Source organism: Rhizocola hellebori (assembly GCF_016862955.1).
Classification (GTDB): domain Bacteria; phylum Actinomycetota; class Actinomycetes; order Mycobacteriales; family Micromonosporaceae; genus Rhizocola; species Rhizocola hellebori.
This window is the reverse complement of record NZ_BONY01000040.1, coordinates 1-57,671: the sequence shown is the minus strand read 5'-3', so window position 1 is coordinate 57,671 and position 57,671 is coordinate 1. Positions and strand designations below refer to the sequence as shown.

The 57,671-nt window shown below is 68.1% G+C and carries 45 protein-coding genes (1 of these 45 running past the window's edge); 26 read left to right on the top strand and 19 right to left on the bottom strand.

Annotation, left to right across the window (positions count from 1 at the left end):
• On the bottom strand, nucleotides 1–707 hold the 5' portion of the coding sequence (locus tag Rhe02_RS28950) for a LysR family transcriptional regulator (RefSeq protein ID WP_203911555.1). The gene continues 247 nt to the left of window position 1, outside the view; the window shows 707 of its 954 coding nt (coding positions 1–707); it begins with the start codon at nucleotides 705–707; its stop codon lies off the left edge, out of view.
• Between the two features lie 262 nt (nucleotides 708–969).
• Between Rhe02_RS28950 and Rhe02_RS28945 the strand changes: the two genes are divergently transcribed.
• The 6 genes from Rhe02_RS28945 (at nucleotide 970) to Rhe02_RS28920 (ending at nucleotide 7,097) form a co-directional block, all read left to right on the top strand.
• Nucleotides 970–1,914: an XdhC family protein gene (locus Rhe02_RS28945; protein WP_203911554.1), complete on the top strand. Its 945-nt coding sequence runs from the start codon at nucleotides 970–972 to the stop codon at nucleotides 1,912–1,914.
• 98 nt (nucleotides 1,915–2,012) lie between these two features.
• The gene (locus tag Rhe02_RS28940) at nucleotides 2,013–3,071 is read left to right on the top strand and encodes a LacI family DNA-binding transcriptional regulator (RefSeq protein ID WP_239124111.1); all 1,059 of its coding nucleotides are present in this window, start codon (nucleotides 2,013–2,015) and stop codon (nucleotides 3,069–3,071) included.
• A 431-nt stretch (nucleotides 3,072–3,502) separates the two neighbouring features.
• Nucleotides 3,503–4,663: a carbohydrate binding domain-containing protein gene (locus tag Rhe02_RS28935; RefSeq protein WP_373320718.1), complete on the top strand. Its 1,161-nt coding sequence runs from the start codon at nucleotides 3,503–3,505 to the stop codon at nucleotides 4,661–4,663.
• A gap of 32 nt (nucleotides 4,664–4,695) precedes the next feature.
• Complete coding sequence (locus tag Rhe02_RS28930; protein WP_203911552.1) at nucleotides 4,696–6,162, top strand: non-reducing end alpha-L-arabinofuranosidase family hydrolase; 1,467 nt, start codon at nucleotides 4,696–4,698, stop codon at nucleotides 6,160–6,162.
• A gap of 41 nt (nucleotides 6,163–6,203) precedes the next feature.
• Entirely contained in the window at nucleotides 6,204–6,653 is a 450-nt protein-coding gene (locus Rhe02_RS28925; RefSeq protein WP_444544531.1) for an Rv0361 family membrane protein, read from the top strand.
• A gap of 75 nt (nucleotides 6,654–6,728) precedes the next feature.
• Nucleotides 6,729–7,097 carry a hypothetical protein gene (locus tag Rhe02_RS28920; RefSeq protein ID WP_203911550.1) on the top strand — a complete coding sequence of 123 codons (369 nt, stop codon included), beginning with the start codon at nucleotides 6,729–6,731 and terminating at the stop codon, nucleotides 7,095–7,097.
• Here Rhe02_RS28920 and Rhe02_RS28915 read toward each other — a convergent pair.
• Nucleotides 7,094–8,059, bottom strand: coding sequence for a YheT family hydrolase (locus Rhe02_RS28915; protein WP_203911549.1), 966 nt, complete (start codon nucleotides 8,057–8,059; stop codon nucleotides 7,094–7,096). The genes Rhe02_RS28920 and Rhe02_RS28915 overlap by 4 nt on opposite strands.
• A 161-nt stretch (nucleotides 8,060–8,220) precedes the next feature.
• On the opposite strand from Rhe02_RS28915, the gene Rhe02_RS28910 reads away from it, so the two are divergent.
• Complete coding sequence (locus Rhe02_RS28910; protein ID WP_203911548.1) at nucleotides 8,221–8,625, top strand: hypothetical protein; 405 nt, start codon at nucleotides 8,221–8,223, stop codon at nucleotides 8,623–8,625.
• 15 nt (nucleotides 8,626–8,640) lie between these two features.
• Here Rhe02_RS28910 and Rhe02_RS28905 read toward each other — a convergent pair whose 3' ends face one another.
• Nucleotides 8,641–9,654 carry an aldo/keto reductase gene (locus Rhe02_RS28905; protein WP_203911547.1) on the bottom strand — a complete coding sequence of 338 codons (1,014 nt, stop codon included), beginning with the start codon at nucleotides 9,652–9,654 and terminating at the stop codon, nucleotides 8,641–8,643.
• Nucleotides 9,655–9,734: 80 nt separating this feature from the next.
• Here Rhe02_RS28905 and Rhe02_RS28900 point away from each other — a divergent pair, with 80 nt between their 5' ends.
• Nucleotides 9,735–10,292 (top strand): TetR/AcrR family transcriptional regulator, encoded by a 558-nt coding sequence (locus Rhe02_RS28900; RefSeq protein ID WP_203911546.1) that lies wholly within the window; start codon nucleotides 9,735–9,737, stop codon nucleotides 10,290–10,292.
• Here Rhe02_RS28900 and Rhe02_RS28895 read toward each other — a convergent pair.
• Together Rhe02_RS28895 and Rhe02_RS28890 are read right to left on the bottom strand one after the other, a co-directional pair.
• Nucleotides 10,262–11,746, bottom strand: a complete 1,485-nt coding sequence (locus Rhe02_RS28895; protein ID WP_239124114.1) for a S10 family peptidase — start codon at nucleotides 11,744–11,746, stop codon at nucleotides 10,262–10,264. The two genes, Rhe02_RS28900 and Rhe02_RS28895, sit on opposite strands and share 31 nt — an antisense overlap.
• Before the next feature lie 170 nt (nucleotides 11,747–11,916).
• A complete protein-coding gene (locus Rhe02_RS28890) occupies nucleotides 11,917–13,200 on the bottom strand; it encodes an RICIN domain-containing protein (protein WP_203911544.1) in 1,284 nt (427 codons plus the stop codon).
• Nucleotides 13,201–13,414: 214 nt separating this feature from the next.
• Between Rhe02_RS28890 and Rhe02_RS28885 the strand changes: the two genes are divergently transcribed.
• A complete protein-coding gene (locus Rhe02_RS28885; RefSeq protein WP_203911543.1) occupies nucleotides 13,415–14,245 on the top strand; it encodes a hypothetical protein in 831 nt (276 codons plus the stop codon).
• On the opposite strand, the gene Rhe02_RS28880 is transcribed toward Rhe02_RS28885, so the two are convergent.
• Nucleotides 14,242–14,424, bottom strand: coding sequence for a hypothetical protein (locus tag Rhe02_RS28880; protein WP_203911542.1), 183 nt, complete (start codon nucleotides 14,422–14,424; stop codon nucleotides 14,242–14,244). The genes Rhe02_RS28885 and Rhe02_RS28880 overlap by 4 nt on opposite strands.
• Before the next feature lie 164 nt (nucleotides 14,425–14,588).
• On the opposite strand from Rhe02_RS28880, the gene Rhe02_RS28875 reads away from it, so the two are divergent.
• The 7 genes from Rhe02_RS28875 (at nucleotide 14,589) to Rhe02_RS28845 (ending at nucleotide 36,800) form a co-directional block, all read left to right on the top strand.
• A complete protein-coding gene (locus Rhe02_RS28875) occupies nucleotides 14,589–18,575 on the top strand; it encodes a choice-of-anchor D domain-containing protein (protein WP_203911541.1) in 3,987 nt (1,328 codons plus the stop codon).
• Nucleotides 18,576–18,765: 190 nt separating this feature from the next.
• Nucleotides 18,766–21,291, top strand: coding sequence for a M64 family metallopeptidase (locus Rhe02_RS28870; protein WP_203911540.1), 2,526 nt, complete (start codon nucleotides 18,766–18,768; stop codon nucleotides 21,289–21,291).
• The gene (locus Rhe02_RS28865) at nucleotides 21,288–24,686 is read left to right on the top strand and encodes a DUF6603 domain-containing protein (RefSeq protein WP_203911539.1); all 3,399 of its coding nucleotides are present in this window, start codon (nucleotides 21,288–21,290) and stop codon (nucleotides 24,684–24,686) included. The genes Rhe02_RS28870 and Rhe02_RS28865 overlap by 4 nt, the downstream gene beginning before the upstream one ends.
• Nucleotides 24,683–27,892 (top strand): thioesterase domain-containing protein, encoded by a 3,210-nt coding sequence (locus tag Rhe02_RS28860; protein ID WP_203911538.1) that lies wholly within the window; start codon nucleotides 24,683–24,685, stop codon nucleotides 27,890–27,892. Before Rhe02_RS28865 ends, Rhe02_RS28860 begins: the two co-directional genes overlap by 4 nt.
• Nucleotides 27,889–32,292 carry a hypothetical protein gene (locus tag Rhe02_RS28855; protein WP_203911537.1) on the top strand — a complete coding sequence of 1,468 codons (4,404 nt, stop codon included), beginning with the start codon at nucleotides 27,889–27,891 and terminating at the stop codon, nucleotides 32,290–32,292. The genes Rhe02_RS28860 and Rhe02_RS28855 overlap by 4 nt, the downstream gene beginning before the upstream one ends.
• The gene (locus tag Rhe02_RS28850; protein ID WP_203911536.1) at nucleotides 32,289–33,968 is read left to right on the top strand and encodes a hypothetical protein; all 1,680 of its coding nucleotides are present in this window, start codon (nucleotides 32,289–32,291) and stop codon (nucleotides 33,966–33,968) included. The genes Rhe02_RS28855 and Rhe02_RS28850 overlap by 4 nt, the downstream gene beginning before the upstream one ends.
• Before the next feature lie 99 nt (nucleotides 33,969–34,067).
• Nucleotides 34,068–36,800 (top strand): cation-translocating P-type ATPase, encoded by a 2,733-nt coding sequence (locus tag Rhe02_RS28845; RefSeq protein WP_203911535.1) that lies wholly within the window; start codon nucleotides 34,068–34,070, stop codon nucleotides 36,798–36,800.
• 40 nt (nucleotides 36,801–36,840) lie between these two features.
• Here Rhe02_RS28845 and Rhe02_RS28840 read toward each other — a convergent pair whose 3' ends face one another.
• Nucleotides 36,841–38,712, bottom strand: a complete 1,872-nt coding sequence (locus tag Rhe02_RS28840) for a hypothetical protein (protein ID WP_203911534.1) — start codon at nucleotides 38,710–38,712, stop codon at nucleotides 36,841–36,843.
• A gap of 131 nt (nucleotides 38,713–38,843) precedes the next feature.
• Here Rhe02_RS28840 and Rhe02_RS28835 point away from each other — a divergent pair, with 131 nt between their 5' ends.
• Nucleotides 38,844–39,461, top strand: coding sequence for a mycothiol-dependent nitroreductase Rv2466c family protein (locus tag Rhe02_RS28835; RefSeq protein WP_203911533.1), 618 nt, complete (start codon nucleotides 38,844–38,846; stop codon nucleotides 39,459–39,461).
• A gap of 7 nt (nucleotides 39,462–39,468) precedes the next feature.
• Here Rhe02_RS28835 and Rhe02_RS28830 read toward each other — a convergent pair whose 3' ends face one another.
• From Rhe02_RS28830 to Rhe02_RS28810, 5 genes are read right to left on the bottom strand one after another with little or no spacing between them, the layout of a single operon-like run.
• On the bottom strand, nucleotides 39,469–40,131 hold the full coding sequence (locus Rhe02_RS28830) for a response regulator (protein WP_203911532.1): 663 nt from the start codon (nucleotides 40,129–40,131) through the stop codon (nucleotides 39,469–39,471).
• A complete protein-coding gene (locus Rhe02_RS28825) occupies nucleotides 40,131–41,393 on the bottom strand; it encodes a sensor histidine kinase (RefSeq protein ID WP_203911531.1) in 1,263 nt (420 codons plus the stop codon). The genes Rhe02_RS28830 and Rhe02_RS28825 overlap by 1 nt, the downstream gene beginning before the upstream one ends.
• Nucleotides 41,394–41,452: 59 nt before the next feature.
• On the bottom strand, nucleotides 41,453–42,403 hold the full coding sequence (locus tag Rhe02_RS28820) for a D-alanine--D-alanine ligase family protein (protein WP_203911530.1): 951 nt from the start codon (nucleotides 42,401–42,403) through the stop codon (nucleotides 41,453–41,455).
• Complete coding sequence (alr, locus tag Rhe02_RS28815; RefSeq protein WP_203911529.1) at nucleotides 42,400–43,509, bottom strand: alanine racemase; 1,110 nt, start codon at nucleotides 43,507–43,509, stop codon at nucleotides 42,400–42,402. The genes Rhe02_RS28820 and alr overlap by 4 nt, the downstream gene beginning before the upstream one ends.
• Entirely contained in the window at nucleotides 43,506–44,117 is a 612-nt protein-coding gene (locus Rhe02_RS28810; protein WP_203911528.1) for a M15 family metallopeptidase, read from the bottom strand. The genes alr and Rhe02_RS28810 overlap by 4 nt, the downstream gene beginning before the upstream one ends.
• Nucleotides 44,118–44,314: 197 nt before the next feature.
• Between Rhe02_RS28810 and Rhe02_RS28805 the strand changes: the two genes are divergently transcribed.
• The 3 genes from Rhe02_RS28805 to Rhe02_RS28795 all read left to right on the top strand — a co-directional run bounded on the left by Rhe02_RS28805 (nucleotide 44,315) and on the right by Rhe02_RS28795 (nucleotide 46,794).
• The gene (locus Rhe02_RS28805) at nucleotides 44,315–44,650 is read left to right on the top strand and encodes a hypothetical protein (RefSeq protein WP_203911527.1); all 336 of its coding nucleotides are present in this window, start codon (nucleotides 44,315–44,317) and stop codon (nucleotides 44,648–44,650) included.
• The gene (locus tag Rhe02_RS28800) at nucleotides 44,647–45,954 is read left to right on the top strand and encodes a DUF6973 domain-containing protein (protein ID WP_203911526.1); all 1,308 of its coding nucleotides are present in this window, start codon (nucleotides 44,647–44,649) and stop codon (nucleotides 45,952–45,954) included. The genes Rhe02_RS28805 and Rhe02_RS28800 overlap by 4 nt, the downstream gene beginning before the upstream one ends.
• A gap of 141 nt (nucleotides 45,955–46,095) precedes the next feature.
• A complete protein-coding gene (locus Rhe02_RS28795; RefSeq protein WP_203911525.1) occupies nucleotides 46,096–46,794 on the top strand; it encodes a M48 family metallopeptidase in 699 nt (232 codons plus the stop codon).
• A gap of 17 nt (nucleotides 46,795–46,811) precedes the next feature.
• On the opposite strand, the gene Rhe02_RS28790 is transcribed toward Rhe02_RS28795, so the two are convergent.
• A complete protein-coding gene (locus Rhe02_RS28790; protein WP_203911524.1) occupies nucleotides 46,812–47,813 on the bottom strand; it encodes a LacI family DNA-binding transcriptional regulator in 1,002 nt (333 codons plus the stop codon).
• A 149-nt stretch (nucleotides 47,814–47,962) separates the two neighbouring features.
• On the bottom strand, nucleotides 47,963–48,421 hold the full coding sequence (locus Rhe02_RS28785) for a hypothetical protein (protein WP_203911523.1): 459 nt from the start codon (nucleotides 48,419–48,421) through the stop codon (nucleotides 47,963–47,965).
• Nucleotides 48,422–48,624: 203 nt separating this feature from the next.
• Between Rhe02_RS28785 and Rhe02_RS28780 the strand changes: the two genes are divergently transcribed.
• Together Rhe02_RS28780 and Rhe02_RS28775 are read left to right on the top strand one after the other, a co-directional pair.
• A complete protein-coding gene (locus Rhe02_RS28780) occupies nucleotides 48,625–49,494 on the top strand; it encodes a M15 family metallopeptidase (protein ID WP_239124110.1) in 870 nt (289 codons plus the stop codon).
• A gap of 43 nt (nucleotides 49,495–49,537) precedes the next feature.
• Nucleotides 49,538–50,098, top strand: a complete 561-nt coding sequence (locus Rhe02_RS28775; protein ID WP_203911522.1) for a hypothetical protein — start codon at nucleotides 49,538–49,540, stop codon at nucleotides 50,096–50,098.
• Between the two features lie 16 nt (nucleotides 50,099–50,114).
• Here Rhe02_RS28775 and Rhe02_RS28770 read toward each other — a convergent pair whose 3' ends face one another.
• Complete coding sequence (locus tag Rhe02_RS28770) at nucleotides 50,115–50,999, bottom strand: fructosamine kinase family protein (RefSeq protein ID WP_239124109.1); 885 nt, start codon at nucleotides 50,997–50,999, stop codon at nucleotides 50,115–50,117.
• A gap of 79 nt (nucleotides 51,000–51,078) precedes the next feature.
• Here Rhe02_RS28770 and Rhe02_RS28765 point away from each other — a divergent pair, with 79 nt between their 5' ends.
• Nucleotides 51,079–51,567 (top strand): GNAT family N-acetyltransferase, encoded by a 489-nt coding sequence (locus tag Rhe02_RS28765; RefSeq protein ID WP_239124108.1) that lies wholly within the window; start codon nucleotides 51,079–51,081, stop codon nucleotides 51,565–51,567.
• Nucleotides 51,568–51,590: 23 nt separating this feature from the next.
• Here Rhe02_RS28765 and Rhe02_RS28760 read toward each other — a convergent pair whose 3' ends face one another.
• The gene (locus tag Rhe02_RS28760) at nucleotides 51,591–52,205 is read right to left on the bottom strand and encodes a hypothetical protein (RefSeq protein ID WP_203911521.1); all 615 of its coding nucleotides are present in this window, start codon (nucleotides 52,203–52,205) and stop codon (nucleotides 51,591–51,593) included.
• A 228-nt stretch (nucleotides 52,206–52,433) separates the two neighbouring features.
• Here Rhe02_RS28760 and Rhe02_RS28755 point away from each other — a divergent pair, with 228 nt between their 5' ends.
• Both Rhe02_RS28755 and Rhe02_RS28750 read left to right on the top strand, forming a co-directional pair.
• Complete coding sequence (locus Rhe02_RS28755) at nucleotides 52,434–53,051, top strand: DUF4232 domain-containing protein (protein ID WP_203911520.1); 618 nt, start codon at nucleotides 52,434–52,436, stop codon at nucleotides 53,049–53,051.
• A 3-nt stretch (nucleotides 53,052–53,054) separates the two neighbouring features.
• A complete protein-coding gene (locus Rhe02_RS28750; protein ID WP_203911519.1) occupies nucleotides 53,055–53,903 on the top strand; it encodes a hypothetical protein in 849 nt (282 codons plus the stop codon).
• 7 nt (nucleotides 53,904–53,910) lie between these two features.
• Here Rhe02_RS28750 and Rhe02_RS28745 read toward each other — a convergent pair whose 3' ends face one another.
• Genes Rhe02_RS28745 through Rhe02_RS28735 form a run of 3 tightly spaced genes read right to left on the bottom strand, consistent with a single transcriptional unit; the run spans nucleotide 53,911 to nucleotide 56,617 of the window.
• A complete protein-coding gene (locus tag Rhe02_RS28745; RefSeq protein ID WP_203911518.1) occupies nucleotides 53,911–55,062 on the bottom strand; it encodes an outer membrane protein assembly factor BamB family protein in 1,152 nt (383 codons plus the stop codon).
• 23 nt (nucleotides 55,063–55,085) lie between these two features.
• The gene (gene pth2 / locus Rhe02_RS28740; protein WP_239124107.1) at nucleotides 55,086–55,433 is read right to left on the bottom strand and encodes a peptidyl-tRNA hydrolase Pth2; all 348 of its coding nucleotides are present in this window, start codon (nucleotides 55,431–55,433) and stop codon (nucleotides 55,086–55,088) included.
• 11 nt (nucleotides 55,434–55,444) lie between these two features.
• Nucleotides 55,445–56,617, bottom strand: coding sequence for an MFS transporter (locus Rhe02_RS28735; protein WP_203911517.1), 1,173 nt, complete (start codon nucleotides 56,615–56,617; stop codon nucleotides 55,445–55,447).
• A gap of 681 nt (nucleotides 56,618–57,298) precedes the next feature.
• Between Rhe02_RS28735 and Rhe02_RS28730 the strand changes: the two genes are divergently transcribed.
• On the top strand, nucleotides 57,299–57,610 hold the full coding sequence (locus Rhe02_RS28730) for a lactococcin 972 family bacteriocin (protein WP_203911516.1): 312 nt from the start codon (nucleotides 57,299–57,301) through the stop codon (nucleotides 57,608–57,610).
• Nucleotides 57,611–57,671: the final 61 nt, after the last annotated feature.

Genomic DNA, 57,671 nt, shown 5'->3' with positions numbered 1-57,671 from the left:
AAACCCTTGCCGTGTTTGGCTTCATCGATCGCCGCGGCATGGCTCTGGAAGATGCGCTGCTTTGACTCCGGTACGTTGACCCGGCGCAGCATCTCCGGAATCACTTCGGTGTCATAAGCGGCCGACGGGCCGAGCAGCCACGTCTGCTCCCGCAGGGTGCCCGGGCCGGCCTGGATACGGGTGATCGGGTTGTCCGGCCTGGCCACCACGAACGCCTGGTAGTTCAGGAAATGCGTGCTGGTGATCGAGGCGTCGAGGTTTGGCGGCCGAGGCCCGATCGCCGCGTCGACCGTGCGGGTCAGCAGCAGCGACTCAAACTCGCGCGGGTCGTGGCTGCTGAGCTCGATGTCCAGATCGTTGGCCCGGTCGGCGAACAGGCCGATCAGGCCGGGTGCGGCATATTCGGCGAACAGGGTCGAGGTGGCCACCCGCAGCAACCGCCGGCCGCTGCCCGCCTCGCGGACCTCAACTATCGTGCGATCCTGCAGGCTGAGCATCTCGACCGCGCGACTGGCCAGGCGCAGCCCGCCCGGGGTGAAGGCCAGCCCCGAGGAGGTGGGGATATAGAGCTTGTCCCCCAGCTCCTTACGCAGCTGCCCTACATGCAAGGACACGGCGGCCTCGCTGACCTCGAGATCGGCCGCCGCTTTTTTGACCGATCCCAGCCGCACCACCGCGACGAAGGCGCGCAACTGAGTCGGCGTCACAGCCTTCCTTTCTACCCGGCGCTTCCAGGACCGATCTTTGGCACGCCAGAGGCACAGATTGTGCGCCCGCTACGCAGCCTCGCCAGCCATGCTAACGGTGTCCGCGTGGCTGTCGCGATCCGGTTGCCAGTGTCCAACTAGGACATTCGACCTTGTCCGGTTGTGCGGGCAATGGGAGCAGCGTCCCGTTACCGGTTTTGACATCGACTATGCCGAGCTGGTCTACCTTTGCGCCCGACGGCTGTCGACCTAGGCTGATCGGGTGTACGAAATCGCGTTGAGCGTGTCGGCGTGCCTGCGGGCGGGCACCCAGGTGGACGTGGCATGGGTGGTTGAGGCCCAAGGATTTAGCTCTCGAGACAAGAGCGAGGCGCTGGCGATCACCCCGGGCGGCGGCCGGGTCGGCGCGCTCCTGTCGGGCTCGCTCAATGGCCAGATTGCGGACCTGTCCAGCGGGGGCATGGCAGGGCGGCTCATCAATCTTGAGGTCGGGGCGCTGGAAGCCCAGTTGGCGGGCTTGGCCTGTGGCGGTACGGCGCGTTGCCTGGTGATCCCGGCCGCCGACCTGCCGGCCGAGTTGTGGCAGCGACTGCGCGACCGCGATCCGGTGTGTCTCGTGAGTCAGCTTGATGGCGATCGGGTACTGGGGACCGAAATGTACAGCCCCGACACCATCGCCGACGCGGGTGAGGAAGCCACCCGCCTGTTTCGCCGGGCCGTAAGCGACGCGGTCATCACGGAAAACACGGTGACGACCGTCCTGTGGCCGGTGCCGAAATTGGTCATCGTCGGCGCGGGCGCCGTGGTGGACGCCCTGGTCGACGCTGCGGGCCTGCTCGGCTGGCACTTCCAGGTGACCACCGACGTCCGCGGCGCCACCGGCCTCATCGCCGGGCTCGCGGTGCTCGACAAGGTGGTCGTCACTAGCCACGACGATGAGCTCGCTGGTCCCGCTCTGGAGGCGGCACTGGCCGGCGACGTGGGTTACATCGGGGCTCTGGGCTCCCGCCGGACCCAGCAGTCCCGGGCCGAGTGGCTGGCGCTTCGCGGTGTCACCGATCTCGAGCGCATCCACGGGCCTGCCGGCCTGGACATCGGGGCCAACACCCCGGCGGAGATAGCCGTGTCCATTGTCGCCGAGGCGCTGGCGGCGCGGTCCGCGGCGAACGCCGGCTCTTTGCGCAGCAAATCCGGAGCGATTCACTAATCCAGCCCGTCTGTCCACACACGACGGTCGATTCCGGATCGTTTCGTACTATGATGCGAATCGATCCGGCTCACCGATCGGGCGGAAGGATGGACACCGTGCAGGGTGGGGATTCGGCCAAGGTCCGTGGGGCTGACCCGGCACGCCGGGGGCGGCTGCGGGGCGAATTGACGGTAGCGACGATCGCCCGGCTGGCCGGGGTGTCGGCCCCCACCGTGTCGAGGGTGCTCAACGGCCGTTCCGACGTCGCGGAGGACACCCGCCGCAGGGTCGAGCAATTGCTGCGTGAACACGGATACCGCCGCCCGGGGGCGATCCTGCCCTCCCCCGGGATCGAGGTGATCTTCTACGGCCTGGAGAGCAACCTGGCCATCGAAATGATGCGCGGCGTACAGGGGGTGGTCACCGACCACGACCTCGGGGTGGGCTTCACCGAAGTCATGGTCGACGCGCCGGTGCAGCGGTCGTGGTGCGAAAGGATGCTGGCCCGGCGGCCCACCGGCGTGATCATCGTCCATTCGCTGTTCACCGCCGAGCAGCATGCGCAGCTGGCGGCAAGCTCGATCCCGCTGGTCGCCGCGGACCCCAACGGGCAGCCGCACCAGCCGGTCCCCTCGGTGGGCGCGGCGAATTGGGGCGGCGCGGTCGCGGCCACCCGCCATCTGCTTGAGCTCGGCCACCGGCGAATAGGGGTGATCGGTGGGCCCGGAGTGTCCCTGTATGCCAGGGAACGTCTGGAGGCTTGCCGTGCGGCGCTTGAGATTGCGAGGGTGCCCCTGGACCCCGGGCTGGTCAGGACCGGAGAGTTCTCCTTCGAGGCCGGCCTGGGGCTGGGCAGCGAGCTGCTCAGCCAGCCGGACCCGCCGACGGCCGTGCTGTGCGGCAACGACTTACAGGCGCTGGGGGTCTACAAGGCGGCCCGCCGGCTGGGCTTGCACATCCCGCGGGATCTGAGTGTGGTCGGATTCGACGGCATCGACGCGGGGACCTGGTGCGACCCGCTTTTGACCACGGTGCGGCAGCCGTTTCGCGACATCGGCGCCGCCGCCGCCAACCTCCTGCTCGCGCTGATCGCCGGCCCGGTGCCGGCCCAGACCCGCATCGAGCTGCCCGCCTCGCTGCTGGTCCGCGAAAGCACAGCGCCACCTCCTGCCTGAAACGTTTCGTGGATATTGCCGGAACGTTTTGACAGAATGTCTGATTCACATGTATAACTGAGCCAGGGTCCGGGCCCCACGCGGTTATGTCCTTCAGGAGTAATCATGAAGATCATTTTCCGCCGGCCTTGGCCTGCCGGCATGCCCGTCGCCCCCGTCGCGGCGGCGCTCGCGCTGTCCCCGCCATCGCAGCGCCATGCCCCACCTCATCCGGTTGACCACCGGCCAGCTCCAGGTGCTCGCCGACAACGCCCTCTCCCGATCCACACGCCACCGGCACCACCGTGCACCCGCTCGCCATCCCACCGGCACGGCCGTCACCCGGTCGCCGTGCCCACCGGCCAGCCCGTCGCACGGACCGCTGTGACCGCTTGCCTTGGCAACTCGCACCGCTGAGCCAAACCATCCCCTCTCCTGAACGGAGGCCGGACATGCGAACACGCCGCACCTGGTGGGCAGCAACCGCAGCCACCATGATCGCCGTAGCCGCGACCCTCGCCCTGAACATCAGTGCTGCCAGCGCCGAGTCCAACGGCGGCGTGCGCGTCATGCCCCTGGGCGACTCCATCACCGAAGGCACCCAGGTTCCCGGCGGGTCCCGGATCGGCCTGTGGCAACGCTTCACCACCAACAGGTACACCGTGGACCTCGTCGGGTCACAGTTCAACGGACCCTCCACTTTGGGCGATCACGACCACGAGGGACACCCGGGGTGGCGCATCGACCAGATCGACGCCAACATCGTCGGCTGGCTGAACACCTTCAACCCGCACACCGTGCTGCTGCACATCGGCACCAATGACGTGCTGCAGAACTTCAACCTGGGCAGCGCGCCCTCCCGTCTGGCCACATTGATCGATCGCATCACCAACACCAAACCCACCGCCGAGGTGTTCGTCGCGCAGATCATCCCGCTGTCCAACGCGGGCCAGGATGCCGCCGCCCGCACCTTCAACGCCGCCATACCGGGCATCGTGCAAAGCAAGGTGAATGCCGGCAAACGGGTTTACCTGGTGGACATGCATTCCGCACTGACCACGGCCGACCTTATCGACGGCGTCCACCCCACCTCTACCGGGTACAACAAAATGGCCAATGTTTGGTATAACGCCTTGCTTTCGGTCCCCGGCAGCATCGGCAACCCAAGCGGTGGCTCAAACCTGGTGACGAACGGGAACATCGAGTCCGGCACCACCGGGTGGTCGGCATTTGGCGGCGGCTCAATCGCGGTCAACACCGCAGTGGTCCACGGCGGCGTCAATTCGTTGCTGCGCACCGGCCGAACGGCGTCGTGGAATGGTCCCAGCCAGGACATGACTTCCAAGCTGACCAACGGAAGAAGCTACGCCACGAGTGTGTGGATGCGGACCCAAACCGGAACCCCCACCGGCAAAGCCACCCTCGCGCTGACCGCCAACGGCACCACCAGCTATCTGACGCTCGCCCAGGGCGCCGTCAACCCGAACGGCTGGACCCAGCTGACCGGGACAGCCACCGTCTCGTGGACCGGCACCTTGACCTCCGCGCGGCTCTATGTGGAAACGACCGCCGGCACCGACGGTTTCTCCATCGACGACGTCTCAATGCAATAAGCCTCCACGACCCTTAGGAATGGGAGTATCGAATGCATAAGAAGATTCGCTCGTTAGGTCTTGCCCTCGTCCTGACGCTGGCTTCGCTGGGGACTGGGTCGGTCTATACCGCTCCGGCCGTGGCCGCGAGCGGGAATCTGCTGACGAACCCCGACATGGAGGGTGGCACCACCGGCTGGGGTGTGTTTGGCGCTGGAACACTCGCCTCCAACACCAGTGTGTTCCACGGCGGCGCGCGTTCGCTGTTGTACACCGGCCGCACCGCCGCGTGGAACGGCCCCACCCAGAATGCGATTTCCTTGGTGGCAAATGGCGCCAGCTTCACCACGAGCGTGTGGATGCGATCGCAGACCGGGACCCCGACCGGCAAGGTCACGTTGCAGATAACTGCCAACGGGACAACGAACTATATCGCCCTGGCACAGGGCGCGGTGAACGCCTCCGGCTGGACGCAGCTCACCGGAACCGTAACCGTGTCCTGGAGCGGGACGCTGACAGACGCACGGTTCCGCGCAGAGACTACGGCCGGCACCGACGGTTTCTACATCGACGACGCTTCGTTCGTCAACAATTCGACGGGCGGCGGCGGGGGCTGCACCCTTCCTTCGACGTATCGCTGGACGTCGACGGGCTCGCTCGCGAACCCGAAGTCGGGTTGGGTGTCGCTCAAGGACTTCACCTCCGTCGTCTTCAACGGCAGGCATCTGGTCTACGGAACCACGCACGATCAGGGATCGACGTGGGGCTCGATGAACTTCAGCCTCTTCACGAATTGGTCCGACATGGCCGGCGCCGCGCAGAACACCATGTCCAGCTCCACTGTTGCGCCGACGCTGTTCTACTTCGCTCCGAGGAACATCTGGGTCCTCGCCTATCAGTGGGGCGCGACCCCCTTCGTCTACCGGACGTCGTCCGACCCCACCAATGCCAACGGGTGGTCGGCTCCCAGCGCGCTCTTCTCCGGCAGCATTTCCGGCTCCGGCACCGGGCCTATCGACCAGACGCTGATCGGCGACAGCACCACCATGTATCTGTTCTTCGCCGGGGACAACGGCAAGATCTACCGGTCCACCATGCCGATCGGCAACTTCCCGGGCAACTTCGGAAGCGCATCGACAATCATCATGAGCGACTCGACGAACAACCTCTTTGAGGGGGTTCAGGTCTACAAAATCCAGGGCCAGAACCAGTACCTCATGTTGGTCGAGGCGATCGGCGCGAACGGGAGATACTTCCGCTCGTTCACCTCAAGCAGCCTTGGCGGATCGTGGACGCCGCAGGCGGCATCCGAGAGCAATCCCTTCGCGGGCAAGGCCAACAGCGGTGCCACCTGGACCAACGACATCAGCCATGGCGACCTGGTTCGCACCAACCCCGATCAGACCATGACCGTCGACGCGTGCAGTCTGCAGCTGCTCTATCAGGGCCGCAGTCCCAGCTCCGGCGGCGACTATGGCCTGCTGCCGTACCGGCCGGGTGTGCTGACGCTTCAGCGTTAGCGTGACCCGAGGAGGTGGCGGCGACCGTCTACATTGGCCGCATGACGTTCGAGCCACCTCCTCCACCCGTGCGGCCACGCAACAACGTTCGTACCATCCTGATAGTGGTTGGCATTGTCCTCGTGCTTTGCTGCGGCGGCGCCATCGTCGGCGGAATCTTCCTGTTCCGCACCGTCGCCGAAGCCACCGGCCCGGCACAGCAGGCGGCGACGAAGTATGTCGACGAAGTGATGGCCGGGGACTATTCCACGGCATACGCCAGCCTCTGCAGCAAGCTGCGCGCCCAGCGGACAGAGGCCGAGTTCACCAGGGTGCAGGCCGCCCAGCTGAAAATCAGCAGCTATCGCGTGATCGGAACCAACGTCACGACCCGCAACACCACTGTGACCGCGATTGTCACCATGCGCTTGACACAGGCGGAGACCGGCGCGGAATTCACCCAAGGCTTCCCGCTGCTGAAGGAAAACGGCCAATGGCACGTCTGCGAATAGCTGAGTACCTACTCAGACGCGGCTGAGACCAACTGCTCATCCGGCCACCCCTCGAAGTCACCGACAATCGTCGACATGAAAGCAGCCGTGCTACTGACTGTCGCCATGGTGGGGCTGGCCGGATGCGGCAGCCCACAGGAGCGGGCCCGCGTATCCGCCGACGAGCTGGCAGCCAGAGCGCACAATGACATCGATCCCAGGAGCAACCAGGCAGTCCCGGCAGAACTCGTGGCGCGGCGCGCCATTGAGCACCACCTTGAGGTGGTCCAAGTGGAGGGTGTGGACACCGCCGCCACCGAGGGGGTCAGCCTGACCATCCGGCTCGTCGCCTACGGCGCCGACTCCGACTTCTGGCCGACCGACTTTACCGAGTACACCTTCTGCTACGTGCTGTGGTTCCACCGGCACGAGGAACGAAAGCCGGATCGGGTGACGTGCCCCTAGGCGGCGGTGTCGCGGAGGAACTGGGCGATGCGGCCTACGTACCAAGGCAAACGCTCGCCTTTGGCGTGAAATCCGACGTGACCGCCGTGCGGGGTGATGAGTCTGGTGATGGCGGGCAGCTCGTCCCAGCGCACGGCACGATAGGGCTCGCTAGGGATCATCGGGTCGTCCATCGAATGGATGACGAGGGTTGGCGTGCCGATCTTCGGCAGGAAGCCGAGCGACGAGTTCACCGCGTAATACTCGGCGGCATCACGCCAACCGTGCCGGCGGGAGGTGATCGCGTTGTCGAAGTCGAGAATTGTCTTGGTACGAGCGATAGTCGCCCGCTCCTGAGCCGTCACCGCCGAAGTGGGCCGGGTGGCATCGCGGCGCATCTTCACCATCAGATACCACTCGTAGGCGCCGAAGCTCACCCTGCCCAGATGTTGCGTGCCGAGCGCCAGATCCAGCGGCGCCGACACGGTGGCCCCCGCCACCACGGGTACCTCCGGCAACGGCTCGCCGAGTAGCTTGAGGACCAGGTTGCCGCCCAGCGAAAAGCCGACCGGGGCCACCGGCCCGAACCTGGCCAGCGCGCTCAATGCGGCGCGCAGATCCTCTGTCCGTCCGGCGTGATACATGCCCCGGCTGTGTTCCCCGGACAGGCCCGCGCCCCGCAGATCGATGCGGCCCACCGTGAACCCGGCCCGTACCAGCCCGAAAGTGGTGGCCCGGATGTAGTCCGACTCCGCCGATCCGCCGAGCCCGTGCACCAATGCCACCACCGGCCCGTCGCCTTGGACCCGATGCAGCTGCACCACGAGCCGATCGCCGTCGCTGACTTCCACCAGCAGCTGGCTCTGCTCCCCCACGGTGGACAGGTCGTAGCGCGGCCGGGCCACACGGTCGTGGACGGTCTGCAGATGTCCACCGAACCAGGGCGGGCGCTGCCGGAATGAGGCGTTGACCGGATCGATCACGCCGTCAGACTACAGATGAGCGCGGCCGGGAAAACGTGGGGCGACATCTGCCCGGCACGCCTAAACCGCACGGCGATGACTTCTGCCAAAGTGTTCGTGGAGGTCCTCGACCGCCCGCCGCTGGACTGACCACGACCCGGCCCGACCTCTACCATTACCGCGTGACCGACGTGGCGCTTTGCTTGAGTAAGAGTTGCACCACCGGATGGCTCGATTGGGTTCACGGCGAGCTTTGGCTCACTCATACCGGCTTGATCCGGCGGCGGCTGAGCTGGAACGAGTCCGCTTCGCACGGCTTCGGTCCGACGGTTGGCACGCCACCTCCCGAATCCGCATTGAGCTCGTTTGATCCGGCTGCGCTGCTGGCCGAGCATCCAACCAACAAGGTCATCTACTTCGATGCAGTGGTCGCTGCGCGTCTGAAACAAGGCATAACAACCGACGCGCTCCGGCTCGGAATGAGTGACGGGAGCCGACATCGCCTGCTATGGCTCCGCCGGGACCCTGCCTACGAGGTCTTGTCCAACGTGCTGCCCGCAACACTCGGCGAGCGACTACGGCGATAGGCCGGCTGAACCGGCTCATGCGCCATGATGCTGGCCGGTCACGGGCGGGGTGACGGTGAACCTGGTCGCGGCGTCCAAACGTTCGAGTATCGCCTGCGGGAGGCTGGTGGCCAGGCCGGTGAGGTTGGCCGCCAGCTGACCGGCCGAGCGGGGGCCGAGGATGACCGAGGTGATGTCGGGACGGCTGGCGACCCAGGCGAGGGCGACGGTTGCAGGGTCGGTTTCCAGCTCGGCAGCCACGGCTGCGACTTCGTCGGCGACGTCGAAGTGTCGTTCGGCTAGCAGGCCGGCGACGAAAGCGCGGGCGACCGGGCTGGGCATGGCTGCCCATTGGGCCAGCCGCGATCCGTGGTCCGGCGCGGCGCCTCGCTGGTACCGGCCGGCGAGCAGACCGCTGCCCAGCGGGCTGTAGGCAAGAACACCGAGGCCGTGGCGTTGGCAGGTGGGCAGAATTTCGGTTTCGACCGCGCGGGCGATCAGGGAGTAGTTGGCTTGCAGGCTGATAAATGCGGCACCGTGGTGGCGTTCAGCCGCCCATTGAGAGCTCACAATGCCCGCGGCGGTGAAGTTGGAGCAGCCGAGGTAGCGGACTTTGCCCGAGCGCACGAAATCGTCAAGCGCTGCCATCGTTTCCTCGGCCGGCGTCTGTGGGTCGGGCACATGGCATTGGTACAGGTCGACATGGTCGGTGCCGAGCCGGCGAAGGCTGGCCTCCAGGGCTCGGGTCAGGTGAATCCGGGACAGGCCGCGATCGTTGGGGCCGGGGCCTTGCGGCGCTGCACCTTTGGTGGCTAGGACGACCTCGGCTCGGCGGTGGGCGATCGCCCGGCCGACGACCTCTTCACTGGTCCCGCCTCGATAGGTGTCGGCTGTGTCGATGAAATTGTGGCCCTGGTCAAGGAATTCGCCGATGATGCGGGCCGCCTCGGGCTCGGCTGTGGGCGCTTGCGGGTCGGTGCCGAAGTTCATCGTGCCCAGGCAGGCGCGGGACACGCGCAGGCCAGATCGGCCCAGCGTCAGGTAGTCCATTTCTCCCCCGATAGAATCGGAATCGTGATTCCGGTTGAAGATACGGAACTTAGATTCCGTTTGTCAAGGCGGGTGACCGCATGATCCGCTCGGACGCGGTTCGCAATCGGATGCGGGTTCTGCAAGCAGCCGAAGAAGTCCTGGACGAACAGGGACTCTCCGCCCGCATGGACGAGATCGCCCGCCGGGCAGGTGTCGGCGTCGGGACGCTCTACCGGCATTTCGCGACCAAAGAGGCGCTATACCAAGCGATTGTGATGGCTCGCATCGACCTGCTGCTGGACGAGGCGGCCCGCCTGCGTTCGACCGGGGACCCGCAGACCGCGTTCTTTGCTTTCTTCTCGAAGATCGTGGCGGATGCCAAGCGCAAAAAGGCACTTACCGACGCGCTGCACAGCGCTGGAACCGACATCAAGGCAGAACAATCCAGCCGGCACGCGGCCATGCTCGACGCCATCGCCGGCCTGTTGCGCAACGCCCAAAACGCTGGCGCCGTGCGCTCCGACGTGGCCATGCCGGAGGTCCTCGCCCTGCTCCGGGGCGCCAGCATGGCCGCCGAAACCGGGGACTACTCCGCGCCGGTACTGCAACGCAGCCTCGCCATCCTCTACGACGGCTTGCGCGTGGTTTCGGCGTAGAAACCGGCCAGGTCCTTGGCCATCTGGGCGACCACTTCCTCGTCCACGAAGGTCATGTGGCCAGACTCGTACCAGCTGAACTGAACGTTGGCGCGTAACCGTGGACCGAGATAGAGGTGGGAGATGTCGAACTCCGCGCCGAAGAACGGAGTGGCGAGGTCATAAACCCCGCCCATGAAGTAGACGCGCAGGTTCGGGTTGCGGCGCATGGCGGCGGACAGGTCGAGCGCTACGTTGGGCACCTGCAGCGGTTCGTCGATGCCGGGCGCTTGGTGATGCCACTCCCAGGCGCGCGAAATCGTCATGTTGTGCAGATGCCGATAGTGCAAGTCGTTGCGGTAGGCGAGGTCCTCAGCCAGGTGGCGATGAAAGCTCGACAGGTGTGCGCTGTTGACTCCGGCTGTGGCCGCGTCGTCGGTGGCCGGGTCGAAGGAGCCCGTGCCGATGACGTAGTGGTGCTCGGCGACGAAACGGCTGTCGAAGCGGCCGATCACCTGCGCCTCGGCCTTGAGCAGGTCGCGCCGGAACTCCTCCATCTCCACGCGCAACCGGCGGCGGCCCAGCTCGGCCGGGTCCATCCCCAGGTAGCCGGCCAGCCGCGTGGCCACGACCCGCTCCGCGTCGGGAGCCAGGCGGTCGCCCAGCTGCAGCGCCTGGGCGTAGTCGGTTTGCGCGAAGTCGCGCACCTCCCGCAGGAAGTCGTGCAGGGATCCGGTTTCGGTCTTAACCTTTCCGTGGTACCAGGCGGCGGCCGCATAGCTCGGCAACAGGTTGATGTAGCGCTGGTCAAGCCCGGGCTGAGTGGTGGCCCAGTTCAACAGCGTCGAAAGCAGGATCACGCCGTTGAAGTCCAGGCCCAGGTTTTGCAGACGGTGCACCAAAGCCGCCGCGCGCGTGGTGCCGTAGGACTCGCCGAACAGGTACCTGGGCGCGTTCCACGAGCCGGTGATCGTCAAGTAGCGCGTGATCGCCCGAGCGAACACCTCGACGTCCTGGTCGACTCCCCATACCTCGTCAGGCCTTGCGCCATCGGCGAGCCGGGAGAACCCGGTGCCGACCGCATCGATGAACACCAGGTCGCTGCTGGTGAGCAGGGTGTGCGGGTTGTCCCCGAACAGGTAAGGCGCGGGCAGCGTCGCCTCCGGCGTCGCGGTGGGCGCACGCTTGGGACCGAAGCCGCCAATGTTGAGCCACAGGCTCGCCGAGCCCGGACCGCCGTTGAACAGGAAGGTGATCGGCCGGGGCGTCGCGCCCGGCTCAGTCTCCGCGCGATAGGCCACGTAGAAGACGTCGGCAAGCGGGCTGTGGTCGTCGCGGCGCACGCACACCACACCGGCATACGCGTCGTAACGCAGCTGCGTTTGCCCCGCCTGCAACACGTGCTTGGTTCCAACGCATCGCTCGGACTCTGCGGCTTCGGACATCGGGCTGCGCTCCATGGCGTCGAGGGACATGCCTTTCACAGGACCGAAGCAACACCGCGATCCTCCTCCACCCCGGATCTTGACGCAGCCTACTGTCGCACGGCAATCATCCTGCCGGCCCAACCTTGCCGACCGCGCATTTCCCGCGCGGGCTGACAGCGGTGGCCGCGCCGGGGGTGGTCGCCCCGGCGCGGGCCGGGCTACGGCTGCTGGACGTAGCGGAACGACTGCGCGGCCGTGCCGTTACAGGTGTACTGCACCAGCTGCACGCTGTTCGCGGTCGACGCCGCAGGCACGTCAAGACACTTGCCGCTGTTGCGGTTCACGAAGTGGTAGTAACCGCCGCCCTCGGCGACCGCCAGCCACTGCTGGTTGTTGCCACCGCCATAGGCCCACAGCTGAATGCCCGCATTGTCCGCAGTGGACACTCCGGTCACATCCCAGACCTGGGCGCCGTTGGCGCGGTTGTTCACTCGCGCATACCCGCCGCTGGTCGCCTGCAGCTGGTATTGCTGAGCATTGCTGTTGTTACATGTGTACTGCTGGATCGCAGTGCCGTTGCCGGTGCCGGCCGAGCGCGCGTCGACGCACTTGCCACTGTTCTTGTTCACCACGCTGACCCAGCCGCTGGGTTGCGGCGACGAGGTCGCCGTCGGTGTCGGCGACGGGCTCGGCGCGGCACCGCCACCTAGCCACAGCAGCCCGTCGATGAGCCAGCGGTTCTGCATCTCGCTGGCGAACGTGGATGACAGCCGCGTGTTGTTCGCGTAGTTCATATCGTTGTGGCCGAAGTTGGCGTACAACATCTTGTAGTTGCGGTTGGTCCAGATGATCGGGTAGTAACCGCTGTACCAAGTCTGATTCGGGTCTGTACCAACGGGAAAGCTCGACTGGTCGATCGATGCGAGAATGTCGATGTTCGGGTTCTGCCGCAGATCGTTGTTCCACGAATACCACTCGCTGACGGCGCTGGAGAAGGTTGCGGGCAACCTCAGCGTCGACGGATGGTCGCGCTTCTCGGTTTTGAGCGTCTCCGCGGTCGGCCCCCAGGTATTGGTGCGGAATGCCCCCGTACCAAGGAAAGTGCTGTGATACCAGCTCCATTGACCGGGATCGGTGTTGAACGCGCTCACGTGAAAGCCCATCCACGCCCCGCCGTTTTGCATGTACTGCTGGAACGCTCCCCTCACACTGGCCGGAGGCAGATCGTCGAGGAACATGACCACCTTGTAAGCCGACAGGTTGTTCATCCGGCTCCAGTCGGTGGTCGACTCCCATTCGAAGCCGTTCTGCGTTGCGGCCGCGGGGAACCACACCCGTGCTTCCTTGACGAAGTCGATGTGTGCGGCATCCCAGGTGCCGTTGTAGAACGCCAGCACCTTGAAGCTTGGCGCGGCGGTCGCATCGGCGGTGGCGACGAGCAGACCGGCCGCCGCAGTGATCGCGGCGGCAAGCGAGGCGAGGGTGGACCTGATTTTGGGCATGCGCTACTCCCACGGGTAAGGGTCAGGTGAACGGATAGCTGACTCGCCGCCGACCGCGCCGACTACCCATGCTGCGAATCCAAGGCTAGCGATGCCTGAATTGGATAGGCAAGTTTCCTAACATTAAAATTTCGATCCCCCGAAAGCGGTCGTCCGGAAGGCGGTGGCCGATAGTCGCTGGTCGGGTTCGCTGCCACCGTGGGAAACTGCCGCCGTGGACCGCAGAATCATGACCGGTGGCGGCTGGCTGCTCGGGCTGGCGCTCGTGATCTCGACCGTGGCACCGATGCTCAACCTCGAATGGGAGACCGGCGACGCCATCTGGAAAGCCGGCCTGTTCGCTTCCGGCCTCGGGCTTACCGCGGTGCTGAGCGCGTTCGCCTGGCGGTGCGGCGTGGGCGGCGTGGGGTCCATCATCATGGCGTTGGCGGTAGCGGTCGGACTCGTCGACTGGCTGGTCGTCAAAGCGCCAGCGATGACTGTTCTGGCATTGGCGCTGGCCTGTGTGGGACTGCCGCTGCAGGCACGCGCCATCGCCCGCGCCACCGGGCTGATCGGCCCCGCAGCAACTCTCGGCGCGGCCGCGATCGCGGCGGCGGGCATCGCCTTCACCAGCCGCCTCGCCTACCAGACCGGCGCGGGTGGCGAGTCGGCGGAGATCGCCCTGAACATAGCGACGTTGATCGGGCTACTGGTCGCGGCAATGTGCGCCGGCATGGCCGTCAACTCCCGGCCGATGAGCGGCTCCTACTCGGCGGCCACCGCCGCGCCCCCATCGCCATCTCCCGCAGGCCCGGCGTCGAATTCACCCGCGCCGCAATCGCCATCTCACGCAGGCCCCGCTTCGGATTCGCCTACGGCATCAGTGCCGTCAGCCGTTACGGCCACACTGTCCAGAGCAGACGATGCGATGCCGGCGCCCGCCTTCGCCGAGCCGCTGTCCCGCTATCAGCGGATGACCCTGGCCTTCGCCCTTCTCGGCACCATCCTGGCCGCACTCATCAGCGTGGCCGGCTCACTGCTGACCACATCACTGGCCAGCTAAACCGCCAGGGCCAAGCGCCCAGCCACCCGCGCCGCCCGCGCCACGCCACCCCACCCCGCGCCGCGCCACCCCACCCCGCGCCACCCCACCCCGCGCCACCCCGCGCCGCGCCACCCCGCCCCGCGCCGCGGTGTGGCGGCGACGGTGTTGTTCGATCTTCCGGCGGTCGAGATCATCACTTTGCGATCTTCAGTGGGGTTGGCTGCCCTGCGCCTGCAAGATTTTTTAATGGAGTCTGCGTCAAAAATTTCAATATTCGATCGCTATCTTGCGGGATCATATCCATCAAGTTACGGTTCGCTCCAGTTAGGTCGGACGGCCCTCGTCACCCCTGGAGTTGGTCATGCGTCGCAGATTTCGCTTACGCCGCCTGGTCGCGGGCTTGCTTCCGGGGGCGCTGCTCCTGGCCGCGGCCGTAGCCTTGCCCGGCGTCGCCGCCGCCGATGAGACAACGGTCTCGGTGGATACCTTCCGCACCGGCTGGGACCAGAACGAGCCCGGCCTCGCGCCGTCGGCGGTGTCTGCATCGGACTTCGGCCAGCTGTTCGCCACCAATGTGGACGGCCAGGTCTATGCCCAGCCGATCGTGGTGGCCGGCACGGTCATCGCGGCCACCGAGAACAACTGGATCTACGGCATGAACGCTGCCACCGGCGCCGTCACCTGGTCGCGCAGCGTCGGCCCGGCCTGGCCGGCATCGGCAATCGGCTGCGGCGACCTGGTTCCCAACATCGGCATCACCAGCACTCCGGTCTACGACCCGGCCACCAACGCGGTCTTCTTCACCGCCAAAGTCAACGACGGCCCGGACACGTCGCATCCACACTTCTACATGCACTCCATCAACCCGGCCACCGGGGTGGAACGCGCGGGCTGGCCGGTGACCATCCAAGGGTCGCCCAGCAACGATCCGGGCAACACCTTCAACGCCAAGACCGCCGCTCAGCGCCCTGGTCTGCTGCTGCTCGACGGGGTGGTCTATGCGGGATTCGCCAGCCATTGCGACTACGGCCCCTATGTGGGGTACGTCGCTGGAGTCAGAACCACCACACCGACGATGACGACGCTCTGGTCCACCGAGGCTGGTCGATCAAATGGCATGGCGGGCATCTGGCAATCCGGTGGCGGCCTGGTCTCCGATGGCCCCGGCCGCATCATTGTGGCGACTGGCAACGGCGTCTCGCCCGCGCCCGGTCCGGGCGCCAGCCCGCCCGGCACGCTGGCCGAGTCGGTGATCCGGTTGCAGGTCAACGGCGACGGCTCGCTGACCGCACGAGACTTCTTCAGCCCCTGGAACAACAGCCGGCTCGACCAGGACGACACCGACTTCGGGTCCGGCGGCCCGATGGCGCTGCCGGCCGGTTTCGGCACCCCGGCCCATCCGCGCCTGCTCGTGCAGACCGGCAAGGACGGCCGGGTCTACCTTCTCGACCGCGACAACCTGGGCGGCAACGCGCAAGGCCCCGGCGGCACAGACGCTTCGGTCGGGCCTCCGGCCGGGCCGTACAACGGGGTGTGGGGGCACCCGGCCTTCTGGGGTGGCGACGGCGGATACGTGTACAACGTGGAGAATCAAGGATTTTTGAGGGCGCTGCGGTACGGGGTCGACGGCAGCGGTCTTCCCGTGCTCACCTCGGCCGGGACCAGCTCGTCCACCTTCGGTTACACGTCAGGCTCGCCGGTCGTCACCTCAACCGGGACAACCTCCGGCTCGGCCATCGTCTGGGTCGTCTACAGCGACGGGTCCAACGGCGCCAACGGTCAGTTGCGTGCCTACGACGCCCTGCCCGTCAGCGGGCGGCTCAACCTTCGCTACTCCGCGCCGATCGGGACGGCCACCAAATTCGCCACCCCCGCCACCGACGGCGGCCGGGTTTACGTCGGCACCCGCGACGGGAGGATCTACGGCTTCGGCCGGCCCACCACCGCGGCGCTGACCAGCTCGCCGACCGACTTCGGCAACGTGGCGGTGGGCAGCACCGGCAACGCGACCGTCACCGTGACCGCCACCCGTGCGGTGACCATCACGGCGATCACGACGGCCGCCCCGTTTGGGGTCACCCCGCCCGCGCTGCCGGTCACCCTCACCACCGGGCAGACCCTTGCGGTGCCGGTCAGGTTCACTCCCACGGCCACCGGCGGCGCCGCGAACAGCCTTTCGTTCGCCACCACGAATAGCGGCACTGTCGCTTTCGACCTGCACGGCAACGGAACCAGGGCGGGACTGGGCGCCACTCCGTCTTCGCTTTCCTTCGGCACTGTCCCCACCGGAGCCAATAAGACCATCAGTGTGAGCATCGTCAACACGGGCACCTCGGCAGTGACCATCACCGGGTCGACCGCGCCGGCCGCGCCGTTTACCGCCACTGGCTTTCCTGCCAACGGTTCCACCATCGCGGCGGGCGCCTCGGTCGCGGTCTCGGTGACCTATCGGCCCACGGTCGCGGGCACCCAGACCGGTTCGCTTTCCGTGGCCAGCAACGCGGGCTCGGTCACCGTGCCGATCACGGGCACGGCGGTCACCGGCTCGGCGCACCTGACCATCATCCCGAATCCGGTGGCTTTCGGTGCGGTGCCGGTCGGGCAGACCGCGACGCACACCTTTGACATCGCCAACACCGGCAACATCACCCTGACCCTGACCAAGGCCGCTCCCCCGGTCGGCGCTTTCAACACCACCACACCGGTTTCCGAAGGGCAGCAACTGTCGCCGGGTGACATCATCCACCAGACGGTCACCTTCACCCCGGCTGCCGAGGGCCCACAGTCGGCGGTCTACTCCATCACCGGTGACGATGGCCAGGGCGCGATCGCGGTGCAGCTCACCGGAACCGGGGTCACCGGGGCAGGAACAGTCAACATCGCGGCCGGCCGACCCACTTCGGCATCGTCGTCGCAAGGCGGCTACCCGTCGGGCAATGCTACCGACCCGGACGCCAACTCCTATTGGGAGAGCGCCAATAACGCCTTCCCGCAATGGGTTCAGGTCGATCTGGGCGCGGCCACCAGCGTGGGCAAGGTGACGCTGAAGCTGCCCCCGCAGACCGCTTGGGCCACCCGCACCCAGACCCTGTCGGTGCAGGGCAGCCTTGACGGAGCGAGCTTCTCGACCGTTGTCGCCTCGGCCGGTTATGTCTTCAACCCGGCCACCGCCAACACGGTGAACATCACCTTCCCGGCAACCAATGTCCGGTACCTGCGAATAAATGTCACCGCGAACACCGGATGGCCAGCAGGTCAGGTGTCTGCTTTGGAGGTTTACGCCAGCGGCGCCGGCAACGGCCCGGCAACGCTGGCGGTGAGCCCGGCTTCGCTTGCCTTCGAACCAACGCCGGTCAACGCCAACAGCGAATGGCAAGCCGTTACGCTGACCAACACCGGGTCGGGCGCGGCCATCCTGTCCTCGCTGACCGTAACCGGCGACTTCACCATGACCACCGGTTGTGGCGCTTCCCTGGCCGCCGGGGCCAACTGCACCGCCATCGTCACCTTCCACCCGGCTGCCAGCGGCGCCCGCACCGGAACGCTGACCGTGGCCAGCAACGCGACCAATCCCACGCTGACCGTCGCGCTGTCGGGGACGGGCACGGCGACCGGCTCGGCGAGCCTTTCCGCCAGCCCTAGCAGCCTGTCCTTCCCGGCCACCACCGTCGGCGCGGCCAGCTCGGCGCAGTCGGTGACGGTGACCAACACCGGCACGATCGCGGCGAGCGTCTCGGCCGTGAGCACGAGCGGGGATTATTCGCAGACCAACAACTGCGGGACGATCGCGCCCGCGGCGAGTTGTGTCGTCAGCGTCGTCTTCCGCCCCAACGCCACCGGCACCCGGACCGGCTCAGTGACGATCACCAGCAATGCGTCCAATCCCACGCTGACGGTCGCGCTGTCGGGCACCGGCACGCCAATCGCCAACGCCAACCTCGCCCTCAACCGGCCTACCAGCCAGTCGTCCAACACCCAGAACTATGTGTCGGCCAACGCCGTGGACGGCAATGCCAGCACCTATTGGGAAAGCGTGAACAACGCCTTCCCGCAATGGGTTCAGGTCGACCTGGGTTCGGCGCAGAGCATCAGCCGAATCGTCTTCAAGCTGCCGCCGTCAAGCGCCTGGGCGACCCGTACCCAGACCATCGCCATCACGGGCAGCCTCGACGGGATCAGCTTCTTCACGGTCAAAGCCGCAGCCACCTACACCTTCGATCCGGCGACCGGAAACACGGTGACCATCACCTTCCCGCCGGTGACCGTGCGCTACCTGCGCAGCACCATCACCTCCAACAGCGGCTGGCCAGCTGGGCAGATCTCGGAATGCGAGATCTATTCGTCCTGAGTCCGGTGGCGGGAGTGGCCGGGCCCCAGCGCAACGGCCACTCCCGTCAGTCGGTCATCCGTCAGATCAGGATCACGCCCACGGCGATATCGTCGGTGAACGATTGTCGACTTTGGGAGTGTCCAACGTGGCCGTCACGCACTCGAGGTGGACCGAATGGGGTGCCCGGGACATCCATCTCATGCCCGGCATGATTTCGCCACGGCTCGACGAGTTGCTTTACGTGACCGACTCCGACGACGGCGAGTTCCAGGCGAGCCGGGCCGAGCCCGCAAATGGTTACACCATCAAGTTCACCGCGGGCTTCACCGGCGCACCGAACGCGCATGGCATCAAAGTGGACCCCGACAGCGGCGAAGTCACCGTCCTGCAAGGCTGGGAGACCGCGCCCGAGCCGCGCTTGCGCACCTTCATCGTCACCGCGACCGCGACCCGCGACGGCGGCACCGCCACCTCCTACCTGCGCATCTACGTGCACGCCTCGACCAGCTTCCTTTGGTTGTCGCCCTCGTCGCTGACGGTGCGGCAGAACGCGAAGAACATGCGGTTCTCCGTGCTGGCCCGCTTCGACGACGCGGTGGTCGGGGACATCTCCAACTGGTCGCCGCTGAACGCGCCGACCTCCGGTGAGCTCGACTTTGTCCGCCACATCAGCACGAACGACCCCGTGCTGCAGTGGGGGCCGCGTGAGGGCGACTCGCCGTCGGTCATCCATGTCGATCCGGTGACCGGTGACATCACCAATGAGGGCGACCCCGACGCGCAGGTGAAGGTTGAGGTCTTCTACAACCTCGGCAATCCGCTGGCGTCGGCGATGGTGCGCGGCGCGCCGAGCTGGGACACCGGCGTGAACCTCAAGTTCATCAAGGGCAACGGCGGCTTCGCCTCCATGTTCCGCGACGACATGCACAACGTGCTGTTCCTGCCGGAGGGGTTCGTCGACGATGCGGGCGGCGCGGACAGGAAGCTGTTCGACGAGTACGTCAGCAAGATCATCACTACGCTGACCACCAACCCGCATACCCGGCCGTTCGACTTGCTCGCCCACAAGTTCAACTTCTTCTCCGCGTGGGTGCCCTCGCCGGAGAAGGGCTGCACCTTCCTTTCCGAGGTCTACCCGAGGGAGATGGTCAGCGGGCACCGGCGTGGCCGCAATCTGGAGCTGCCGCGGCCACCCGCAACGCCTTTACCGGACAGCCTCGGCCTCCCGGAGCTGATCTTCACGGTCGGGCCGCCGAATTTGCGTCACGACCCGCCGGGCAGCCCGGCCGGCACCGACGCCTCGGGACGTGTCCACAACTGGCAGACGCTTTACGGACCGGTGCCGACCGAGGCCCGCACAGCCGACAGCTACGACACCTGGCTGAGCCGCAACGACCGGACCCTCGTCAACGAACGCAACACCGCCTTCCACATCGCCATCGGGTACCGGCCCCGCATCGACCGCGCGAGCATGCCGTCGATCGACATCTCGGCGCACCCGCTGCGGCTGCACGACGACGACCTCGACAAGTTCCTGCTTCACCTACGCGACGACAAGGGCACGCCGCTCAGTGACGAGGAGATGTCGCCGTGGGCAGAGGGCGGCAAGGACGAGGCCATGATCGTGCTGCTGTGCCGGACGAACCGGAACGCGGGCGCCAACGTCATCCGGGGCACCACCGGCACGACCGCGCGCTATCTGTGCATCACGCTCGACGACCTGTCTACCGTCGACTACGACGAACGCACCGACGGCAATGGCTGCGACCTGGTGCCCGACCCTGTACCCAAGGACGTCGGGCTGGGAGCGTGGGGGACGATAGCGCACGAGCTGGCGCACCCGTTCACCCTCGACGACGAATACGGCGGCAGGGTCGGCGTCCTGAGCGCCAAGGACCTCAAGGATGTCAAGGCCTCCAACAACGTCCAGGAACGCGCGGCTCTGGAAAACGCTTCGCAGCAACTGGTACCCAAGGACGTGAAGTGGCGATGGCCGCGCCTGCACCAGGCCGGGGTGCTCGCCGACCCCTCCGACGACGAGTCCGCGGTGCGCCCGGTGCCCGGCTCCACCGACAGGTTTCTGCTCACCATGGCCAAAGGGCACGGCAAGGCGTTCGCCGATCCGGAGGTGGACATCGTCAAACTACGCAAGCCACATCTGACCCCCAAACCGAAGTACTCCGATCGGCTGCGGGTCGTTGACGTGCAAGGTGACCAGCTCACCGTGGTGCTTGTCGCGGGCTCGCAATTGGACCCCACCGACTTCGGCGGCGGCGACCTGGTGGTGGCGCCCGTACGCGGGCCCGACCCCGATCTGCAGAACGACCAACTCGGCGACGACCTGGAGCTGATGCACAAGGTGGTGTTCGACCGGATCAACGACACGCACAACCCGCTCAACGCCGAGGCGGATGCCGCCCACAACCGCGCCTGCGGCGCCGAGCCGAAGACCCCGACACCGGCCAGCAACTTCGCGCCCGGCACGCGACCGGCCCGGCCGAAGCTGTCCTACCGGCTCGTCGGCCTCTACGAGGGCGGTCATGTGCTCAACTGCGGCGTCTACCACCCGACGGGCCAGTGCATGATGAACGAGACAACCACCTTCGACGCGGCTTCGAAGAAGCGGTCCATCACCCCGTTCTGCAGCGTCTGCCGCTACGCGCTGGTCGACGAGATCGACCCACACGCGCACGGCGTCATCGATGACGAGTTCTATTGGGACTACCCGCAATGAGCCAGACGCAGGGCACTTTGCACGCGCTGGCCGTCCATCTGGTACGGGCGGTGCAACCGCTGGCGAATGCCTTCTCCGACTCCGAGTCGTTCAAACAGCTGATGTTCCAGCTCGGCTGGGAGGTCGACGGTCTGCCGCCACAGTATTCGGCGGTCGCCGACAAGGTCGCGGCAGCCGCCGACGCCATCTCGGCGATGCCCGCGCAGCCGCAGGCGAGCGACCTGCTCGCCGTGATCGGCAAGGTCGGCGACGTCTACCGCGCGGTCGCCGGGCTCACCGAGGCGCCCCAAGGTGTTGACGCGCAGGCGTTCCTGGGCGAGATCGGCCGCCGCCTGTTCGAGTTCGTCCTCGCCGAGGACCTTCGCCTGTGGGCGCCCCGGATGTACGGGACTCTGCACGCGCTGGGCGTCATCGCCTACGAGTACGTGCCGTCGGCCAACGGCCGCCCCGACCACACCCGCTTGCGCTTCGACTGGGATCAGATACCGGCAATCCTGTCCGACCCGTCGCTCATCCCCGAGCGCCTGTATGGCTGGGGGACAACAGATTTCGCCTTCGGGCGGCTGGCCACCGCGCTCATGCCGCTGCTGCACGGCATCGGCGTGCCGGTGTCGCTGGACCTGATCGGCGAGCAGCTGTCCACCGCGTTGCAGACCGGTGCGCTGGCGCCGCCGGCCGGTCCGGTCCGTTACGCCATCACGCTTCCGTTGTTCGACCTGCCGATAAACGGGCGCTATGAACAGGTCGGGTTCATGCTGGCCGGGCTGCCGGCCGAGGGCGACGCGCCGCCCGGCATGATCCTGCAGATCATGGCCCCGAACGGGCTCGCCGAGACCGTCGATCTCGGCGACGGCTGGAAGTTCGCCCTGCGCGCCGGCACAGACCTCGCCAACCAGCTCGGCGTGGTGATCCGGCCGGGGGAAACCTTTGCCCGGTACCCGTTCGCGTCCGGTCAGCCGCTGCCCTCGGCGGGCCTGGGCCTGTCGCTTCGCTACCAGGCCGACGCTCCGACGCTGCTGTTCGGCCAGCCTGGCAAGACCCGGCTGGAACTGGCCGCGGGCGAAATCAGGCTCGGTGTCATCGAAAAGGCGGGCGAGGTCGAGGTGACCGCGGGCGCGGTCGTAGACGGGCTCACCTTCGTGCTCAGCACCGCCGACCTCGACGGCTTCCTGGGCTCCGCGCTCGGCGGGCAGGAGATGCGGGTGCCCTTGCAGCTCGGCGTCACCTGGTCGAGCCGAACCGGGCTGGACTTCATCGCCGGCGCGGGCTTCACCGTGTCCATCTACCCGCACCTGGACCTCGGGGTGTTGCGCTTCGACCGGGTCGACCTCGCCGTCAAGCTCACCTCCGGGCCGGGCACGCCGGAGCTTGGCATCGCGGCGCTGCTGTCCTTCTCCGGCGTCATCGGGCCGGTGTCCTACGCGGTCGACCGTGTCGGCGTCCAGCTCGCGGCGACGTTCGCCGACGGCGACGCGGGACCGGCCGGGATCGACCTCACCCCGGTCTGGCCCACCGGGCTCGGCCTTGGCATCGACGCCGGACCGGTGCGTGGCGGCGGTTTCATCTCCTACGACAAAGCTTCCGGTCGCTACGTCGGCATCCTTCAGCTCGAGGTGTACGACATCGGCGTCAGCGCGATCGGCGTCCTGGACACCAAGGACGCCGCCGGCGCGCCGCTGCCCTCACCCGGGTATTCGTTCGTGCTGCTGGTATTCGCCGACATTCCGCACATCCAGCTCGGCTACGGCTTCACGCTCAACGCGGTCGGCGGCATCGCGGCTCTCAACCGCAGGCTCGACACCACGGCACTGCTCGCCGGCATCCGGCAGGGCGGGGTGGATCGAATCCTGTTCCCCACCGACCCGGTACGCGACGCCAACACCATCGTCACGGCGCTGACCGCGATCTTCCCGATTGCCATGGGCCGCTATGTGTTCGGCCCGGCGGCCATCATCGGCTGGGGCACCCCGACGCTGATCACCTTCGAGCTCGCGATCGTGGTCGAGGTCCCGGCGCCGGTGACCGTCGCCCTGCTCGGCACCGCCCGCGCGCTGCTGCCCAACGAGTCGGCTCCGATCGTGGAGCTGCACGTCGACATCGTCGGCATCTTCGAGCCAGCCAAGAAGACGATCGCCGTCGACGCGTCCCTGCACGATTCGAAAGTCGCCGGGTTCGCCGTCAGCGGCGACCTCGCGATGCGGCTCAACTATGGCAGCGATCCCGACTTCGCCCTTGCCGTCGGTGGCTTCAACCCCCACTTCACCCCGCCGCCGGGATTCCCGGCCCTGCGCCGGATCACCGTCGCGCTCGGCGCCGGTGACAACCCGCGGGTGACGCTGGAGGGATACCTCGCGGTCACCGCGAACTCCCGCCAGTTCGGGGCCAAGGCGGAGCTGTATGCGGCCAGGGGCGGCTTCAACGTGCACGGCTGGGTCAGCTTCGACACGCTGATCGTGTTGCACCCCTTCGGTTTCCGGTTCGACTTCTCGGCCGGCGTGACCCTCAACCGCGGCTCGCGCCGGATAGCCGGCGTCACCGTGGAGGGCACCCTGACCGGGCCGAACCCGTTCCACGTATGGGGAAAGGCCAGCCTGTCGCTGCTTTTCTTCGACATCTCGGTGCCGTTCGACGCCACGTTCGGGTTGGACTGGCTGGTGCCCGAGCTGGCGGCCACCGATCCGTGGGGGCTGCTGGCGCAGGCGCTGGCGCTGCCCGACAACTGGGCCGTCGATGCGGTGCGCCGCGGTGTCTCATTCGTGGGCACCGGTGCGGCCGGGCGGCTGCTCGACCCGGGCAGTGCGGCAACGCTGCGGCAGAAGGTGCTTCCGCTGGCGCGCAACCTGGAACTGTTCGGCCAGTACGAAATCAGCGGCCCGGCGAGCTTCACGGTCACCGCGGTGGCGATCGGCACCCGCCCGGCCGATTTCGTGCCGGTCAACGACTTCTTCACGCCTGGCGACTTCGAGAAGCTCTCCGAAACCGACCAGCTGTCGCGAGACTCCTTCGAGCTCATGCAAGCCGGAGTGCGGGTTGACGCGGGCCCGGTCGCGCCCGAGGCGGCGACGAAGGTGGCCAGCCTCGAGTACCAAACAAAGATCATCGACAGTTCTTGGCGGGTACGGTCCCTGCCCCCGGTGACGATCGACCGTGGCATCCAGCTGGCCGCCGTGCGGGCTTCGTCGGCGACGCAGGCCCGCTTCGCCCGCCGCGACGGCCGGACCGGTGGCGTCAAGCTCGCCCCGGAGACCTACACGGTGGCCACCACCGACACTCTCGGCGCGCGCCCGGACATCGCCACCGCCATGACGCGGGGCGCGGCCCTGGCCGCCCTGCGCGGCAGCGGCACGGCCGGACTGCAGGTCGTGCCGACCTATGAGACGGAGACCTCCGGATGACCCAGCCCGCCGCCGGCTACGGCTTCCTGCCTTGGGTTCGCGCCGGATTGGCCGGCAGCATCGCCCGCGTGGACGGCGATCCGGCCGCCGCGCCGCGCGCCGCGGTCACGGTGAGCGTCACCGTGGACGCGGGCGGCGACCCGCGCCCTGTTCCGGTGACCCTTACCCTTTCCGGGCCGGGCGAGATCGCCGCCCTTGACCCACGGGCGATCCTGCGGGTGGCACCGCGGCCGGGCGAGGTTGACGCCGAACCCAACGAGCTGCCGCTGGTGGAGTTCGCCGACCCCGATCTGCCTTGGCGCTACACCCCTGCCGTCGCCGATTCCGCGGGGCGGCTGCGGCCGTGGCTCGTCCTCGCGGTGGTAACCGCCGACGAGATCACCGCCGAGGAACACGCCGGCGCCGACGGGCGGCTGCCCGCCGTGACGATCGCTTCAGCCGATGCGCTGCCGCGGCTCGACCAGTCGTGGGCGTGGGCCCACGCCCACATCGACGGGTTCTCCCCGGCGGCAGGCGAGACCCTGGCCTCGGTCGCGGCGCACCGGCAGCGCTCGCGGCTGCTCGCGGGGCGGCATCTGCTGCCAAAAACTGCTTACACGGCAATGCTTGTCCCGGCCTTCGAGCGGGGAAGGCTGGCCGGGCTGCGCGAACCTATAGCGGACACAGTGGACGGTCTCGCGGCGGCGTGGGCCCCGGACGACCTCGGCATCCGGCTTCCCGTCTACTACCGGTGGTCGTTCCAGACCGGCGTGCAGGCCGACTTCGAACAACTCGCCCGTCGGCTCACCGCCCGCCCGGCCGGACCACGCATCGGCCTGACCCCGCTGGATGTCAGCACGCCCGACCCCGCGCTGCCACCGGCGGCGAGCACACCGCTGGTGCTGACCGGTGCGCTGGTCTCGCCGACCGCCACTGTTGGGGCATGGGCCGACACCGAACGCGAGGCTTTCGTCCCGGCTCTGGCCGCGATGCTCAACCAGCCGGCCGACGCGATCAGCGCCGGCGCCGATCCGATTGTCGCGCCGCCGCTTTGGGGCCGCTGGCAGGCGGCGGCCGACCGGCTCGACCCGGCCCCGGCGGCGACACCGGCCTGGTTCCATGAACTCAACGCCGACCCGCGCCTGCGGACCATCGCCGGGCTGGGCGCGGAGGTCGTCCGCCGCCACGACCAGGAGCTGATGGCCGAGGCGTGGCGGCAGGTCGACGGCGTGATAGCGGCGAACGAGACGCTGCGCCGGGCACAGCTGGCCCGTGAGGCGGCGCGCAAACTCTACGACAACCACCTCACCGCCCTCGGCACCGAAACTCTGCTCACGGTCACCGCCCCGGTGCACTCACAAATCTTGCTGCCCGCGTCGCCCGGCGTCGCGGCGGCAGCCCCTTTGACGACCGCCCGGCGGCTCGGGCTGAGCCCGATCCCTGACGGCGCAATGGACGGCCGCATCCGCCGCGCCCAGCGCACGGTCGCCACAGCCGCCCGCCGCGCCGCCCGCGTAGCCGCCCCCATCAGACCAGGCGGCCGCGCCGCCGCAATCGCCACCGGCACGCCGATGGCAGGAGGCGGCGGGCCCGCGGTCGGGCGGGTGCCCGTTGGGCGGCTGGGGCGATTTATCGGGGTCGCGGCTGTGCCCGGTGCCCTGAGGCCGCCCCGGGCGGGCGAGCCGTCGGCAACGGCCCCAGCGGGATTGCTGGCGCGGCTCAACAATGGTGAGTTGCGGACCCGGCCGGTGCCGCTGCGCCCGGATGGCATGGTGGTCACCGCATTGCCCTTCCGCGCCCCGTCGCTGACGACTTTCGCGCCGCCTCCGGGCGGATTTGCCTTACCCGGCATGCTGTTGCGGTCGGCCCCACCGCCCGGCGACGGCCAGCCGCACGGCGGCCCGGCTGGCGGTGGCGCGCTGCCGGGAGGTCCGGTCGGCGGGGGGCATGGGGCGGTGCGGCCGGCTCGGCCGGCGGGTGGGCCTTGGTTGCCTCCGGTGGGGACTGATCCGGTGCCGGCGGTGGGGTGGGTGCCGGGTGTGGCCGGGCATGTGCTGGGGGTGCCTGGCGGGAGTGTGACACCTGTGCCGGTGAGCACCGACAGCCAGGTCGTTTTGCATACGGGGGCGCTGTTCGGGCAGGCGGCGATCGAGTTGGCGGCGGTGGCGGGCACGGCGGCTGCCCCCGGGCCGGTGCTCAGCCCGGTGAACCTGACCAGTGTCGCGGCCACCCTGACCGAACAGCTGCACCCGGAGCGCACCATCACCGACAGCATCCGCGGGCGGCTGCAGCTTGCGCCCTGGATCACTTGGGCCGCAAGCGATCCGCTGGAACAGGTGATGGCGGCGCCCGAGTTCGACGCCCCGATGTACGCGCCGCTGCGCGAGCTGGGCCACGACTGGCTGCTGCCAGGTGCGGGTGGGATACCGGCCGACACCGTCACCGTGGTGTGCCCCAATCAGCGGTTCATCGAGGCTTACCTGCTTGGCCTTAGCCACGAGATGGGACGCGAACTGCTGTTCCACGAATACCCGACCGACCAGCGCGGCACCTATTTCCGCCAGTTCTGGGACACCAGCGGCGCGCTGACCCCGGCGGGGATCGCCGCCGATCCCGAGTCGCTGGTGGACATCACCCCGATCCCGTTGTGGCAGAGGCTTGGCGCGAACACCGGCCGGGTACCGCCGCCGGCCGAAGGCGAGTTGGTGTTGCTGGTGAAGGGCGAGCTGCTATCGCGTTTCCCGGACACGATCGTCAGCGCGGTGGCGGCGGTGCAAGGCACGGACGGGCGGCGCACGCTAGGCACCGACACCAGATATCCCGTGTTCACCGGGCGGCTCGAACCCGACATCGCATTCTTCGGTTTCGACCTGACCACCACCATGGCGCGCGGCGACGGCACCCAGCTCGGCTGGTTCTTCGTGCTCGCCGAACATCCGACGGCCCCACGGTTCGGGCTCGACGCAGACGACGGTGCCTATGGCGCTCGGGCCACCGCGTGGGCCGACGTGTCGTGGGCGCAGCTTGCCGAGGACGCCGACGCCTTGGCAGCACTGCGATACGTCGACGTGACCGCCGCGTTGCCGGACGCCGCCGGGATCGTGCCCGGGTCCGCCGATCCGCCGATCACCTGGGGCGCCAACGGATCCGACCAGGCGTGGATCATGTTGCGCCGGCCGTTCCGTGTCGCCATTCACGGCGCTGATCTGATTGTGGAGGAGCCGTGACCACCCCTGGCGAGCTGCGTGCTGCGCGGGCGGCAGCGCATGACGCCATTGGGCGTGCCGCTGGACGTCTCGCGGGATTGGATCGCGCCGATCCTGCGTACCAGTCGGAAATGCATGCTCTGCAACGAGCTCGACGCGATGAGGCGGCCGCGCGCGACCGGCTGTCGGCAGCTGCAGCGGCCACACCGGGTGACGCGATCGACGGATTGGACGCCCGTTTTCCGGTGGTGCTGATGCCGGTGGCGGTGCAGACGCGGTTCGTTTCGGGACCGGTCGCCGGCCAGCCGGACGCGGTGGGCACGCTGCTGGTGCGCGTCTACCCGGACGCGATCCTGGCCGACTCGCACGAACCGCTGCTGACCGCCGCCGAAGTCACCGCCGGGCAGCAATATTGGCGGCGGGCGCGCCGGGAAGGCAGCGAGCGCAACGCTTGGGCGAGCCTGCTCACCGCGGCGACGCCGGAGCGGGCAGCCTGGATCGTCGATGCCAGCACACCGTCCAATGCAGACGGTGACCCGGTCTTCACCGAAATGGCCACCCGCCCTGACCACTGGCACCGCGCACCCGAAGCCCGCGGGTTGCCCGAACGCTGGGTGGTGGTGGCCTACCGAGGATCGCAGAAGGTCCGCCAGGCCGTCAGCGAGCCGGTGCGCGAAGGTCTCGCCCTCACCCCCCGCCTGTCCGGCGACACCGACGACGACGAAAGCGTTGACATCTCCGGTGACGGCCTGGCCATCCCACCGGAACTGCGCTGGGCCTACGACTTCGACGAGGCGGTAGCGGCCGGCATGGCGGTGCGCATGCCCATCGACGCGATCGACGCCGAAGATGGATTCACCACCATTCTTGTGTACGGAGTCCGCGCCGCCGAGACCGCAACCGACCAGGCCGCACAGCTCGCCGATCTGCTGACCGCGCACCGGTACAGCCGGGGGCTGGCCTTCGTCGCGCAGGGCACGCCGACCAACAACACCACCGAGGAGCCCAGCGCCTATCCCGTCGCCGACCCGGCCGGCGCGGTCAGCTTCCCCATCGCCCGTGGCGAGGGGCTCGCCAAGCCGGCCACCGACGGCGCCCGCCTGGCCGCCGCGCTGGGCCTGTCCCCCACGGTGGTCGACCACGTCTCCGGCGCGGGTCGCGACGAGCAGACCGCCGCCGCCGCAATGCTTGCCGCGCTCTGGCCGGCCACCGTCGGCTACTACCTCGAACAGATGCTCACCCCGGACCTCAGCGCCGAAACGTCGGCGGCGATCCGCCGGTTCGCCACCGACTGGGTCCGCCCGCGTGGCCCGCTCGCGGCGCTGCGCGTCGGTGCGGTGCCCTACGGGGTGCTGCCGGTGGGCGCCTATTCGGCCTGGGTGGCGCGGCCCGCCGAGAACGTGCCGGCCGGTCTGCCCGAGCTGTTGTCGCGGATGGCCTCGGTCGCGGCGAACAACATCTTCGCCGCACCCCGGGTCGGGCGCACCAGCGACCCGGACGCCGACCTCATCGCGGTGCTGGGCATGGACGCCAGCGCCCGGTCGGCCCGTATCCGGCGCAGCTTCGGCTATGACACCACGTGGAATCTGCTCAGCTACGTCGGCGCGGACCTCGACGGTCTGCAGCGCGCCCAGCACAGCATCGGCCAGCAGATCCTCGCCGACCTCGGCCAGACCGGCCGCAACCCGCGCGCGCTTTACCTGAGTTTCCTGGCCGAGTCGCACGACTTCGGCGGCCCGCTCGTGGCGCCGCCACCGCTGTCGCAGACGCAAGCGCTCGACTTCGATTACGTCGCCTGGCTCGTGGCGGCGACCCCGGCCATGTTGCGCGACCAGAACGCGCCGCCGCAACCGGTCACCGCGCTGCTGTACCTGATGCTGCGTCAGGCTTTGCTGGCCGAATACGACGCCGCGGCGCGGCGGGTGCTCGGGCACGCCGGTGAGCTGCTGCCGTTCGAGTCGCGTGAGGCGGAACTGGTCGGCATCCTTCCCCCACCGGCAGGCGCGGCGCAGCTGCCGACAGTGCGCACAGCGTGGGAACGGTTCGACCTGAACCTGAGCGACGTGACGGAAAACCGGCCGCTGGGCGAGTATCTGGCCGACCCATCTGTGCCGCGCGGCAGCGGGCTGCAACCGCTCGACGACTACCGCGCGGCGGTGGGCAATCTGGTCGGCCTGCCGAGCGCCGAACTCGACCGCCTGTTCACCGAGACGCTGGACATCTGCTCGCACCGCGTCGACGCCTGGGTCACCGGGCTCGCGACCCGACGCCTGGCCGCGCTGCGCACACCGCTTGCGGACACGGCAGATCCCGCGACCGGCGCATACCTGGGCTGCTACGGATGGGTGGTGGACTGGCGGCCCGACCGGCCGGGCCCGACCGTCGACGTCACCGCACCCGACGGGTCGACGGTCGCGGCACGGACAGACTCCGACGGCTACGTGCAGGCGCCGTCGATGCTGCACGCCGCCGCGGCCGCCGTGCTGCGCAGCGGCTACGTCGCCCGCACCAGCGAGGCCCGCCGCCCCTATGCGGTGGACCTTTCCTCGGCCCGGGTCCGCTCGGCGCTGGCGATCCTCGACGCTGTCCGCGAGACACAGCCGCTGGGGGCCGTGCTCGGCTATTCCTTCGAACGTGGCCTGCACGAAGGTCACCCCGGCGTCGAGCTGGATCGCTACATCGACGCCTTCCGCAACCTGTACCCGGCCGTGGCGAACAAGGCCGCCGACAGTGGCGCCCCCGCCGACCAGGTGGCCGCACGCAACGTGGTGGACGGTCTGGCGCTGCTGCACGCGTGGCAGGAGGCGCGGATACCTTGGGCGGGCGAGCCGTCCTTGGCCATGTCGCTGCCGCAGCGGGCCGCGGTCGAGGCCGAGCTGGCCGCGCTGGACGACATGGTGGATGCCGTGAGCGATCTTCTGCTCGCCGAGTCGGTGTTCCAGATCCTCAAGGGCTCGCCTTCGGCGGCCGCGGCCACCCTCGACAGTCTCGCCCAGGGCAAGCGGCCGCCCGAGCCCGAGGTGGTCACCACGCCGCGCAGCGGAACCGTGCTGCACCAACGGATCGCGATCCTGTTCGGCGGCCCGGCACCGGAGTGGGCCGTGGTGCCGGTCACCCCGCGCGCGGCGGCCGCGCCTGAGCTCGACGCCTGGCTTGGCCGTCTGCTCGGCGACCCGCACTCGGTGGCCTGCACGGTCACCCGAGCCGGGGCGGCACCGTCGCGGGTAAGCCTGGCCGATCTGGGGTTGCGCCCGGTCGACCTGCTCGCCATCGTGCAGGAGGCACAGGCCACCGGCGCTCAGACCGAACTGGACCAGCGGGTGGCCCGCGCGGCCGACGGCACCGGCCCGGCAACGGTCGACTACGACGACCCCGGCACCGCGCCGGTGTCATTTGCGGTCGCCTGCGAGTTGCTTGCCGCCGCCGCCCGCGTGCTCGGCCACGGGCGCGCGCTCACCCCCGCCGATCTGCAACCGCCAGCCCCGGTTACGGCAAACACCACGCCTGCGCCCGATCCACTGGCTGGAAGGGCCGAGACTGCCATCGCGGTGCTAGCTGGCGTGCGCCGGGCACTGTCGGACGCGGGCGCTGACGCCGCCGCGCAGCGGGCCGCATTCGACCGGGCCGCCGCATTCGGTGTGCTGCAGGCGCTTACGGCCACCGACAGCACCGACACCGGACGGATTCTCGACGCGCGTCTCGCCGCCGCGGGCGCTGCGGCCACCCCGGCGGCGGTTCTGGCCGCGGTCTTTGGCACCAGCCTGCCGATCATCGCCCCCTTCAATCCGGCGACCGCCGACCCGCTTGGCGCCGAGCCCGGCCTCGGCGACGACCCCGACGGGACTGTCGAATCCTGGCTCGCCCAGGTCGCCCGCGTGCAGCCGGCCGTCGACGCGTGGCAGGACCTGCTTGTCTACGGCCGGGCGCTGGACCGGGTCATGGGCCGCCCCCGCATCGCCCAGCTCCCGGCGACCGGCGCGCCTTGGGCCGCATTGCCTTTCGCCTCCGAGGCGCAGCGGCACCGCTCGGGTCTGGTCAGCCTCGCCATGCTGGGTGAGCCGCCGCAGGCCGGCGCGTGGTGCGGACTGATGCTCGCGGAGTGGCCGGAGATCATCCCGGCGCGCGAGGAGGACACCGGGATCGCCGTGCAGTTCGACTCGCCGGGCGCGCAAGCGCCGCAGGCGGTGCTCATCGCCGTCGCACCGGACGCCCGGCCGGCCTGGAGCCACAGCGCTCTGGAACAGACCCTGCTGGACACCTTGCGGCTGGCCCAGATCCGCGCCCTCGACCTTTCCCAGCTTGGCGCTTTCGGACAGGTGGTGCCGATGACGTTCCTGGCCGCCAACAGCGCGGGCCACGCGGTGTCGACCTCGTTCGCCGATCTGCTGGTCGCCGACTCGACTTTCGAGGTGAACCCATGACATTGCGGCCGAGCATCACCTACTGGAACCGGGTAGAACCGAGCCCGCGCAGCGAAAGCCTGCTGCCAGGCCTCGCCGCCGCCGTCCGCGACCCGCTGTGGTTCCTGACCCGGCAGTGGCAGTTCGGCGAGTTCCAGGGAGAGGACGCCGCATCGCCCGCTTTCGTCTCGGTCGCGGTACGCGCGGGCCGCCTCGACGGCTGGGCGGCCGGAGATGGTGCGCCGCAACCATTTCCGGGGCAGGAACCGCTGGAGGTCGTCGCCGAACGCGAGCCGGTGACACCGGACCTGCGGACAGCGGTCGAGCTGGGGCAGGCACTGGAACGCCGGTTGCCGCCAGCGGTTGCCACCGCCTTCCGCGCCGCCTATCCCCTGCCGCCGGTCGCCTCGCTCAGCCCGCAGCAGGCCCGAGACGCCGCAGTCGTTTCGCTGCTTCGCGTCTGCGCGGGCCGGGTCTGCGACGGGATCGCCGCGCTGGCCGCCATCCGCGCCGCACAGCCCGGCCTTCCGGCGGCCGTGACCCTTCCGGCCGGCACCGACCTCACCGCGATCGGCGAAGTGGCGGCCTGGTTCGACCGCTGGGCGCAGACCACCTTCGGGCCCATCGGGGTCGCGGATCCGGCTGGCTGGCGGGCGGACCGGCTGGAATACGCGCTGCGGGTGACGGGCACCGCGCCCGCCGGGCACAAGCTCACCTTCGACGCCCGCCCGGGCCTGCACGGCGACTTCGACTGGTACGCCTTCGACGAGATCGCCCTCGAGCCGGCCACCGGCGACCTGCCACCCGCCCCCACCACCAGCCTGCTGCCCACGCCGATCCGGCTGTCGGGCATGCCCGACCCGCGTTGGTGGAACTTCGAGGACGCCCGGTTCAACTGGTCCGGCGTCGACGCCGACCGGCGGGACCTGGCCCGGCTGCTGGTCGTGGACTTCATGTTGGTGCAGGGCGCAGATTGGTATGTGATCCCGTTCGGGCACGAGGTCGGCGGCCTGGTGTCGGTGGCGCAGCTGCTCGTCAAGGACGTCTTCGGCGGCTACACCCTGGTCGGCCGCGCCGACGCCGCCCCGGCCGAAGGCGCCCGGCGGTGGACGATGTTCTCCACCACCGCGGCCGGTTCGCTGGCCGAGTATTTCGTCCTGCCGCCCGGCGCCCTGCGTGCCACGGTCGACGGGCCGGTGCTGGAGGAGGTCCGGTTCGTCCGCGACGAGCAGGCGAACCTGGTGTGGGCGGTGGAGACCACCACCGAGGACGGGACGGGCCGGCCCCGCTCGGGCCGGGAACGGGCCACCGACACCCCCGAAGGCGCGCCCGCAGCGGAATCGGAGGCGCTGCGCTACCGGCTGCAGACCACTGTCCCGGTCAACTGGATCCCTTTCCTCCCAGTGCAGATCGACGCCGCCCGGCGCGCGGTCGCGTTGCAACGCGCAGCGCTGCAACGCCACGTGGACGGCGAGCTGGTCGCCGTCCATCCGGTCGGGCGGGTGCTCAATCCGACCGCGCTGGACCGCTATCTTGTCCGCGAGGAAGAGGTGGGGCGCACCGGGACGCGGGTCCTGCGCGGCGCACACCGGACCCGTTGGGTGGATGGCTCAACGCACCTGTGGACGGCCCGCCGTCGCCGTGCCGGGATGGGCGAGGCATCCAGCGGACTGCGCTACGACGTCACCGAGCCCTAGGCCGGAGGCCGTCCCGATCTCGCTGTTTCGGCATTCGATCATGGATGGCCAGCGCAGAATGTGCTTCAGACTTTCGCGCGAGCCGATGGGGGATGGCACGTGACACAGGTCGAACAGGCCGAGGCTGCCACGTGGTACGCCCAAGATGCGCAAGAGGTGGCCGACTCGCTGGGGGTGCGGGCCGACGCCGGGCTGAGCGCGGCCGAGGCGCAGCAGCGGTTGGCGTCGCACGGCCCGAACCGGCTGGCGAGTGGGAAGAAGGAGTCGGCGGTCGCGGCGTTCCTGCGCCAGTACCGCGACTTCATGCAAATAATCCTGCTGGCCGCGGCGGTCATCAACCTGATCGTCACCAAGGACATCGCCACCTCGCTGGTACTGGCCGGTCTGACGATTTTCAACGCCGTCATTGGCCTGCGGCAGGAGGCCAAGGCCGAAGAGAGCGTGCGGGCGCTGGCTCAGATGCTCAAAACCGTTGCCCGGGTACGCCGCGACGGCCAGGCGGTCGAGATAGACGCCGAGGAACTCGTGCAGGGCGACGTCGTGTTGATGGAGGCGGGCAACCGCGTCCCCGCCGACGGCCGCATCATCGTCGCGGCGACGCTGGAGATCGAGGAGGCGGCGCTGACCGGTGAAAGCCTCCCGGTCGGCAAGTCCATCGCGGCTGTCCCCGGCGACCAGGTTCCGCTGGGCGACCGCACCTGTATGGCCTACATGAACACGTCGGTGACGCGTGGGCGCGGCGAGATGATAGTGACGGCCACCGGGATGGGCACCGAGATCGGCCACATCGCCCATCTGCTGGCCGGAACCCAAACCGACAAAACCCCGCTGCAGAAGCAACTCGACGGGCTATCGAAGATCATCGCCGCGATCGCGGGCATCGCGCTGGCACTGGTCGTGCTCATCGGCCTGGCCCGCGGGCAAACCTTCAACTCGTTGTTCATCACCGGTGTGGCGCTGGCCGTGGCCGCGATCCCGACCGGTCTGCCGGCCGTGGTGACCGCGCTGCTGTCGATCGGCACACGGGAGATCGCTGAGCGCAACGCGATCGTCAAACGGCTGCCTGCGGTGGAGACGCTGGGTTCCACCTCGATGATCTGCTCGGACAAGACGGGCACCCTGACGCTGAACAAGATGACGGCCCGCGAGCTGTCGCTGCCGGGGCAGCACCGGTTCGCGGTCACCGGGGAGGGTTACGGCATCGCCGGCGACATCAAACACGTGGGCGGCGAGCGCATCGACCTGGACCCGTACCTGCTGCCGATGGCGCTGTGCGCGGACGCTGTTCTGGACGGCGAGAATCTGATCGGCGATCCGACCGAAGGCGCGCTCATCGTGCTGGCGGCCAAGGGCGGCCTGGACATCGATGAGACGCGCCGGACCTATCCCCGCATAGCCGAGGTCCCCTTCGACTCCGACTACAAGTTCATGGCGACTTTTCATCAGATGGACGGCGTCATCCGTTGCTACGTCAAGGGTGCGCCGGATGTGCTGATCTCGCGCGGTTCGTCCTACCGCAAGCCCGACGGCACCATCGAGCCGATCACCGACGCCAACCGGGGCTTGGCGCTGGAGGCCAACGACCGCATCGCCGCCGCCGGGGAACGGGTGATGGTGGTGGCCCAGCGCGACTTCGACCCGGCGGCCTTTGACCCGCAGGGCAAACTCATCGAGCAGGTGCAGGAGCTGACGCTGCTGGCGATGGTGGGCATCGTCGACCCGCCGCGCCCGGAGGCGAAGGCGGCGATCGCCGAGTGTAAGGAGGCCGGCATCCAGGTCCGGATGATCACCGGCGATCATGCCACCACCGCGGCCGCGATCGCGAAAGAGCTTGGCATCGAAGGCGAAGCGATCACGGGTACCGAGTTCGCGAACATGAGCGACGAGGAGCTGCTGCGCCGCCTGCCGCGCATCGGCGTGATCGCCCGCGTCGCGCCGGAGGACAAGCTGCGCCTGGTGAGGCTGCTCAAGCAGAGCGGCAACATCGTGTCGATGACCGGCGACGGCGTCAACGACGCGCCAGCCTTGAAGGCGGCCGACATCGGCGTGGCGATGGGCATCACCGGCACCGAGGTCTCCAAGGAGGCAGCGGTGATGATCCTGACCGACGACAACTTCGCCACCATCGTCAAAGCCGTCGAGTACGGCCGCGGGCTCTACGACAATCTGCTGAAATACCTTCGGTTCCAGATGTCGACGCTGGTGGCTTACATCGCGGTGTTCCTGGGCGCGGGCATTTTCAACATCGCCGCCGGTACCCCGCTGGATCCGTTGCAGATCCTGTGGCTGAACATGGTCATCGACATCCCGATCGCGATCGCGCTCGGGTTCGACCGGCCCAGTGCCGGCCTGATGCAAAGGCCGCCCCGCCCGCAGGGGGCGCCGGTGCTGTCGCGGGCCAACTGGATTCGGTTGTGTGTTCAGGGTTTCGTCATGACCGTCGGGGCTTTGGCGGCGTACCAGATAGGGCATGGGCGTTTCGATTCAGCGATCGCGGGAACCATGCTGCTGACCACACTGTCGCTGTTTCATCTGGTCGCCGGGTTGCTGTCGCGCGATCAGGTCAACACCATCTTCGACCGGTCGGCGATCCCGGCCGCGACACAGCTGCGCCGCTACGGCTTCGCGCTGGTGGCGATCGTGGCTGTGACACTGCTGGAGCCGCTGCGGCGCATCTTCAGCACCACCGAGCTGAGCCTGACGATGTGGGCCGTCTGCGTCGGTCTGGCGCTGTCGCTGGTGGTGGTGGAGGAACTCATCAAGCTGGCGCTGCGGCGGCGTTCCCCCGCCGGTGCCCAACTGCGGCCGCGGCTCACCGCCCGGCCGGCCTGACCTGTCGGCCCGGCGCGTGGCGCGCGCCGGGCCGGCCGGTTCAATTCTTCGGCTGGTAAATCGAGCCGAAAAGCCTGCCATCCTTGGTAATCATCACGGCCTTGGCCCTGCCGGCGTGCTCCTCGCTGATGGTCGGCCAGTTGCCGATCAGCGGCAACCCGAGCCTATTGAGCTCCTGCACCACGCTGGCGATCTTCGTCATCGAATCAGCGTTGTCCGGGGATCCGCCGACGATGAAGAACCCCACGTTGACCAGCTTGTGATAGTCCGGCAGGCTCTGCAGCGCCTTGATGATGATCCCACCGCGGGCATCGGGGTCGAGGCTGTGCAGCAGCGCGTTACATCGCTTGCCGGTCTGGGGATACACACCGGTGAACCCGATAGTGACACACGGTCCCATGTGGTCGGTCCAGATGCCGTCGTCGGGCATGCACTGAGCCACGTTGTACTCGAAGTCGTTGAAGTCCTTGCCCACCTCGTAGTAGCCGCAGACCTTCGCCGATCCGCGCAGCTGCTCGATGTCGAGCAGGGTGATTCCTCCCAGCGTCTCGCGTTCCTGATCCGGCGGATAGCCCGTGCCGACCACCACCCCGTTCGGCTTGATCACCAGCGCCTTGACCAGATCGGCATCGGAACTGTGCAGCAGCATAAGCATCCCGAGCAGGTCCAGGCCCCGCTCGTAGAATTCGCAAAGCAGCTCCAGCCTGAGGGTTACGCCTCGGCCGCCGTAATGTCCGCCGTAGAAGAAGAATTTGACGTAGGTCATATCGGTCAGGAGCGGAGCCCGCGTCCCGTCGAAGATGGCCAGTAGCGAGTCCAGCAGGTCCTCGCCGCAATCGGTACCGGTGTCACTGCCGCCGCACACGATGGCGCCTTCAATGACGTTGTGGTGCAGCCCTCGCACCCCGACCACGACACAGTCCTGGATTCCGGTTACCACCAGACCTTGGCCCTGCAAGAGCTGCACGGCCCCGGCGTGGCACACCACCGACGGCAGCTTCAGTTCCGTAACGACGGAGCCGAAGAAATCGGGGGCGCTCAGCGGCAACAGCTCCATCTTCGTGCGGAAGGCGGCGAACCCGTTGGCCTCGTACTGCGTGCAGCACATCTGGCCGTCGGCCAGAATCGCGATCGCCTTGTGCTTGGCGTCGGCGTGGATATCGTCGGTCAGCCACGTGCCCAGCACCTTCAGCTGCGGCTTGCCCAGCTGGACCAGCACCTGGCACGACAGGCTGATGGAATCGCCTTTGGGGCTGCCGCCGACGGCGAAGTAGGACACCTCCACCAGCTCGCTGAGCTTCGGCGCCGCTTGCCCGTCGCACACCGCCCACAGCTTCTGCATGATCTGCTCGCCGGTTGCTTGCATGTCCGAGACCCGGATCAGAATCGTGTAGTGGTCCTGCGTCAGCGACTTCGCGGTGAAGCCGACGACAATATGTGCACCGAGCCCGTCGGTCCAGACCGCGGCGTTCTTGAAGATGCACACCGTGTCGAGGGCGGTGAGCTTGCAGGTGCGACGAATCCTGAGCCTGCGCAACTCGGAACGGAATTCTTTCTCCTCGATCGTTGGCAGCTTGGGCAAATCCTCGGCCATGCTGTCGGCCTTCCACCGGCAGTACAGGTCGGCCAGGGTGTCCGGTGGGTCGGTGTTCAGGTTACTCAGCTGCACGCACATGTTGACGAAGGCGGACACCGAGGGGAAGTTTTGCGGCCCCATCATGAACGCCTTGCCCACACCGGTGAGCGTCGCGCTGCTGAACTGGGCCTGCCCGTCCATCAGATCGCTGTCGCTGTCATATGCCTCGATGATGAGCTCCATCACCGTCTGGAGGTCCGCCCGCCGGTTCCCCGTCGGCACGAACCACGGCACGCCCTGGGAGGGAATGGTGTTGGTCTGCATGGGATAAGACATCGTCGCTCCTTTGCCTCGGGCCAAGGTGCTTGGCCATTATTGGCAGGAGCGCGCCGTCGAACCGGCTGATACCCGCAGACCGGAAACCGACAACGGGCGGATCAAGTGGTTGAAGGTTAAACTACGTGACCATGAGTGACACGCTTGATATGTGGTTCGACCCGACCTGTCCGTGGGCATGGCTGACCTCACGCTGGCTGCTCGAGGTCGAGAAGGTGCGGCCGGTACGAGTCGACTTCCATGTGATGAGCCTTGCCGTCCTCAACGAAGGGCGCGAGTTGCCCGAAAGGTACGCGCAGTTGATGGAGAAGGCGTGGGGCCCGGTCCGGGTCTGTATGGCCGCCGCCGAGAAGGCCGGGGAACCAGTCCTGCGCGATCTCTACACAGCTCTCGGCACCAGGATCCACCCGGGCGGGCAAGAGATCGGCCATGACCTCTTCGTCGCGGCGCTGACCGAGGTCGGCCTGGACCCCGCGCTGGCCGACGCCGCCCAGAGCAGCGACTACGACCAGCAGCTGCGCGAGAGTCACGAGCGGGGAATGCGCCCGGTCGGCACCGACGTGGGAACCCCGGTCATCCACGCGACCGGCCCGGACGGAGCACCGGTCGCCTTCTTCGGCCCGGTCGTCACCCCCGCCCCGAAAGCCGAAGCGGCCGGGCTGCTCTACGACGGGGTCATGCTCGTCGCCGCGACGCCAGGCTTCTACGAGATCAAACGCACCCGCGACCAGCGGCCCGCCTTCGACTGACGGCGCTCTAAACCAGGCCGTGTTCGTGGGCGAACACGACTATCTGTACCCGGTCGCGCAGCGCCAGCTTGCGCAGGATCGCGCCCACATGGGTTTTGACCGTCGACTCGCTGGCGAACACGGTGCCGGCGATCTCCGCATTGGACAAGCCGCGGGCGACCGCGGTGAACACCTCGCGTTCCTTGTCGGTGAGCCCTCCGAACGCGGCCGGCGGCGCCGCCTGCGCCTGGAACTGCCTGTCCAGCAAGGTGGCCAGGTCCTGCGGGGCGAGGACGGCGTTGCCGCCGTGCACGGTGCGGATAGCGTCGCGCAGCATCAGCGGCGTGGTGTCCTTGAGCAGGAAGCCGCTTGCCCCGTGGCGGATCGCGGTGGCGGCCCGGTCGTCGAGGTTGAAGGTGGTCAGCACGATCACACGGACGGGTTTGGGCCGCCGGGCCGCCCGCTCGGGCGCGAAGATCTGCCGGGACGCCTCGACGCCGTCCATCTGCGGCATCCGGATGTCCATCAGGACAACGTCCGGGTGTAACTCGTCGACCAGGCGGATCGCCTCCATCCCGTCGCCGGCCGCGCCGACCACGCGCATGCCTTCCTGCGCATCGACGATGACCCTTACCCCCTCCCGGAAAAGCTCCTGATCGTCGACGAGCAGCACGGTGATCTCGTCGCTCATCAGGCGGCGTCCCGTACCGGAACGAAGGCGGTCACGGTGAAGGCGGTGCCGGACTGTTGCTCGCGGCGGCGCACGTCGAGGTGGCCGCCGATCGCCTCGAGCCGGCGGCGCATGCCGTCCAGACCACGGCCCGGGCCGGAGCCGTCGTGGCCGGAGGCCTCGGACACGTTGGTCACTTCGATGCGCAAGGTGTCTGCCGGTTGCGCCGTCGGCCAGTGCCGCTCGGCCACGATCGGCTGGTCGCGCCGGCCGTGCTTGATGGCGTTGGTGAGCATCTCCTGGAAGACCCGATAGGCCACCGCGGTGGCCTCCCGCGGCAGCTGGCATGGGGTCCCCAGCTCGGTCGCGACCACCTCGTGCCCGCTGCCGCGCACCCCGGCGATCAGACCGTCGAACCAGCTCGCGTCGCTCGGCCCCGTGGTCGTGTGCTGGGTCGAGGAGAGCACATGGCGCACGTCCTGCAACGACGAGCGCGCCGAGGTGGCGATCGTCTGCAGGGTCTTCTTCAGCTTCGCGCTGTCGTCCAGGTACTGCCCCGACTCGGCCTGCGCCAGGATCACCGCCAGCGAATGGCCGACGACATCGTGGACGTCACGGGCCAGCCGGGTCTGCTGATCGCGCATCTGCGCGATTTCACGCGCATGTTCGGTCTCGCGCCAGGCCCCGGCGGCGGCCTCCTGCGCCGCCAGCATCGAGGTCTGCGAGGTGCTCGCCCGGTCGAAGAATCGCATAACCAGCCCGGCCGGCCAGGCCGCGGCGACCACCAGCAACCCGATCAGAGAAAGGGTCAGCTGCACGGTCGGCGACTCGGGGAAGACTCCGCCTGGAACCGATCCGCCCAGCAGCAGGTGCAGGCTGACCACCCGGCCCTGGTGCAAGACGAACGCCACGACCACGGCCAGCGGCACGGAAAGCGCGCTGGTTATCACGGTCGGCCGCTGGCCCCACCGCGCGCCGCCGAAGAACACGGCCGTCAAGGCGAACTCGATCAGCATGATCGGCGCACCGAACCACACGTGGAACAGGCCCAGGCCCCACACCAGTGCGAGCGCCGCGCCGGGCGCCCGGCGGCACATCCCGACCGCGAACGCGACGACCAGCGCCTGGACGAAGCCTTCCATCTGGCCATTGGTCATCAGCCAGGTCGGCACGGCCTCGACGAAGCCGACCACGAGCACGATGAGAGCCGCGATCGTCTCGGGTAACCATGGGCGCCAGCCCGTTTCGCTCATCCGGTCATCCAGGTGGGTGGGGGGTGTCATCGCAAGACAACCATCCGTCGGGCTTGACCTGCAACGCAGGTGACGATCGCCATGCTGGTTCAGGCCGGGAGCGCGTCGCGTACCAACAGATCAAGCAGAGCATCAAAGGACATTCCGGTCGCAGCAAACATTCTGGGTACCTGCGACCGCGCCGACAAGCCGGGCGTCGTGTTCACCTCGTTGAGCACCGGGCCTTGCCCGGTCAGGAAGAAGTCGACCCGGGCCACCCCGGCGCAGCCCAGGGCGTCATACATGCTCACCGCGGCCTGCTCGAGATCCTTGCGGGCCACGTCGTCCAGCGGGGCCGGGATGAGAAAGCCCGGCGAGCCACCGTATTTGGCGGCGTGGTCGAAGATTCCGGCCTCGGGCACGACGATTTCCAGCGGGGGTGCCACCACCCGCGACCCGTCGGGGCGGCCCAGCACCGCCACGTCGATCTCCCGGCCGGTCACGAGATCCTCCACCAGAATCCGGTCGTCATGGGCGAACGCGGCGTCCAGAGCCGGGCCAAACCCGGCCGCCTCGCGCACCAGGGTGACCCCGTGGCTGGACCCGGCGGCGACCGGCTTGACCACCACGGGATGCGTGTAGGTGAGCAGGCGCGCGCTGGCGCGGGTGAGCACCCGGGCCGGCGCGGTGGCGATGCCCAGCGCACCGGCGACAAGCTTGGTGACCCACTTGTCCATCGCCAGCGCGCCGGCGCCCAGCGGCGATCCCACCCACGGCACATCAGCCAGATCGCACAACGCCGCCAGCGTGCCGTCCTCGCCGCGCGGACCGTGCAGCACAGGGAAAGCCACCGCACAGGAACGCAGCACCTCAACCGCTTCCGCCAGGCCGATCGGGCGGTCCTGCGGATCGCGCCAGCACCCGGCGGGATCGATGGTGAGGCGAACAGCTTGGTATCCGGTCTGTTCTAGCGTTTCGGCCACCGCGGCGGCCGAGGCGAGGGACACGTCGTGTTCGCAGTTGCGGCCACCGCCAATCACGGCGACGCGAATGGGGGTCATCGGGTGCTCCTTCGGTGCAGCCGGGCGCTGAGGCCCGTGACGATCTCGTGTTCCAGGGTTTGCGCCCAGCCAGCCCATTGCGCCGTGGTCGGCTCGCCGTCCTCGCCCGGCCCAAAGACGGTGACGCAGTCGCCCACGGACACCGCGGTATCCGGGCCCAGATCGATGACGGTCATGTCCATGGAGATCCGGCCGGCCACCGGGCGGCGCGCACCGCCCACCCACACCTCGGCCCGGCCCGAGGCCAGCCGGGGAAGGCCGTCGGCGTAGCCGACCGGGATCAGGCCCAGCCTGGTGGCTCGCCTGGCCGTCCAGGTGTGTCCATAGCCCACCGCGGTGCCGGCCGGCACGCTGCGGATGGTCACCAGTGGAGCGGTCAGTCTCAGGGCGGGCCGCAGCGCGACCGTGCCCGACTCGTCGATTCCCACCAGTCCGGCACCGATGCGGCTCATGGTGTGGTGCGACAGCGGATCGCTGAGGGTGGCGGCCGTCGCGGCGAGATGGTGATCGGCCGGGCGCAGCCCCGCCGCCCGCGCCACCCGCACACCCCACGCGAAACGGTTACGGCCCAACGCATTCGCGGCATGGCCGGGCTGGCCGGCGCAGGGCAGGTGGCCCATGATTCCGGCAACGGTCACCAGGCCGTCCCGCTCGGCCTGCCGGGCGGCACGGCAGAGCCTGTCCCATTGCACGGGTTCAGCGCCGTCGCGGCCCAGGCCGGTGTCCAGTTGCAGGTGGATGCGAGCCCCGGGAGCTTGCCGGGCGATCGTGTGCAGGTGGTCCAGGCCGGGCACGCCCAGCTCGACGTTGAGCCTCACCGCCGCGGCGAAGTCGGCGCCCAGCGGGTTGAGCCAGCTCAGGATCTGCTGGGCCAGGCCCGCTTCGCGCAGCGGCCGGGCCTCCTCGATGCTGGTGACTCCCAAGCGGGTGGCGCCGCCGGCGAGAGCGGCCCGCGCGACGTCGACCTGGCCATGGCCGAAACCGTCGGCTTTGACCACGGCCATCAGCTCGCCTGCGGTACGGGCCTTGATGGTGCGCACGTTGGCGGTGACCGCACCCAGATCGACCTGCAGGGTCGCCCGCGGCCGCAGCGCCAACAGGTTCACCGCGACACCGGGCCGTAAAGCGCGGCCTCGGCACCGGTGGCCAGGGCCCAGTAGCGGTCGCCGTAGGAGTAGTGCCACCACTCGGTGGGATAGTTGACCAGCCCTTCCCGGCACAGCACGCGGGCCAGCAGATCGCGGTTGGCCCGTGCCTCGCGGCTGATCTCGTTGGCGGCGAAGTAGCAGCGGCCGCCGGACTCCTCGGGAGTGGCGTCGATCGCGGTGCCCAGGTCGAGTTCGCGCCCGCGGTCGTCGACCAGCGTCACATCCACCGCCGCGCCCGCCACATGCGGCGCCACCGCGAGCGGTGCGACGAACCGGCTGGTGAGCACGTGCAGCTCCGGCTCGCCGATGCCGGGCCGGGCGGCACGGATCTCGGCCGAGTAACGCTCGATGATGGCCTGCTGCCGGTGTGCCGGGCGGTAGCCTTCCACCACAAGCAGGTGGATCCCCGACGGCAGAGCCGCCTGCGCGGACTGTAGCCGGGTGGCCAACTCGCGGCGGACCAAGGCAATGCCTGGTCCAAGTCCGGGATCCAAGGCGACAAGGGGCTCGTCGACATCGCGAACTTCAACAGCGGATATCCGCGGATCGGACAGCAAGATGGTCATGGCTTTACGGTGACCGGCGCGGCGGGGGCGGTGCCTCCGTCTGAGGTGCCGATGATCGGTCCTCAAGGCTTAGCCGCCGGGCCCACAGGAGGAGGCCACGCGGCCGTGGCCGGGTTAGGGCAAGCAGGGAAAGCACCGGCGCACGGCAGGGAAAACCCGATCGGGGACGTTGCCCTGGCCTGTTAGCGTTGTCAGCCATGGGATCCGATCACTTCGGCGTCGATCCGGCCACATTGGACGATAGCGCGGAGATTCTGGTCGAGTTGTCGGCGCGGCTTCAGGCCGGCCGTCCCGACACCGAGGTGGCGCTGCGCGGTGTGGAGCAGCCCAACGTGCATCCTGACGTGACCGCGGCGGAGCGCGGCTACCTCACCTTCGCCGCCGACCAGTATCAGGACACCGTGGCCCTGCTGGCGGCGCTTTCGTCGCACCTGAAACGCACCTCGGCCGCCTATCGGGGCATCGACGGCGACACCGAGCGCGCCATGAACAGCCTTTTGAACAACATCACCATTCGGCCGGGTACCAGATGACTGTCGCCCAGCGCCAAGAGGTCAAGTTCATCGAGCAGAGCGTGCCCGCCGCGGTGCGGGTCTCCGCGGCCGACCACACCCGGGTCGAAAGGCTGGTCAACTCGATCCTTCCCGCGCTGCGCTCGCTGGGCGGCCGGGTGCATTGGACAGGGCCCACCCGGGAGCGTTACGACGAGCGCATGCGGCAGACCATCGAGGTCTGCGAGGCGATCGAGCGCTCGTTTCACACGTCGGCACAGGCACTCAACGACTACGCGACAGCCCTGGAGAGGGCCAAGACACAGCTCACCCCGGGCATCGCCGCCGAAGGCAGGCTGGGCAACCTTCTGCAGTCGATCGGCAAGGGAAACTTCGACCCGATCCGGCAATGGCAAGACCTGCGCAGCACCGACGGTTTCTGGGATTGGCTGGTCGAATACTTCGACTCGGACAAGACCGACCGGATCCGGTCGCAGGCCGACGCCGAGATGAACACGGCGATGCGCGCTTACGGCGACGCGCTGCAGACCGAGCAGAATGCCCGGCGAGCCCTGATCGACGCGCTCAACCAGGCCCGGCAGGCCCTGCCCGATCTGCTCACCAGTGCCGCCGACGTGCAGCGGATCATCGACCAGACCCCGGGTCTGCGCGAGGACGTCCGCGAGGCGGCCAGCGACCCGTTCTCGCGCCGTCCGGTGGGCGCGCTCGACTACTTTCAGGTCATGGCCGACCCGAATCCGGGTGAGGCGTTCGCCAGCGAGCGTTCTCTGCTCGGCCTGGGCGGAAGCATGACCAACTCGGAAGGCGCCATCCTCACCGAGCTCAGCGCCGATCAGCTGATCAGCTTCTATCAGCTGCGCGGCGAGGCCTTCACGGTGTCGCAGCAGAACTTCCCGCCGCTGATGCACGGGCACACCGCCGGAAACGACGATCACACCGACGCCTACCGGCACGCCTACTGGAACGCGCGGATGACCCAGCTTTACGGCGCAGACTTCACCGAGCGCTACGCCACCGCCCACGAGACGGGCGCGAACAACCCCGGCCCGCGTGAGGCGATGGACTTGCACAACAACCAGATCGGGCGGCAAATCGCGATCGACCATCCCCATGCCAGCCCGGCGGAGCTGCAGACGCTGATCCGCCAAGCCGTCGACCGCGGCGACACCGTGGTGATCGGGCCCGCCGGAGATCTGGTCTACTCCGATCAGATCCGGCCCGCCGACACCGTCAACAGCGACAATCTGGGCGGACACCTGGCACCGCTGCCCGGCCGGGTCCCTGTACCCCAGCCCAGAACACCCGAGCCCGAAGACCTCGACTAGCCCAGGCCAAGGCCGACCCGTCGTCGTCATCGAACAGGCCTGGTGGCCCATGGTGGATCCGGTTGGCCAGGCTAGCGTGGGGGCGGCATACCCACGCCACCAACCAAACCGGAGGATTCGCCCCATGGCCAAGTGGAAACGATGAAGGCCAGCACTATCAGTCTCATCATCCACGGTGTGGATGTCGACGTGGTTTACAAGAAGGTGAAGTATCTGCGCATCGGGGTCTACCCGCCGCTTGGCCAGGTACGTGTCTCAGCCCCCACCCGCTTCGGCCACGAGCAGGTCCGCCTCGCCGTCATCGAGCGGCTGCCGTGGATTTTGCGGCAGCGCGAACACTTCCAGACGGTCGAACGGCAGTCCCGCCGCGAGATGGTCAGCGGCGAGTCGCATGTGGTGTTCGGCGCTGCGCACCGGCTGCAGGTCATCGAGCAACCCGGCCGGGAAAGGGTGGAGGCCGACGCCGACCACCTGCTTCTCTTCGTCCAGGCGGGATCCACGCCGGAGCACCGGCTGGCCCTGCTGGAGCGCTGGCTACGCGAGCAGCTGCGGCAGGCCGTCATCGCGCTGATCGCCGTGTGGGAGCAGCGGTTGCAGGTGACGGTGCCGCAGTGGACCATTCGGCAGATGAAGACCCGCTGGGGTTCCTGCAATCCGCAGACGCGGCGCATCTCGTTCAACTCGGAGCTGGCCCGCAAACCGCCACACTGCCTGGAATACATCGTGGTCCACGAGATGGCGCACTATTTCCATGACGGCCACGGCGACGGCTTCACCGGCTTCATGGACAGCCATCTGCCGGACTGGCGCTCCCAGCGCCGCGAGCTGAACAAGCGCTGAGTCCACATCGGACCCAGCTACTTCGGCGCGCGGCCGGTGCTTTCCCGCGGCACGAGCTGAACGGCGAAACGCTGCCGCAGCCCGGAGGCGACGCCGCCGGCCAGCAGCAGCCGGGTAGCCGCCGCGGCCATCTCCTCGGTCGGCAGGCGCATCGTGGTCAGCGGCGGGTTGGTACAGATGGCGGCGAAGCTGTCGTCGAAGCCGATGACCGCCACGTCTTCCGGCACGCGCCGCCCGGTGCTGGTGATGGCCTGGATCGCCCCGGCGGCCATCAGGTCGCAGGTGGCGAAGATGGCGTCGAGGTCCGGGTGTTCGGTGAGCAACGCAAGCGCGGCCGCATACCCGCCCTCGCGGGTGAATCCGCCACCGTGGCTGATGTCGCTCAGCCCGAAAGTGTTGACCGCCTTCTGATATCCGGCCCTCCGATCGATGGCACAGGTGTTGAAACCGGGGCCGTGGATCGCCGCGATCCGCCGCCGCCCCAGCCCGTGCAGGTGTTCCACCGCGGCGTAGGCGCCGTTGATGTTCTCGGCCTCGACCGCGGGCACCGAGGCCGCCGTGGGCACCAGCGACACCACCTTGCGGCACCGGCTGTAGAACCGGGAAGCCAGGTCGGGGGTGACGTTGGCCAGGATCGCCCCAACCGTGGTATCGGCGGCCATGGCGTCGATGCGTTCGGCTGCCCCCTTGCGCGCCACCACGTGGATGCGCAGCTGAACGTTGACGCCCTCCAGCGCGGTCATCGCCCCGGTCAGCACCCGGCTGTAGTAGGGGTGAGCGCCCGGGGACAGGTCGGGGTGGTAGTCGGCCGCGATCAGATCGATCGTGCGCTGCCGGCCCGAGGCCAGCGCCCGCGCCGTTTCGTTGGGCTGGTAGCCCAACTGCGCCACCGCCTGCTGAACCCGGCTGCGCAATGGCTCGGAGGCCCCCGGCGCATTGTTGATCACTCGGGACGCAGTGGCGCGGGAGACACCGGCCAGCCGTGCCACATCCTCGATCGTCGGCCTTGAACCGATCATGAGATCACGCTCCCCCTCGCCGCCGCGTCGAAGCGGCGTCACCTGTCACGATAGACGTGGGAGCGCTCTCACGAGAAGGTGGGCAGCGAACTTAGTCGCTACGCAGGGAAAGGGGCTCCGGCGGGAGCCCCCCTCGAACGTTGTCGTTGTCAGGCGCGCAGAACCAGCGGCCGGCAAATCCAGTACACGTAAATCCAGCCGCCGATGATGACGTAAACCGGATAGCACTCCCACCAGACGACGTCGCCCACTCCGATCTGCCGGGCGGCATCCTGAAGCGTGACGCCGGGCGACGGATCACGAAGGTCGCCGAGGCGCCTGGCACCGTCGGCTTGCCTGCCGGCCACCATCGTGGCGAGCTGATCGGGGGAGAGCGCCTGGCGCGCATCCACGATCGTCAGCTGGGACGCCTGCGCGGGCAGGCGCTCGCCACGGATCGCCTCGGCCTGGGCATGCAACTGCTCCATCGTCACGTCAGGCGCAAGCCGGGTGAGGACAACCGGACCGGATCTCGGATCCTCGGCGGCCGCGGGACTGGCTACGGCGCCGACAAGCGCCGTCATGCTAACCGCGAGGGCAAGCAGGGTCAGCTTTTTGCTTGTGCGCATCTTCGCTCCCATGTGAGTTGAGGATCGCAACCAATTCGGTTGCGGCACAATCAAAGTCACATAGATCTCTGATGCCGCCCTGAACCGCCGCTGAATGGGCCAACCGGGCCCGGTTCGGTTGTCCGCGGTGCCGTCTGCGGATAGCATCGCGGCCTGGCAGAGGCGCTCACGCGATCGGCGGGTGTGCTAGCTGCCTCAGGTGAGTGGAGTTGGTGGCGCTGCGCGGTGCTCGGGTGGCTGGTTTGCTGGTGGCGGTGCTGTTCCTCGGCCACGGCCTGGGCGGCTGCACCGACGTCGCGGCCGACCCAAAAGTCAGCGCGCCGACGGGCACCGAGACCCCAAGCCCGATGGCTACCCGCATCGGGGACGCCACCGCCGCACCTCGATGGCTGGGAACCCGAATCCTTGAGGTGGGGCCGAACGGGTTCGCCGCCGCCCAGGACACTCCGCCCGAGCTGCGCAACCGTTCCCTCATCACGGTGGACGACCTGCCACCACCGCCCGATGACCGCTTCCACTCGACCATCCAGCAGGTGCCGGACAGCGTGCTGGCCCGATCCAGCTGGACAAGCGATTGCCCGGTAGCCGCAGCGGACCTGCGCTACCTCACGGTCAGCTTCCGCGGCTTCGACGGGCGCGCCCATACCGGTGAGCTGCTGGTCAACGCGCGCGCGGCCGACGGCCTGGTCAGCGTGTTCGGTCAGCTGTTCGCCGCGGGCTTCCCGATCGAGCGGATGCGCATCTCCAGCGCCGCCCAGCTTTTCGCGCCGCCGACCGGCGACAGCAACACCACCGAGGTGTTCGCTTGCCGCCCGGCTCGCGGCCAGACCTCGTGGTCCCAACACGCATATGGGCTCGCCGTGGACGTCAATCCGTTTCACAACCCGTACCACAAAGGCAAAATAGTGCTGCCGGAGCTGGCCACCAGCTACCTCGACCGGGCCCGGACGCAGCCGGGGATGGTGCAGCCCGGCGGGCCGGTCGTGAAGGCCTTCGCCTCGATCGGCTGGAAATGGGGCGGCGACTACCGATCGCTGAAGGACTACATGCATTTCTCCGCCAACGGCGGCTGAACGGCTGGCACCGCTAAGGCACAGGTATGGCCATAATCCTCGGGTGATCAAGCAGGATGCTCTGAAGATGACAGGCGTGGCCGTGGCCGTCATCGCCGTGGCCGCGGCTGCTGTCTACGCGCTGCAACCGCCGAGCGTGGCAGGGGTCCGGGCCGGGCTGGGAACACCCTCATCCACCGCAACGGCATCGCCGAGCAGCGCCGCGTCGGCCACCCCGGCCGCCCCGTCGCCCACACCGTCGCCGAGCCCCAACGCGCCCACGGTCACCGCTTCCAAGCCCGCCCCGACACCCGCAAAGACTGTCTCGGACCGGATTCCGCAGTTCTCTGTCACGAGCAAAAGCCTGGAGTGCCTCAGCAGCGCCATACCGAACCGGCTGAAGCTGACGGTCACCGTCACGTCCGACGTCCCGGTCAAGGTTGTCCTCCTGAGCGACCTCGGAAATGCCGAAAGCGCCCAGAACCGGTTGGAGACCACTCTTTCCGTTGAAGGCACCGGGTCCGGCAGCCCGTCGTGGAGCATCCGGGTGACGGCGAGCAACGGCTGGCACGCCACCGTGCCACAACCCCAGCTGCGCCAGCCTTGCGGCCCACCCCCGGCTTAGCCGGCGGGCCCTGTGGTCAGGTACGAGTCCGGAACGGGGCGAGGACGGCACGGATCCGGTCGGCCGCGCCCCAATCGTCGTCGAACTGGGCGATCACGGCGAGATGCTGTCGCAGCTGGATAATCGGCATGCGGGCGCGCCAGTCGCCATCGAGGGCAGTCAACTCCGCGTAGGTGTCGAAGAACCGTTGCGCCTCCGGCGGCGGCGAGGCGGACCACAGGTGGGCGAGGTCAAGCTCGGCCCACATGTAGGACACGGCCGGGTCGATCAGGGCCGGCCGCCCGTCCGGGGTCGCCAGGACGTTCTGTGCCCACAGGTCACCGTGGGTCAGGCACGCCGGCCGGTCCGGTAACAGGTCGGGCAGCCGGTGGCACAGCCGCTCCAGCGCCACCCGGTCTCCCGCGTCGAGCACCGCCTCGACGCGCGGCTCGACGAGCCATCGCAGCAGCCGGTGCTGGGCGAAGAAGGTGAACCCGTCGTCCTCCCAGGTGTTGGCCTGCCGGCGGCGGCCCAGCCAGTTGTCGCGGTGCCATCCAAAGCGGGGATGGGTCGTGCTCAGGTGCAGCCGGGCGAGGGTATGCGCCAGCTGCTCCCAGAAGATCTCGCTACGCGGCCTGGGCCGCAGCACCGCCAACACCAGTAGTTCCCTATTCGCCAGGATCACCTCCGGTGTCGCCACGCCGCCGAGCTCACTAAGCGCGGCAAGCCCTTCGGCCTCCGCGGCGAAGACATCGTCATCCGGGGGCTCGGCGAATGCCTTGGCGAACACGGAAGATTCGTCCCGGCGGGTGGCTGTGCCCGCCACTGCCGCGAGGCCACCCGTCGCGGGCTCGATCAGGACGATGTCGCGCATCCCGGCCCGGTACAGGCAATCTCGCAACAATGTCGTCGAGGAGGTCACGATGGGTCACGTTAGCGGGTTCGTCTGGTACCCCAAAAATCAATGCGTGAGGACAGCGGCGCGCAGGTAGGCTCGCCGCGTGGCGATAACCCTGCGCGAAATCACCGACGAGAACCGCGAGGCGGTCCTCGCCCTGCGGGTCGCGCCTGGGCAGGAGCAGTTTGTCTCTACGGTTCGCTACTCGATACGGGAAGCTGCCGAGAACCCGCACGGTAATCCGTGGTATCGAGCCGTCTACGCGGGCGACGAGCCGGTCGGGTTTGTGATGCTGAGCTGGGACGTGGTGCCCCAGCCACCGCACATCAACGGGCCGTGGTTCCTGTGGAAGCTGCTCATCGACGAAAGGCACCAGGGCCGTGGCTACGGCTTGGCCGTCGTGCAGCAGATCGTCCGGCTCATAGAGCCCGAAGGTGCGAAGGAGCTTCTCACGAGCTACGTGCCCGGCGATGGCGGCCCGGCCGGGTTCTATGAGCGGCTCGGGTTCACCCCGACCGGCGAGCTCGACCCCGAAGGCGAGGTCCTCATGCGCCTCACGCTGCCGTGGAGGGACACCGCCGGCCCTGCGTGAAACGGTCCTCTTTGGATACAGGCTCAGCTGTCCTGCCGGATCGCGCCGATAGGGACGCAGTTGTCCTTGCTACCGACCTGGCACAGGGAAGCGCCGGTCAGGTCCGCCTTCTCGGAGATGAGCTGCCATGCCCAGCGGTAGTACACGGTGTTCGCCGCTAAAGTGCCTGAGATGCCTTTGGCTGCTTCCGCACCGAAGCGCATCTGGTCCTCGGTAAGGAAGTTGGTTCCACCGTCGAGCTGGCAAGCGAGGTACTGGTTCTGGTCGCTGATGCAGCTCGGAAAATTGATTTGGAGATCCTGCGCCGGCGCGACGATCGGGCGGTTGGCCGGATCGGCCTCGATGCGCAGCAGCACGGCCAGCGCTGTCGTCCCGGCCAGCGGAGGCTTATCGGGTAGGGACAGGGTCGTCATTGCGTCGAGGACCTGGACCTTATAGGTGTACTTGGCGTCGACCCGCAGGGCCGGGCCACGAGGCGCGGGCAGCGTCGGCAGCTCGGGCTCGTCGCTGGTGTTCTTTCCCGGCCCGGTGACCGGTGAGTTGGCCGTCGATCCGGCGTCGCCGTCGTTGCCGCACGCCGCCAGGGAGACAGCGCACGCCAGTGCCAGCAGGGAAAGATGAAGGGTAATGCGGCGCATCGGGATCCTCAAGCGTCCTGTTGGTGATCATGTTGGCGACCCAGGCTAACAGCCCGCTTTCATGCCATCGCGTCGGCTTCGAGCCGTGTTGCTTTGGTAGCAGTCGGATCATCCTTTCTGGGGTGGCCGGGCGGTTTCGCAAGCTGTCGGATTCGCCGGTTATGCAACTTGGCTATCTATGGCTATATGTACCTGACTGCGGCATAGCCTCTGCGAGGTAGGTAGCTGATGTTGGAAGACCCCCAGCCTTCAGGCCGATCAGGCGCTCGTCGGCTGACCTGGAAACGCGTGCGGGTGCCGCTGTCGCTGGCCGTCATGGCGCTGGCGATCGCTGAGCTCATCGTGTTGTTCTTTGTCAGGAGCAGGCCGGCGACCGAAACGGATCCGCCCGCCGCCGGGCCAGCCACCGCGTGCAGGACCGACGAGCTGGCTCTCAGCTATGGCCCGCGGACCACGACGAGCCCCTACGGGGGCCAGTTCACCGTCGCGGTGCTGCTGACCAACAAATCTGCCCACGGATGCCTGCTCGCCGGCTTGCCGACGGTCACCCTGAACGGGCCGGACCATCGCATGTTCGGGCCTGCTTTCCAATTGCGTACCAGCGATGAGGCTGTCCCCGCCGACCTGACCCTGTCCCCTGGCGGCCGCGCCCATATCGACCTGACCTACCTCGTTGGCGGAGGAGGAGCAAGTGGGACAGAACAGTGGGTGCCAACCATGATCACGGTGGGGCTGGGGGGAGCAGGAAACCTGACGCTCGCCTGGAGCAGCGGGGAAGCCGTGCCGCGGCAGGACGCCGCAACCCACCCGGGAAGCTACGCCAGCGGATACATCAACGGAGGATGACCGGTGACCGAACCCACCGCGCCCAGCCCAGCGCCGGCCGAGCCGATCACGGAAAGCAAGCCCGCCGCTGCCAAGACAATGTGGCACTCCGCCGGTTGGTGGGCCAGCGTTGGCGGCATCGTCGCGGTGATCAGCCTGGTGGTGACGACGATCCAGCTTTTCCAATCCGACGAGCCGGCCGCCACCAAACCAACAGGCACCACTTCGACGCCAACAAGCACCGCGGCTGCTCCATTCACGACAGTGGTGAAGATCAACGAGGATACGTGTAACGGTGCGACGGGCTTTCACGTGGTGCCACCCTCGATGGTGACTGCCGTGCGGCCAGCCCAAAACAAGGACGGGGACCCGGCTTTCGCCAACGCCCCCGACGCGGTGTTCAGCGACGTCATTGTGACTTTGCAAGGTACCTCCGGCGTCGCCACCGTCTTGCAAGGGATGAAGGTGCACGTGGTGTCAAGGCGCGCCGCCGAAGGCGTGGCCTACCGCAACGGCGCCGTCGAGTGCGGCGGAATCGCCCCCGCCTTCTTCGGCATCAAACTCGACCATGCCGACGCCGCGGCCAAACCGCTGCCAGGCCGAGACGGTACCCCGGCTCGGGCGTTCCCGTTCAAAATCTCCGACTCCGACCCTGAGGTGCTGCACATCTACGGCGTCGCCGATGACTGCGATTGCCAGTGGTACGTGGATATCGAGTGGTCCAGTGGAGGGAAAACCGGCACGGTCACCATCGACAACGGCGGGCAGCCGTTTCGTACCGTGGGCACCAAAAACATCAAGGTCGTCGGCCTCACCCCCGACTACCAGAACTGGGCCCAGGAGAGCTACCCGCCCTACAACCCGATGCAATAGGCACGGTTCAGCTCAGCGCAAGGATGGCGCTATCCGTTGCTACGTAAAGCACACCGTCGGCCAGGGTGAGCGGTGCGGTTACTTCCTCGTACTCTCCTGGGGATTCCGCTGACCAGCTGGTGGGCTCGTCCAGCGTCAGGTTCCATCGGGTTTCGCCGGTGGCAGCGTCAATCGCGTGCACCTGTCCGCCTTCGGTGGCCAGGTGCAGGGTTTGCTCGGCCAGCAGCGGCGTTGCCACCACCAATGCGGGAAGTTCGCGACTCCACCGCAGTTGCCCGGAGCCGGGATCCAGCGCGTGCAACGCATTGCCGCGGGTGCAGTAGATCAGGTCGGCGCCGAAGACCGGAGCCGCGCTGAAGACCGTCCCGATCCCACCCTCGTCCGGCTCGGCCACGATTACCTGTTCCTTGCCGGTCTTCGGATCGAAGCCGATGAGTTCCAGGGCTGCCGTGCCGTCGCCGTCACACCATCGGTCGCGAATCACCCAGACCAGGCCCCGCGCGAAAACCGGATGATTGGGGGCGACCATCTGCTGATTTCCGTCGCAGTCAGGATGCTCGCACTCAACGAACGTGTCGTGAAAACCCCACAACACCGCGCCGCTTTCCACATCGAAGGCGTGCAGGCCGCCATGGGTGTGGTTGCCTTCGAACCCTTCGGTCAGAAACATCCGGCCGCCGGCGACCAACGGAAACGTGGCCAGCAGACCGAAGCCGTAGTGGTGCTCGAGCTGGGCGGTGGTCTCCAAACTGGTCCACCTCCTGCCGCCGGTGGACAGGTCATACGCCGCAGCCGACTCCAGCCCGTGCAGCATGAGAACCGCATCGCCGACGACCACCCCGTGATGGCTGCTGATCTCCGGAACCGACCACCGGACCTGGCCGGTGCCGCGATCGTGCGCGAAGATCTGTTCCCCGGCTTCGGCCAGCACCAGATCGCCGGACACCGCAGGCAGTGCCGCCACCGAGGACAGGGCCGCCGAGCCGTCCTGGTGTCGCAGTTGGTGCCGGGTCTGCCAAAGCATCCGGCCATCGGCCGTGTCGATGGCGCAGAGATGACCGTCCGCGTCGCCCAGATAGGCCACGCCGTCTGCCACTGTCGGCAATGCCGGCTCGACGCCCGGGGTGGCAAACCGCCGGCGAATTTGAGGCTGCTCCACCGCATCTTTGTACCAGGCATTGCTTACAGCAGCGGCAGGTTGCCCGTGATCTGGTCTATGTCACTGCTCACCGCCGGGCCTACCGCGCAACAGGTCGTAGTTCCGGCGCTCAGCTGGGTACGGCCCGCGTCCGCAATCGTCACGACCGGCACCGCGGCCGAGGCAGCGGCCGAAACGATCTGCTGCAACGCTTCCTCGTCGGCCACCCGCAGCACCACCTTGGGTTGGCCCTGCGCCAGCCATGTTCGCAAATCTGGGTGGTCGAGGCGGCGCAGCACGGCTTCCACGGCGGCATGTGCGGCCTGGGCGGCGACCTTGCCCTTGCTCATACCCAGGTCGCCGCGCATGACGATCACCAGCTTGTGTCCCACGTCGGGCCAGCCTAGCGTGCGCTCCCCATAGCGGGGCGCAGGCGAGCGGCGATCGCCGTTGCGGATCCGGCCGCCAGCATGGGCAACAGGACCGCCGTGACGGCGCCGAGCCGGTCGACGGCTATCCCGGCCAGCGCGGAACCGGCCGAGCCGCCAACGGCTAATGCGGTGGACAGCCAGGCGAACGCCTCGGTCCGGTGTGCCTGCGGGGCTGTCTCGTCGACGAAGACGTAGCTGGCCGCCGCGACGGGCGTGAGAAACAGGCCCGCCGTAGCGAACGTCATCGCCATGGGGATAGGCGATCCATCCGTGACCGCCGCGACTGTCGCAGGCAAGGCCAAGGCGATCGACAGCCGCGCCAACGCCTGATGGAAGCCGGCATCGGTTCGGCGGAAGCTGCCGATCACGCCACCGCTGATCCATGCGGCCAGCAGCAGCCCGCCGATGGTGGGCGCATCGGCGTGGGCGGCCAGCCCCGGCAACACCACCGGCATCGCGCCGAAGATGAGACCTTGGACCACCGTGGCCGCTAGGAGCACCCGGATCGCCGGGACACCCAGCGCGCTGCCGCCGTGGTGCTTTGGCGGCGTTGGCCCTTCATTGATCCGTGCGGCAAAGAAGACGAATGACGTTGTGCCGCAAAGCGTTGCGGCGGCGGCGGTCCACAGCGCGGCGGCCGGGGCGACCCATACCATCAACGCGGTGGCCAACAATGGCGCGATCAGCAGCAGGAGCTGCTGAATCAGGGACTCCGCCGCATATGCCGTGCCGATTGCGGTGTCCTTTTCGACCAGTCGCGGCCACAGCGCCTTCATGCTTCCGGAGATGGGCGGGAATCCGGCGCCCCCGAGCAAGGCGCAACCGAACAGCGCGGCGGCCGGGGCGTGGCGCATCGCCAAGATTGGCAGCAGGCTGAGCGCGAGTGCGTAAAGCACGGCCGAGGGCAGCAGCACCCGGCCGCGCCCATACCGGTCAAGCAGCCGGCCCTGAGCTGGAGTGGACAAAGCGTCACCGAACGCGCTCGCGGCGGCGATCACTCCAGCCACGGCATACGAGCCGGTGGTCTGGTGAATCACGGTGACCACGCCCAGCGGCGTGATGCCCTTGGGCAGTCTGGCGATCAGCGAACTACAGGCGACGGGAAACGCGCGGCGGGCAAACAGGACGGACAGCACAGCAGGCATGGCAACACCTCGGAGTAGACGTGGGCACGGCAAAGCGTGCCGACGTAACCCCCCAGGATTTTGTCCTTCAAGGTGTCTGCCTTGCGGCAGTCGCGACGCTCGGACCAGTCCCGGCTATCGCCGGCGGAACCCTAGTCGCACATCGGTCGACCCGGCCACCCTACCGTGACTGTCGCTGATCCGCAGACCCCGAGTCTCAGCTGGGTCGAATCCTGCTGATCTCCTTGTGCCGGAACATGTTCGGCCGCTGGCGTGACCCCGCCAGGCGGGGTCACGCCACCTCGGAGTTAGTGACAATCGAGCCGTCCGCGAGCGACGCTTTTGGCATCGCGATGAACCACCAAACATCCATCATGACCCGATAGTCGAAGGTGAATCGACGTGTGCGCATCTATCGTTATTCGTCGCTTTCTTGGGCTAATTGTCTCCGCGCTACTGCTCACCGCGACCGTCGCGATCACCACTGATCGCGCCACGCCGGCTAAGTGGGTTGACGGCTTCGGTCACGACCACGTCGGCACGGCTCCTTCGCAGGTTCCCCTCGGCGATGGATTCGGCTGGGGACGCCACAGGAAGGACATCCCTTGAGGTCGGAACGTGATGGTGGCCGTACGGCTTCCGTCTGATGACCTGACAAAGGCCATCTAATTCAAACCTGTCCATGAAAGAGAGGTGCAGAGCATGAGTCCAAAGAAGGCGATCGCCACCGGTCTGGCCGCGGCGGCTATGGTGCTGGCGGCGGCAGTGCCCGCGCTTGCCACCGTCGTGAACGTCGGCGGCGGCACATGGAACTACGGTGTGCAGAACCAGGGCGGCACGGTCTGGTCGAACTTCCAGCAGCCCAGCAGGCGCCACCGTTCCAGCGTGATCAACGGGTATGGCGAGTACTACAACTCCGGCTGCAAGGCCGCGGGCGTGTGGTCCTACGCGTCGCTGCGCGCCGACCCGAACCACACCGACCACTCGTACTGGAGCGTCGACTCCTGCAACTAGGTGTTGTCTGCACTCACCTGCGGGCGGGCGTTGCCCGCCCGCAGGCCTTACCCAAACGGAG

Bases quoted from the DNA above. Each gene is read 5' to 3' on its own strand.
- Rhe02_RS28805 (WP_203911527.1), top strand. From the start codon at position 44,315: ATGGGATCCGATCACTTCGGCGTCGATCCGGCCACATTGGACGATAGC.
- Rhe02_RS28830 (WP_203911532.1), bottom strand. From the start codon at position 40,131: ATGAGCGACGAGATCACCGTGCTGCTCGTCGACGATCAGGAGCTTTTC.
- Rhe02_RS28730 (WP_203911516.1), top strand. From the start codon at position 57,299: ATGAGTCCAAAGAAGGCGATCGCCACCGGTCTGGCCGCGGCGGCTATG.
- Rhe02_RS28860 (WP_203911538.1), top strand. From the start codon at position 24,683: ATGACCCAGCCCGCCGCCGGCTACGGCTTCCTGCCTTGGGTTCGCGCC.
- Rhe02_RS28810 (WP_203911528.1), bottom strand. From the start codon at position 44,117: ATGACCATCTTGCTGTCCGATCCGCGGATATCCGCTGTTGAAGTTCGC.
- Rhe02_RS28920 (WP_203911550.1), top strand. From the start codon at position 6,729: ATGAAAGCAGCCGTGCTACTGACTGTCGCCATGGTGGGGCTGGCCGGA.
- Rhe02_RS28905 (WP_203911547.1), bottom strand. From the start codon at position 9,654: ATGGACTACCTGACGCTGGGCCGATCTGGCCTGCGCGTGTCCCGCGCC.
- Rhe02_RS28875 (WP_203911541.1), top strand. From the start codon at position 14,589: ATGCGTCGCAGATTTCGCTTACGCCGCCTGGTCGCGGGCTTGCTTCCG.
- Rhe02_RS28790 (WP_203911524.1), bottom strand. From the start codon at position 47,813: ATGATCGGTTCAAGGCCGACGATCGAGGATGTGGCACGGCTGGCCGGT.
- Rhe02_RS28795 (WP_203911525.1), top strand. From the start codon at position 46,096: ATGAAGGCCAGCACTATCAGTCTCATCATCCACGGTGTGGATGTCGAC.
- Rhe02_RS28840 (WP_203911534.1), bottom strand. From the start codon at position 38,712: ATGTCTTATCCCATGCAGACCAACACCATTCCCTCCCAGGGCGTGCCG.
- Rhe02_RS28930 (WP_203911552.1), top strand. From the start codon at position 4,696: ATGCATAAGAAGATTCGCTCGTTAGGTCTTGCCCTCGTCCTGACGCTG.
- Rhe02_RS28760 (WP_203911521.1), bottom strand. From the start codon at position 52,205: ATGCGCCGCATTACCCTTCATCTTTCCCTGCTGGCACTGGCGTGCGCT.
- Rhe02_RS28850 (WP_203911536.1), top strand. From the start codon at position 32,289: ATGACATTGCGGCCGAGCATCACCTACTGGAACCGGGTAGAACCGAGC.
- Rhe02_RS28755 (WP_203911520.1), top strand. From the start codon at position 52,434: ATGTTGGAAGACCCCCAGCCTTCAGGCCGATCAGGCGCTCGTCGGCTG.
- Rhe02_RS28895 (WP_239124114.1), bottom strand. From the start codon at position 11,746: ATGTCCCTCGACGCCATGGAGCGCAGCCCGATGTCCGAAGCCGCAGAG.
- Rhe02_RS28800 (WP_203911526.1), top strand. From the start codon at position 44,647: ATGACTGTCGCCCAGCGCCAAGAGGTCAAGTTCATCGAGCAGAGCGTG.
- Rhe02_RS28825 (WP_203911531.1), bottom strand. From the start codon at position 41,393: ATGACACCCCCCACCCACCTGGATGACCGGATGAGCGAAACGGGCTGG.
- Rhe02_RS28865 (WP_203911539.1), top strand. From the start codon at position 21,288: ATGAGCCAGACGCAGGGCACTTTGCACGCGCTGGCCGTCCATCTGGTA.
- Rhe02_RS28935 (WP_373320718.1), top strand. From the start codon at position 3,503: ATGCGAACACGCCGCACCTGGTGGGCAGCAACCGCAGCCACCATGATC.
- Rhe02_RS28835 (WP_203911533.1), top strand. From the start codon at position 38,844: ATGAGTGACACGCTTGATATGTGGTTCGACCCGACCTGTCCGTGGGCA.
- Rhe02_RS28890 (WP_203911544.1), bottom strand. From the start codon at position 13,200: ATGCCCAAAATCAGGTCCACCCTCGCCTCGCTTGCCGCCGCGATCACT.
- Rhe02_RS28785 (WP_203911523.1), bottom strand. From the start codon at position 48,421: ATGCGCACAAGCAAAAAGCTGACCCTGCTTGCCCTCGCGGTTAGCATG.
- Rhe02_RS28870 (WP_203911540.1), top strand. From the start codon at position 18,766: ATGATTTCGCCACGGCTCGACGAGTTGCTTTACGTGACCGACTCCGAC.
- Rhe02_RS28735 (WP_203911517.1), bottom strand. From the start codon at position 56,617: ATGCCTGCTGTGCTGTCCGTCCTGTTTGCCCGCCGCGCGTTTCCCGTC.
- Rhe02_RS28900 (WP_203911546.1), top strand. From the start codon at position 9,735: ATGATCCGCTCGGACGCGGTTCGCAATCGGATGCGGGTTCTGCAAGCA.
- Rhe02_RS28820 (WP_203911530.1), bottom strand. From the start codon at position 42,403: ATGACCCCCATTCGCGTCGCCGTGATTGGCGGTGGCCGCAACTGCGAA.
- Rhe02_RS28925 (WP_444544531.1), top strand. From the start codon at position 6,204: ATGACGTTCGAGCCACCTCCTCCACCCGTGCGGCCACGCAACAACGTT.